Genomic DNA, 57671 nt, shown 5'->3' with positions numbered 1-57671 from the left:
ACAAAGAACAGTACTGGAATATTGTCGGAGCCCAAATCTGGGTTTTGCTTGAGTGCTTCTTCAATGGCTTTACGGCGGTGTTGGCCATCGTTAATTAGAATCTGCGCGTCTAGCGGTACTTTTAAATTACCAAGCTGAGAACCTGATTCGTACCCCTCGAATTGAACCTCACTGCCCACTGAAACGGTAATAGCAGAGAATGTGTAATCCTTAGGGTTGTCTACTAGGTACTTAACGATTTCAGGAATACGACTTAGATTTAATGTACGCTGCGCTCTAAGTTCAGGCGGAACTTCGTCTTCATCGAACACGAACATTTTTGGAATTGTTCGAAGCGGGCAAGTGGCAATATAAAAGGGGCGACCCGCCTGAAAACCACGAACTGCAGGAAAGCTATAACAATAGCTTGAATCAAAATTTGACATACTTCTTCCTCTTTAGTTCGAAAGTACGTTAAATATAACGTACCGTTGTTCGAATTTCAGTTACAATTCGTACATTGTACGTTAAATGATGCGTAGGGTTGTAGGTCGAATACGAGATAAACGGCATATTTTTGCCACTGGTAGGCTTGAAGTCTATTTAATCCTAGTTGTAATTTAACTGTATGTAAATACAGCTTTGTGGGGCGGAGGTGGATTCTTAAAAGGCTCAGGCTTTTCGACTGGCGCTGGAACAGTGTTTGCTCCAGTGCCAGTGTAGGTGGATTAATTCTGAGTTTTTAAACTTCGATTTCTTAAATTAAGCCAAACAGCAATGCCACCCGCTATTGCCGCAGCGAGTAGGTTGCCGATCGCCACTTCATCATGCGCGATGTACTGTAGTGTGTACGAGATCGACTGCTGTAGTAAGTAGATAGTGATGAATAGATTCAAACGCTTGTTCATTTATTAGCTCCTTCGTTTTGGAGGCTAAATTTTGTCACTTGTGAAAAATTGATGTGGCAGATTTAGGGGCTGGATTGCCCCTTTTGCGTCACTTTACAAATTTTTACATTTATCTGTTGCTGAGCTACCCGCCACGTTTTTGCATTTAAAACAGTTTTTGGCTGCCAATGGCATGTTTGTGGTGAGTTTTAAGTATGGCGATAGTGAGCGGGTAAAAGATGGCCGCGCGTTTACCGATTTGAATGAAGCGCGCTTGGCCGAGGTGATTGGGTTGGTTGATGGGCTTGAGATTCGTGAGACTTGGGTGACAGGGGATAACCGAGTTGGGGTTGATGGGCGATGGTTGAATGCGGTGCTTTCGGTGGTTTAGTGCTTTTCTTCGGTGGCTGGATCCCCGGTAAAAGCACCCGGGGATGACGGCACTGGGCATGACGGGGTTTGGTGGTTTAGTCCTCTTCTTCGGTGGCTGGATCCCCGGTAAAAGCACCCGGGGATGACGAGATAGTGCACTGGGCATGACGGGGTTTGATGGTTTGGTCCTCTTCTTCGGTGGCTGGATCCCCGGTAAAAGCACCCGGGGATGACGGCACTGGGCATGACGGGGTGGCGGCTAGCCTTTCAGCCAGTTGTGCTGCTGGTTTTTTGAGCTATATTGCAGAAGTGTTACAAGTTTAATCAAGGATGATAAAGATGAAAGCTGTGGTGTTTGCGCTGCTGGTGTGTGGTTTTTTGGTTGGCTGTGCGTCGGTGCCGCGCGATGCTTACCGGTTGAACAAGGAGGTGGGTGAGGGCATTCAGGCCATTCATCAGTCGAACCTTTCTTTTACTCATTATTACTTTTCGCAAAAGCGTGCGGCTGTGAATGCTGCGCAAGCTAAGGCGTTGTCGGGCTTTTTTGCCACTATTTCAGCCGCTGCCCAGCAGCCCAATGCACCGGCGCTTACTGCGGCCGATTTATTAGAAATTGAAAACCAAGTGCAGGCCATTCAGCAGCAGGCGCAGGCTAAACACGAGCAGTTATATGTGGCCGAGCAAACGCTTCGCAGTGCCCTAAACGATGACTACGCAGCGCTGGCAGCGGCCAATAAGGAGCTGTCGGCCATGTTAAAAACCATTCACGATATCGAGGCGGCCAAGGGGCGTACCATTACGGCGCTGAACTTGCAGTCGTTAGAAACCAAGTTAAACACTCACCTTGGCGATGGCCTAGAGCCGGTGTCGGAAACGGCAGCGCTGCTTGAAGCGATTGAAGACCTTTTACAGTCCGATTCTTAGTTCCAGCAATCTTTGGCATGTATTTAAACAAGGAGCCACCCCATGAGTAATTTTTGGCAAAACACCATTCGTACGGCAGGCGAACAATCGCGCAATGAGTTTAACCAAGCTGCCAGTGATATTTTAGCCGACGACATCGCCACGCTACTACCGCAAGATATCAATGTAGAAAAGCTGGCCGAAATGCGAAACATTGTGCGCGATGCACGGCTAAGCAATAAAGATAAGGCAAAACAGCTTAAAGCCATTGCCGAGTTTAACGAGGTGGCGGTGGCCTTGTTGTCGCGGGCGTTTAAGTAGGCGCTACTTGTGACCGCCGCCTTACTATTTTTTCCCTGTGCTTTGCTACTATGGTGTTTTCCCTCCTAGCAAGGACACCCATGAAATCTTCAAAGGCTTTGTATTTGCCGGATGCCGCCGGCTTTTGGCGTAGGTTTTCGGCGTTTGTGGTCGACTGCCTTATTGTTGCGCTTTTAGGTTTGTTAATTGGTATGGCACTGCACGACTGGCTAGCAAGCATTGGCGGTTATGCTCGCTTGGTAGGGTTTGTGGTAGCGGTGGCTTATTTTGGTGTGCTGGATAGCAACCTGCTAAAGGGCCAAACACTAGGCAAGTGGATGTTTGGCATTAGTGTGCGCAGTGCCAGCGGCGCTTATGTGGCGTTACCGGTTGCGTTGTTGCGCGCTGCTATTGTTGCCACCCCTTGGATGCTAAACGGAGCGCCTATTCCTACGGCAGTGTTGTTCTCGGTGGTGGGTATGTTGGTGTCGGCACTTATATTTGGCTTGGCAGTGGGTTCGGTGTATTGGTTTGTGGCGAATAGGCGCACGCATCAAATGTTGCACGACCTAGCGCTTCGTACCTACGTGGTGCGCAACAAAGCAAACCCATTTAAACCTGCGCCTGTTAACAATAAGCATTGGCTAGCGGTGGCAGCCATTTTTGTGGTGAGCATGTTGGTGCCGGTGTTTACTGGTTCGCTTGCTAAAACCGAGATGTTTAGTGAGTTGCTGCGTGTGCAAAAGCTGGTGAGTGATATTCCAGATGTCAGCATGGCCAGTGTGTCGTTTGGCACCACCGACGACTTCGCTCAGCAAGCCTCGTTTAACACGGTAAGTGTATCGGCGGTAGTCACCAAAAAGCAGTTTATGACCGAAGGCTATGCCCGCGACGTTGCGCAGTATGTGATTAGCAACAGCAGCGAGGCCGCCAGCCGCGACAAAATTTATAGCATGGTTTCCTATGGCTACGACATGGGCATTGCTAGCTCGTGGCAGCGAACGGGTATTTGGTTAAATATTGCGCGGTAGTGAGTCGTCATTCCCGCGTGGGGTTAGCGGGAATCTAGTTTGGCAGTTGAGTACAGGTATTTGAACCGAGACTAGACCCCGATAAAAGCACTCGGGGGTGACGTGGTGGTTAATCGGGACATCCCCGGTGGTTAATCGGGACATCCATGTCCCGAATCACGTTTAATGCGTTTTTCTGCGGCTTGCCATTAAGCCAGCTACGAGTAGTAAGCCAAATAAGCCACCAAAACTACCCGACTTCTCCTCACCACTGTTGTTTGCTGCTACCTGCTGGTTTGGCTGTGGCGCAGGGGTTGCGGTTGTTACAGCAGTTGGTGTAGTGGTTGGGTTTGTTGTTGGGCTTACTGTAGCCGTTACCACGCTTGTTGGCGTAACCGTTGGTGTCACCTTTGCTGTAACGACAGGGGTAACCGCCTGTGTTGCGCTTGGCGTTACTCTTGGCGTTACTACAGTCGTAATGGTTGGTGTAACGGTTGGCGTAATTGTTGGTGTTACAACGGCTGTAACGGTTGGCGTTACATCTGGCGTTGCAGTTGGGGTAACAACTGTGGTTGGTGTAGCAACTGGCAAACCATGCGTTTCATCGTCGATAATCATTACCGTCGCGCTGCTGGCGCTGCGGTCTATTTGAGCGCTAACTAAAGCGTTGCTGCTTTCTACTTTAGTAATGCTTACTTCAAACAGTTCGTCTTCCTCTTTTAGGTCATCGTTAATTAGCTTTATATCAATCTGTTTAGCGGTTTCGCCATCGGCAAATATCACTTGGCTTACAGGTGCTTCAAAGTCTGTACCGGCATATGCTGCAGGCAGTGTCTCGGGTGCTGCTTTTAGTGAAAGGGTCACAATACCATCGCTGCCTTCGGTGCGCTCAATCATCACCGACGCCACTCCGCTTGCCTCGTTAAACCCATATAGTAACGAGCGAATTGAGAAGGTACCTGGTTGTGGTTTGGCGTCGTCGTTTAGAATCACCAAAGATTTGGTGGTGGTTGCAAAGGTTGCACCGCCTTTTACGTTGAAAATTTGAATGCCGAAGCCTTCATCTTTTTCGTAAATGCCGTCGTCGTGAGTTTGCAATTTAATGGTTTTCTGCGTTTCTTGGTCAGAAAATACCAGAGTGCCGCCGGTTACCAAGAAATCGTCTTCTAGGTTACTGCCATCTAGTCGCCAGCTTACCAGTTGTTGCTCATCAAACCCGCCTGAGCGCTCAACAATTACGTGCTTTATCGGGTCGCCTTCGAACCAGCGCATTTCTGAACTGGTAGTAGTGATGCTAATTTTACCCGGGTTTTGTGGTCGCTCTTCATTGTCGGTAATGGCAAACTCTTGCACCCCGTCACCCGTTAAGCCACCTGTTGGATTAAGAAGTTCAAGTTCAAAATTAGACGAACCGCCTTCGAAATAGGTGTTGTCTATTATTGGTATTTCAATGAACTTGCTGTCGTACTCTAAGTCTTTCCAAGTTAGCGTGCCTTGCACGGCCTGGTAGTTTTCACCTGCCAATGCGCTGCCATCTATTGTTTGGTAGTCAACAGACACCTCACCGTCTCGTCCATCTTTTCGCTTAACTTCAATAGATAAAATGCCAGCCGACTCTTCTACGTTAATCGGTCTATAGGTTCTTCCCCAATCAAGGCTGCCTATTTGCCTTTCATCATCTTCAATCACTAGCTTGGCAGTGGAAGCACCTGGAAGGATATTGGCACCACCTTTGATGTTAGATATCTCAAAAGTGATCGACTGTTGGTTATACTCGCGGACTGAATCGCCGTTTACAGGTACTTCAATAACTTTGTCCGCAGTATCTCCGTGTTCCCACGTGATGGTTTGATTGTTTGGAAAGCTGTAAAATTGCGTTCCAATATTCTCGACATCAATATCATTAATAGTGAACGTTACCGTGCCATCGCTGCCACCTTGGCGCTGTAATACTAGTTCACCGTTAGGCACAGCCCCTTCAATCATGGTAAATTCGGGCGCTTTAAAGGCAATGGTTCCTTGTGCCGCTTTGGCTGCGCCAAACTCAATTGCACCGCGGTCACAGGCTGTTTGGTCTGCGCGTAAATTGCCCAACGCATCTACTCGATAATTAGCGCAAGCTGTTTTATTGGCTGTATTAAGTAGTTGGGCGCCTTCAGTAGCTGTCATGATGCCCTGCTTGGCATCCCAATTTTGCATTGCCGTTGTGGCCGCTACATCGCCAGTCGCGGCACTGAATGCGGAGCAGGTTGTGCTGTCCAATAGCGCATTGTACCCAAGTGATGTCATACCGGCAGTACAGGCATTTGTGGCAGCCTCTAGCACACTATTGCTAAATGACATGCTATGTTTAGTCGCATCGTTAAACGCTACGAGTGGCTGGTCTGTGTTGGGTGAATAAATGGTAGTGAAGTTTGCTTCATGCTGGCCTGCACCAACATATATAGCTTGGCCAGCTTCACCTGCGCTGTTGTTCACTAATAAAACGCTGTTTAATACTGTGTCGGTACCAAGATACAGCGCGCCACCCCATTTTGTAGTTTTATTATCAATGAAAGATGTAGCGTAAACTTCTACCCGGTTGGTAGACCCGCCACCGTAGCCAGTATGTAAAACACCATGCACTGCTTGGTTATTTTCAAAGTGGCTGTTGCCCACATAACTGCCAGAGTTAACACAAACAATGCCATAGTTATCGGTGGCGGTGTTGTTGGTAAACCTAGTGTTTACAATTCTGGCAACGGTGCGATCGTCTGCTTCAATAGCTGTGCAATTTCTTGCTGTTAAGTTGTCAAAAACGGAGTTCTCAACTGTTAAACCACTATGCGCATAGATACCAGTGTACTGTGGGTAGTCTGCCGTAAGGTCGCTGATATTTGAGTTTGTTACATTCACATAGTGTGCATATATGAATCTGCCACTTGAGTTTTTGATCGTGGCATTGTCAACAGATACTCGGGTTCCTCGAACTATATTGTTAGTTATCTGCGAGTTATCCACTTTGAAGTTCTGCAGTGAAATCTTGCCCGTCGCGTTGGCACTATATTCGTAGTAGTAGCTGTAAATCGCTGTGTTAAGTTTTACATTCGTAAAGCTTAGTTGGTCGGCAGTTAGGAATGAACCACTGCTGGTATAAATACCATACCCCTTACTTGGTGAGTCAGTGCCAATAAAGGCAACACTTGCCAAGTCGACGGTCGCTTCACTGCTATGAATACCGGTTGCATACACTTCGGTATTTTCTGGTGTGTTAAGGTTATTCTGAAAAGTACAGTTACTAATGCTAGCCGTACTGTCTTTGGCGGCGTAAATCGCGCCAGAATCTGCAATTAAATTGTTCTGTACCGCGCAGTCGCTCAGCACCAAGTTACCTTGGGAGCGAATTGCCGAACCGTTATTTGCATTGCCACCGGTTAGGGTGACGCCCGACAACGATAGCGATGCGCCAGTGTGAACGTCTATGAGCCGGTTAATATTCCTTCCGTTAATGGCAGTTGCGTCCACACCTGCCGCTTGAATCACAATGTCGGTCAGTATATCTAGGTCACCGGATTCACTAGCGTCTTCTTCTGTGCCACCACGTGCAATGAAGTACTCGTTAGTGCCCAAGATAATTGTATCTTGTTCAGGCGTTTGGTTTGCCTCCATTACAGCGGCACGTAGCGTGCAGTTGCCGTTGTCGTCTTGGCAAATGCCATCTCCAAGGTTGCTGTCTATGGTATCCATTGTGGAGTTAACGGTGAATTCGGCACCGAGGCTGAGGCTGGTAACACAGGCTAGGGTAGGCAACAGAAGTCGCTTCATATTAGTCCCTTAATATTTGTTGAACGAAGCGAATATAATGTCTTTGAACTGCATTAGGATCAACTGGCTTTCGGGGTAGTAAACTAACTGGTTGGGCAGGCTTTTGGGTGTTTTTTGTTATGGTTTTCGTGTGGGTTAGTGATTGGTTGCGCGGGGTGGTTATTAACCGAGGCTAGACCCCGATAAAAGCACTCGGGGGTGACGTGGACATCCCTGTCCGCAAACATTCGCTGCGCGAATGATTTACGGACCTACTTGGTGGTTATTTGGGCTATCTATGTCCGCAATTGTCCGCTTCGCGATGAGTGGTGTTGAACAGCGCGTATACTATTGATATCTTCTTTCCACGGCATGGCCAACACTGGCCAGCCGCTATTTCTACAACTGAAGGGAATCTTATTGTGACTATGGACCCGCCACAGCGCAAAAGTTACGCAAGGGTGCGTCAGCATGATTAAGTATTGGATAAGTATTGCTTTTTATCCGGTCATTGTTATGGCATTTGCTGACCGCTTCTACAGCCCATATGCAGTGAATTTGGTGCTTTTTTTAGGTGCTATATTTCTTTTTATCAACGTCATAGGCGGTTTTTTGTTGCATACCTATCGCTACAAAACTGGCTTTGTGTTTGCAATCATTGGCGGTATCCCATTTGTACCCTATGGCTTATTGCCAATCGTTTTTGCTCGAATGGTTTGCGACGCTAAAAAGCGGGCTGAGTTTGTTACCGAGTTCGAGCGAGGCGGCTAAAAAACCAAGCTGCCCCCATAAAACCACTCAGGGGTGCAGTTTATTTTCAGGGTTAATAAACAGGAAAGGACTTTACCATGCATCACATCACACCCATGAATTTTTACACTCCAATTGCACAGCGTGTAATATTCCATATTTCGTTTTGGCTTGGTCTCTTTGGGTTAGTTTTGGTCATGATTATGACCTCTGAAAACTCAAGTTCAGCAGGGTTTGCCTTCCCTGCCGTGCTCGCTATGTTAATTGGTGGTATCAATACGCTGTGGCAGCGTAAACCAGTATTTCGATTTGACGAAAAGTATTTTGAATTTAAGCCAGCGCCACTTGCTTCGCGTCGACTGGTGGCGTACAGCGAAGTACGCGCGACCAAAGTTGAAAAGCATAGGGCGATATTTTATCTACAGAACGAAAAGCAAGTGAAAGTTGCACTCAGTATCATTGATAAATCGAAACGCGCCACCTTTGAACGGCTTGTTTCCAGCTTTAACAATGCACCGGGAGAGGTGCCAGTTGAGTCATATACTGAGCCAGAGCAGGCTGATACGTCTCGCCCTAATATTGCTCAACTATGTAAAATGCCTCTGTCTTGGCATGGCAGTATTAGTCGGCGCTATTACGTGTTGTGTGGTGTTGTTGCGTTCATGCTTCTTACCGTGGTAACTGTTTTACTGTCATTGGTCTCGTTTTTTGTACTGGAGTCTACTCAGAGTGATTCCGCAGCGGTATTTCTTGTCTTGGTAACCTCGATACTGGGCATATTAGCTGCAATTTGTTATACCTATTTGGTAGCCAATCTGGCCGCTCAACGCTTTAGGAACATTGGTTGGCCGCCACTCATCCCCATTGCAATTTTGTGGCCACTACAACTCATTGCAGCCGCTATTACCGTTATTTTACTCGTTGGCCCGTTTTTGAACTCGGGCTTTTATTCTCATAGTAGTTATGTGCGGGAGGAAGATTGGATGATGGTGTTTCAGTGGGTCAATACTGGTATTAGTCTTATTATTTTTATTTTGTGTAGTGCGGTACCTGGGCGCCAGAAAACGCTGATTGCTACCCAGTATTAGCGCCTATGCTACCCACTGTTATTGAGCTGTCAGATCCCGCCGCCCAGTGGGCAGAGTTTCGTTTGTGGTGCACGGTTGGTGTGGTAGCAGGTGTATTAAGCCATTACGTAAGCCGCTTTAGTGCTTGGCGCAAAGGCAAAGCGCACTCAATGCGTGCAGCACTTTGGCAAGTGCCTCTGGTGGCTTTCATTTTTATTGTAGCGGGTTATTCGCAAACGCTGCGCCCGTTTCACAAAGTAACTATTTTGGGCAATGGCTGGGTTGAGGTGACTTACCCCACAGGTAAACAAGCCCAGTTTGAATTACAGGGTGGCTTTGTAGACCCACAACGCGGGGTGCAGTGCATTATTGTGTTGAATGATGGCCAAGCCGTGTACCGCAGTGACTTGTTGGTTGCACCTACGTGCAAAGAAGTACTTCGGTCTATCCAAGTTTCTGTTACAAAACTTTGAACTTTGTTAGATGATTCTTTTTGTAGCGAATGGCATCGGTGCCATTCGAGTTTTTGCCTTGTTTCGATGTACTAGAAACTAGCCTAATGCGTGAGTCTGTTTCGGATGTAGATGGAAACCTGCAAGGCCCAGATGGCAAAGTGCCTGCAGGGATTATTAAACCAGCAGTAGCGGTAAGTGGTAATGAAATCGCCGGTACCCTCATTCAAGTCATAGAAACTTACACAGGTATGGATCACGACGGTGAACCTGAGCCAACGTACTTCGATACCCCTAACTTACCGGATGATATTCGCCAAATTCGAAACCCATTTTTTGGTCAGTTCGATGATGGGATGAACGGTGGTTTTGAAACCAACGTGTCGCAAGCGGTGGCCGCTTATCGAGCTGCCCCTAGCTTCGATGCCGGCGAGCAGTGCACCACACTCGATACACTTTACGAGTACATGTGGAGCAACAACTACTACTGGGATGAAACGCTGCAAAGCTGGGAAATTGGTGCGCTAAACTGGTTGACTACCTATGATGAAGCATCGCAGTCGCTGGTACCAAAAGACATCGACAACATTGCAGGCGATGACAATAACTGGATTGAACAAGCGCAAGCGTTCATGCCATTTATGCATCGTATGGATGACAACGGCTATGAAGCTGAGTATGTCGAAAACTTCATTATTGATAGTGAATCGAACGAGTACGTGAATGTTCAGGGTATGCATGTGGATGCCCATACGGGCTTTTACTACAGCAAAACCGAATCGGGTGATGTGGTTGTAGAAGGTCGTGCAATGAGTGCCGATGACATAGCGGCTGCCTCACCTGAAGGTGAAACCTATGAATGTGGTACGAACGCAACCGAGTCGGTTTGCTTCTTTAGTGACACGCCAGTGGTGGCAGACGGTGTTACCGCAACGTTAGCCGATGGCCTAGGCATGCAAGAAACACGGAATGATATTCAGTGGCAAGAGTCTCCTGCCGATTCAGGCATGTACCTAATGCTCGAAGCAACCATTGCTGGTGAAAAAACTGTGTTTGCCTATATCGAAGAAGACGGTTGGACGATCACAGATGGTGTTTATAGTCATGCGGAAAAAGGCATAAGTGGTGCCACCGTTCACGGCCCAACGCTTGCCGATTACGAGTCGGGTGCTTTTATTCGACCAGACTATATGATGTCGCCATATGAGATGTATCAAGAAACTGGCTTTGCTTGTGCAGATATCGACTTCAATGGCTGTTATCTAGATAGCGATAACTGGCAGTTCCGCGATGCCAACGGCAATGGGGTTATTGAACTCATTGAGATATCACCAAGCTTGCAGTCGATGGGTGGTAGCGATGGCAATACAACGCTGATTTGCTGGCAAGACTTCCGTATGACTGGTGCTGATGTTGATATCAACGCTAGCGTACCAGAAGCGTATGACCGGCCAATGCCAATCACTGAAATCACACCGAAAGCAGGGGAAAACGATAATGCCGAGAACCTGCCAACTGGTGGTTCATTAACCAACGACCCAGAGTACACAGAGTTTAATTTAAGCCAGTTGTTCCCTGAATCGGTCTTCCGCCAACCTGACACACTAACGCCTGGTAGCGTTGTGTGGGATGACACTTACCCACAAGATCAAGACGGCAACTTGGTACCATTCCCAGCTACGTTCGATGGCACAACCGCGTTCACCTATACCATTGCATCAGCCCTGGATGTCTCAGCGGCAGACGTGCTTGCCTTATTTGTTCAAGGCGATGGTGAGCTTAGCAATGAAATGTGCGAAGGCGGTGTAGACGTTAAGGTAACAGATGCCAATGAAGCTGGATTAGGTGACATTGCGGTATTTGGCAAAAATGACTTTGAGGACCCGCTTAAAACCATTCTGCCAAGCTCAGTTGCGTCGGTAAATGTAACCATGCACCTAACCCTAGACTGCATGATGCAGGGTGTTGACGCGCCTGCGGTAAGCGTACTACCGGTAGAATACGAACTAGAAACACACACCGAAGATCCGCTAGGTGGTGCTTGGTTCCTAACCTACGAGGTTCAAGGCAACGGTGATACTTGCTGGGATGAGCGCGATACGCTGCTTACTCGCTGGCAACCGGGTGAGCCGCTTGACGAGTCGGCATTGGGTATGACGGCATTACTGAACTTGTCTGCAGATGGTGAAATTACAGGCACTTACCAGAGTGAAAGTGGTGCAACGGTAGCGGTTGATAGTAATGCGCGTAAAGTAATCTCTAGCCCAACACAAATAGCCAGTGTTGAGGTTGAAGGGTGCACAACCACGCTAAGCTACAACCGTTTGCCAACTGATGAACAATTCAGCTTATTGCAGCAAGACTTCGACTACGACGGAGGCTTTATTCGTGAAGATGATCCAAATACCTTGGTGATCTACACCTACCGCAAGCAAGATTTGGATCTGTTCCAAGCGATCAACGAGCGCGAGTTCCTTCCAGATTTGACGATTGAACCGGTATTGATTGCTGACTCTGGCCAGTATGATGAGCTGTCTTGGGCGATTCTTGGTAGCCCGGTGGAAGCAGACTTTATGCTAAGCCGTACCAGCAATTGGCTAGCCGACCGGTCGTTCTTCTTGCGCAGTGTGCGTTTGCCATTCGACCAAACTGTGTTCTCACGTAGTTCGCTCGATGCGCTTCGTGTAGGTGGCTTGCCATATGCATTGCCGCATACCATTCAGGCGCAAGGGTTGATTTGGAATACCGGCTTGCTGACCAATGGTACACCGCCAGCAACCTTCGCTGATTTCGAGGCCTTGTTGAGCAATACCACCAACGTCGACCCAATGATTATGGCGACTCATGATTGGTACCTTGCGCAAATCATCGATAGTGTGATGATGGCTGGGCTTGTGCCAGAGTCTACACTGCGGTCGATGGCCAATAATCAGCTGTGCTACAACAATGCTGATGTGCTAGAAGCGTGGCAAACAGTTGAGCAGTGGCTCGCGGATGGCAAGTTAGTACCGGGAAGCTATTCACAAGACGGTATGCTCGAAAACGAGATCTATTACGACTCGTTGCGTGAGAAGTTTGCTAATGGCGAAGCGCTGGCAATGATTGACGGCTCATGGTCACTTGGCCCGAATAGCCCAATCTACGTAACCAACCCAGATATTCAAACTAAGGTGTCTGGTTTGCCAGGCGGGCCGTTAGTCAGTTGGTCAGATGGGGGGTATGCGCCAGTTAGAGGGGTAAATGCAGAGGCACAAGAACGTTTCTTAGCCTTTATGCAAACGCCTGAGTATGCTGAGTTGGTTGCTAACTTTGTTGGCGAAGTACCAGCTGGGCAGCACACCGGCCTTACAATTGAAAACCAAAATGTGAAGGATATTCAGCAAGAGTTAGCGGCAAGCCCAGCGGCAATCAACCTAGGTTTGAATACACGCTTGAACCCGCCATATCAGCAAGGCTATCGCCAGATTCTTGAGTGGAAACTCGGTGACTTTGTGCGTGGCTACAAAACGGCTGAACAGTTGGTATTCGAAGTGCAACAAGACCTTCAATTCAGTGGGTTAATGCGCTTCTGTGCCTTCCCTGCGGTGGTTGATCCTTGGATGGACGGAGACTTCCAAGACCCAATGGACCCTAATGACTCAATGGATCCAAATGATCCAAACTACGTGGATCCAAATGATCCAAACTATGTGGATCCAAATGATCCAAACTTTGTGGATCCAAATGATCCAAACTACGTGGATCCAAATGATCCAAACTACATGGATCCGAACGACCCAAACTACTTAGATCCAAATGAACCTTTGAAACAGCTTCTTTAACCAGTAGCGTCATTGAGCAAAAGCCCTCTTCGGAGGGCTTTTTTGTGAATTCTGATCACAGCGTTATGCCACTTGAGCATTATTAATCTTCTATGCTTTGCAACCGCTTGCAAGTTATGCAACCTTAGCGTCATATCATATTATAAAAACTAGGCACTGGCTGCGAAGTAAGGAATGTATATGGCACTTTTTGAGCTTGAGTTGGATTACGTTAACAATGTGGATGGTGACTTTAAAGTTGCGCTCATTGTACGCAACTTGTCGGAGGTAACTCTGCAAGACTTTGTGTTTGCTGTTGATTTGCCGCGCGAGATGCATTCGGCAACCGGTGCCACTTTTATAAGCCAAGCTGGCTCTCATTGCCGCTTTACTCGTGATGAACCTGTTTACCCAGGCGAACAATGGCGCTTTGAGCTACATGGCAAAACTGCTCGCATGTTCAATGTGCTCGAAATGCCAATCGGCGGCTATATTCGCCAAGGTGAGCAAACTTTTGATGTGCCGCGTGTGGCGCACAACCTAACTCAAGAGTCGGCACAAAAAGACCCAGTAAATGATTTGGTTGTTGAGCTGGCGGAAGCACAAGTCGGTATTGTTCCAGCGCCGAAGTCGGTTGCGTTGCAATCCGGTACTTTTACTCTGCCAGTCGCCTGGTTAGTGCAAGAAAAAAACCAAGCTACTAATTGGCTAGAGCAGTATTTTGATGTACATGTTAGCAGCGAGCCGAATATTGTTTTTGTTCGCGATGAATCGCTTGCCGATGAAGCTTATGTGCTAAACATCGACGCCTCTCTGGTTACTGTATCGGCAGGCTCGCCAGCAGGTGAACTGTACGCGCTTGTGTCGCTAGCTCAGCTTGCGCAGCAGAGTGAAACCCTTGCTTGCCAAACCATTACCGACGCGCCACGGTTTGGCTACCGTGGGCAAATGCTGGACTGCTCACGTCATTTTCATGGTGTCGACACGATCAAAAAATTGCTTGAGCAAATGACTTGGCTGAAACTAAACCGCTTCCACTGGCACTTAACTGATGACGAAGGCTGGCGCTTAGAAATTGATGCCTATCCACAGCTTACCGACATTGGTGCTTGGCGTGGTGAAGACGAAGTGTTGGAGTCGCAGTTTAACTCAGGGCACAAGCGCTATGGTGGCTATTTCACTAAGGACGATGTGCGTGAAGTATTGGCCTTTGCCGCCGAGCGCAACATCATGGTGATTCCAGAAATTGATATTCCAGGGCATGCCCGCGCGTTGATTAAGTCACTGCCAGATTTATTAGTGGAGCCTGATGATACGTCTGATTATGTATCCATTCAGCAGTACCGCGATAACACGCTTAACCCAGCGTTGCCAGCCACTTATGACGTGCTAGAAACCATTTTTGATGAAGTGGCTGAGCTATTCCCTGGGCCGTTTATTCATATTGGTGCTGATGAAGTAGCACCTGGCGTGTGGGAAAAATCACCAGCTTGTTTGGCCATGGCAAAAGAAAAAGGGCTAGATTCGGTTCGTGACTTGCAGGGTGTGTTGTTGCATCACTTGCAGGCGCATTTGCGCAAGCAAGGCAAACAACTTGTTGGTTGGGAAGAAGCCATTGAAGGTGACAAGCTCGACAAAGATGCCACGCTATGCTCTTGGCGTGGGGTAGAGGCAGGTATAAAAGCGGCAAATAAAGGCTACTTCGCTATTATGTGCCCAGCACAATATACCTATTTTGATTTGGCTTGGAGCAATGACATCGACGAGTTCGGTGTATTATGGGCTGGTTATTTAAACCTGAAAACCTGTTACGACTACGAGCCAATTAGTGGTGAGCTGACCGCTGAAGGTGCCGCACGAATTCGCGGTGTGCAATCGCAGTTGTGGTGTGAAGGGGTAGAGAACGGCGACCAAATCGACTACCTATTGTTCCCACGTTTGCTTGCCCAGGCAGAAACGGCTTGGAGCCATAGCAAAGACTGGGATGACTTCCGCGCTCGCTTGCCATATCAGCTCGACCGCTTAGAAGCGCAGAACGTAAAATACCGACCAAGCTTTAGCTAGATTAAAAAACCCACCGTTTGGTGGGTTTTTTTATGCCTACTGCAAGCGCTCAGCAGTGAAATTACTAGGTGCTTGGGGCGATTGGTCTGGTATTGCCAGTGGGCCAATATATGGTTCGCTAGCGCGATTACCAAAGTAGCCAAACTGCACTCTAGGGTCACTGCGCCCTTGGTTCCAAACTGGTGACAAATGGGTGGGCAAGTTGTTGGCTAGTTGTGGTTCGGTGACCAAGCCGTTTTGGGTGTTCGCTAGGTACTCCTCCCGCTCAGCGTCGGTCCAATCGTTCATCGTGGTGTTGTACCACAGGTTGTGTTCAATGGTGGTGTACTCGGGCTGACCTACGCGCACCATTTCCATTGGATAATCGGCAACCATTAGGTTGTTAAAGGCATCAAAGGTAATATCACCCGGGGTAAAGCTCCCCATAGCCAGTAGGGTTGGGGGAACGTTTTGAATGTACCCACCACGATCGTATGAGCGTGAAGACGGCTCTGATACCCGGTAAACAAGGTTGTTGAACACTTCGAAGTGCCCCACCATGGCACCACCAAGGGTAATGCCGTAGGGTGAAACACCATTGTTCAGCTCTGCCACTGGTCCTAAGCCTGAGTTAACAATAATGTTCTGGTACACCTCTACATCTACTTGCCAGCACGGAATGGTGACTTTTTGGCCGTTTATTGTCGTACCCCTGCCATAGTTGTGAATGTTAATGGCCGAGCCTTTTTGGTTAATAATGTAGTTATTGTGAGCAGAAAGTTTGGCGCCAGGTTTAAAACTGCGGCAGGTGCCTTTCTCGTTTTGATCATAAAAGTGAATGCCAAACTTGGCTTTGTTGTCGGCTAAGTGGTTCCAAGCAAACTCCCAGCCGTCTATGGGGTCGCCTTCGTGGGCTTCGTCGCGAATAGAAAAGTAGGTAGTGTGGTGAAAGTGTGAGGTTTGGTCACAGCCAATATCAACAATATGGTTACCCAGCGCACGAAACCCTTCAGCAGAATTGCCACCGCTTACAAAGGCACCAGACCAACCATTGGCGCACATGCCCTCGCGCTCGGCGAGATAATTTCCTACGGCTCGCCCCCAGCGATTCGTACCAATCATGGTAACGGATGAGGCGCTATTAGGTGATACATAGGGCGTGCCCACCATAGGCTCTGGCAAGTTGCCGGCTAGCGCTTTGTATTTAGAAATGACCACGCCTTCGGTTAGGTAAAACTTCACCCCAACGCGCCAGCCAGATGCAACTGCTTGGGTATTTGGGTAACTAGCAAATGCAATTTGATTATCTGCTGTGCCTTTTAAGTTAACCAGCCACAAACCGGCACCGGCGGATGAGCCCCCCGTTAATGGGTGTTCTTCTTGAACTTCTACCACCCCATGTGAATAAACAATATCACCAGGTTTAACGCCGCCATTACCGCCATTGCCGGCAGCTTTTTTGCCATAAGTTTGGCCGTTAATCACCTGCCAAGGGTCGTCAAAGCTGCCGGTTCCCTCATTATCACCGCCAGTTTTAACGTGGTAAATGTTTCCAGGCTGCACAGTGAAGGGAAGGGTGTTGGCGCTTTTGTTTCCCTTGGCATCCAATAAGCGAATACTTACTTCGCCATTTGGCAGGCTGCTTGGTAGTGAAAATGCCACTTCGTATAACCGGTGTGATGACCAAAGCTCAGCTGGCCCACCTGGCAGCTCACCAGTCGCGCGTGTCCAATAATAAATGTGGGCTGCGGTATGCACTGAACCGTCGCTGGTGATGAGTTCAACTTGGCCTACTTCATCGCCTAGCATGTGCCCCCAAAGCGTAACAATTGCGCCCTCTCCAAGGCCGTCATTTAGGCCTGATTGTGGGCCGTGTACTAAGTCGGTAAAGGCAAGCCTTGGGTTTGCAAGGGCTGCGCAAGTTATTAGGGATAACAGTAAGACGCGAAGCATCATTGCAAAGCCTCCACTTGAAAGTTTGTCGGTGCTAAAGGTTGGGTTGGAATACTTGAGCGAATGACGACATCGTCGAAGGCATACCAGTCTTCGAAGCGTTGCTCGTTTGGGTAGGTTTGATAGTAGTCATTGCCACCAAAGAGCACCTTGTTCCAGTATGGCATGCCTTCAATTTCATCGTTAAAGCGGTGCCATGGAATGGTTTGCATGTTCAGTATGAGGGTATCGTTAAGCCACTGCATTAACACGCCGTCGGTGGCGCCTGGCGCAGAGTTCATTTTGACGAAGAAGGCAATTTTGTTCCAAGTGCCGCGCTTACCAAATACTTGTTCGTGGGTAACAATTTCGTCTGGGTCGTCAAGAATCAAGCCACCGTTTAATTGGTCGACCAGTAGTGGATCTTGGTTGTTCACGCCTTCGCCTTTTAAATTATTGGCAAAGTTAAAAGAGAAGTCACCACGATGTGAGCGGCGATGCGCGTCTGGGATGTCAGAGCTGTTGAGGTAGTAGTACGATTTCCCTTCATCGTCTTGAACGGGGTCGCCACGCAGCGCAATCATATTACGCTGACCATATTCTTCGCCATTTGAGTACATCCAAATCAATGATGGGCCATTGCCCCCCTGTAAAAAGTTTTGCCAAGGATTGGCTGGGTCGCTGCTGTGCTTAATACGAAACAACTTGCTATAGCCACCCCCTGGCATTGTAAAGGTATCACCAAAGCGCAGCCAAAACTCAACATAAAGCTGGGTGGGTTTGCCTTCGATATGCTTGGCCAAAATGCCATCGGAATTAAATTGTGCCCAGCCAGAGGGAGGAGTGTATGACTCGCGGTAGGCAACCAATGATTTACCCGTGTTGCCACGCGCTTTATCACTATGTTCGGCTAGTATTTCTAGAGAATCACGGCCACCTTCGCTGGCGGGGTACATGGAGGCGCCATCGTAGGCATCGTTCCAGCCTCGCGGGATGGCAACGTCATCGCCATCGCGCATACCACTGGTCCAGTCGGGTGTGTTGTCGAAGTTGTCGCTAAATAGTACTTCGCTCGAGGCGCTGCATGCCAGAATCAACGTGGCTGCCACTATTCCTTTCATTTTAAAATTCCTTGTATCCTTGTGCGTACACTGTAACGATTTCAATCTTATTAGGTAAGCCCCCCTACGTTCATGTTTTGCGACTACAATAGGTCGGCTTTTGCTATGGACTACCCATTATGACAACTCGTACGAATCATGCGCTAGAAAGCGCAATTTTGCCTACTTTTTTCCGCTTTTGGCTGCCTTCGTTGCTGGGCCTATTGGCGATGTCGACTGCCAATATTGTTGATGGCATTTTTATTGGTAACTATGTCGGTGGTAATGCGCTGGCGGCGGTGAACCTAATAATCCCATTTTTTGGCTTGTTATTTGGTACCACCTTTATGCTCACCATGGGTGGCTCGGTACGTGCGGGCAAGTATATTGGCGAGGGGAATACTGCTGCGGCAAGTGCTATTTTTTCGAAAACCGTGATGGCAGTCATGGTGCTGGCGGCGTTGGTAACCGCTGGTGCTTATTTCGCAGAAGGCTTCATGCTGCGAGCATTAGGGGGTAACGAGGAAGTGTTACCACTAATGCAAACTTATTGGCGTATTGCCATGGCATTTGTATGGACCCAGTTAATGACTGTGGTGTTGTACTTCTTTGTGCGCGTAGATGGCTACCCTGGTCTCGCTGCCGCTGCTTTGGCGATTGGGGCGCTAATAAATATTGTGCTCGATTATGTGTTTATCGCGCTACTTGGCTGGGGTATTGCTGGGGCGGCTTGGGCAACGGGGATTTCGCAAGCCCTGCCGATGTTTATTCTGCTGAGCTACCTGTTTTTCAAAGAGCGCCATTTACATTTTTCACCTAAGCAATCGAATTGGCGTGAGCTGTTTCAGTCGGCATTTAATGGCTTAAGTGAGTTTATCAACGAGGTGTCGGGTTCTATTATTGCCTTGGTGCTGAACTGGCTATTTATCACGCGCTATGGCGTAGAGGGCGTGGCGGCGATTACTGTGCTGAATTACATTTTGGTGATTGGCATGATGCTGGTGTTTTCCATTGGTGATACCAGTGGGGTGTTTATTAGCCAAAACTATGGTGCCAAAAACCGCGAGCGCATTGAGCAGTATTTAAAAACCACGCTAGTTATTGCGTTGATGATTGCTGTTGCCATCATCGCTGCGCTGTTAAGTCAAACTGATTTATTGGTGTTCGCATTCCTACAAGAGGAAGAGAAGCATATCGCTGAGTTTGCTAGCGAGCTCATCTGGCTCATTTGGCCAGTGTTTGCGGTAAATGGCGTGACCATGATTATCACTTCCTACTTAACCGCGCTACATAAAGCCGGGCCGTCGGCGGTCATCGCAATTAGCCGTTCGCTTATTCTGCCAGTCACCGGTTTGCTCGGTTTATACTTTTTTGTGCCAGCGGTACCATTCGTGATTGCCATGCCCATTGCTGAGGGCATAGCACTGCTGATTGCCATAGGATTTTTTGCTGCGTTTAGGCCTTCAAAAGTATTGTTGGGCACCCCAGAGTAGGGCGCCCAAAGGCATTAACTTGCCAGCTGCTGGCGCAGTTTTTGGGCGGCCGCCACCATGTTTTCTAGTGCTGGCAGCACTTCTTCCCATTGCCGGGTTTTTAGGCCGCAGTCTGGGTTAACCCATAAGCGCTCGGCGGGAATGCGCTCAGCTGCTTTGCGCATTAGGGTGAGTATTTGCGCTTCGCTTGGAATGTTTGGCGAGTGAATGTCGTATACACCAGGGCCAATTTCATTTGGGTACTCAAACTGCTCAAATACATCGAGCAATTCCATGTCTGAGCGCGACGTTTCAATGGTGATCACGTCGGCATCCATATGAGCAATGGCTTCTATAATGTCGTTAAACTCCGAGTAGCACATGTGGGTGTGAATTTGGGTTTCATCGCGCACACCATTGGCCGTGATTCTGAAACATTCAACGGCCCAATCTAGGTAGGCTTGCCACTCACTCTGGCGCAGTGGCAACCCTTCGCGCAGGGCCGCTTCATCAATTTGAATAATGTTTACTCCAGCTGTTTCGAGGTCTTGCACCTCTTGGCGAATGGCTAACGCCAGTTGCAAGCAGGTGTTTTTGCGAGGTTGGTCATCGCGCACAAATGACCAGTTCAAAATAGTGACCGGGCCCGTGAGCATGCCTTTCATTGGTTTGCTGGTGAGTGATTGGGCATAGTTAATCCAGTCTAGCGTCATAGCGTGCGGGCGGCTAATGTCGCCAAAGAGGATAGGCGGTTTTACACAGCGCGAGCCATAAGATTGCACCCAGCCAAATTTGCTAAATACGTAGCCTTCTAGCTGTTCACCAAAGTACTCCACCATATCATTGCGCTCAGCCTCGCCGTGTACCAGCACATCTATGCCTAGTGCTTCTTGTTGGCGAATGGAGCGCTCAATTTCAGCCTTCATTTTTGCTTCGTAGTCGGCTGTGCTCAGTGTTTGTTTTTTATACGCCAGCCGGGCTTGGCGAATCTCTGGTGTTTGCGGAAACGAGCCTATGGTAGTGGTTGGAAAGGCTGGCAAGTTAAGTGTTTTGGCTTGTTTACTTGCTCGGATTGGATAATGGCTCTGGCGCTTGCCAAGCTCTGGGGTAATGCCTGCCAACGCTGCTTTGACCGCTGGGTTGTGTACACGGGTAGACTGTTTACGGCTGGTAATCGCTTGTTGATTGCTCGCTAGAGCTTCCCTAACACTATCCCGCCCGTTGTTCAGTGCCTGCCCAAGTACAGCAAGCTCCGCTAATTTCTGTTTGGCGAACGCGAGCCATTGGAACACTTCTGGGTCGAAGTCGGTTTCGCTATCTAAGTCCACCGGCACATGCAGTAGCGAGCAAGACGGTGCAATCCATAGTCTTTCTTTAAGGCGGTGGGCAATAGGCTCTAGGGTATCCAGCGCTTGGGCTAGGTCGGTTTTCCAAATGTTGCGGCCATTAATAATGCCTACCGATAGTACCTTGTGGCTTGGCAGCCAATCGACCACTTGCGTTAGTTCACTAGCACCCCGCACGGCATCCACATGTAACCCAGCCACTGGCAGGTTGCAGGCCAGTTGTAGGTTATCACCAAGTGTACCGAAATAGGTGGTCACTAATAATTTCGGGCGGTTAGCTTTTAAGGTGTGGTAGGCATGATCGAACGCTGTCTTCCAAGCGCTGTCTAGCTCGGTGACGAGTGCTGGCTCATCCACTTGTACCCACTCGGCCCCGGCTTCGGCAAGTTGCTCTAACAACTGGCTGTACACGGGCAATAGCTTTTCCAATAGGTCGAGGCGATTGCTTTGGTCTTTTTCTTTGCACAGCCAAAGGTAGGTGACTGGGCCAATGATCACTGGTTTAGCATTGATGCCTTTGGCTTCGTTTAGCTGGGTTAGTAGGCGCTCGGCATTAAGACTGAACTCGGTGCTCGCGCTGACCTCTGGCACAATGTAGTGGTAGTTGGTGTCGAACCACTTGGTCATTTCACCGGCGTGTACGCAATGGCAATCGGTGTCGATGGCTGACCGGCCACGTGCAACACGGAAGTATTGGTCGAGCTCGGCGCCGTCTAGATTCGCCACACGCTCTGGAACATGACCAAGGGTGAAACTCATATCGAGCACTTGGTCGTAGAGGCTAAAGTCGCCCACTGGCGCGAAGTTAAGCGAAGCTTGCAATGCCCAGTTTTGCGCGCAAATCTCTTTCGCAACGCCCAACAAGGCTTCGGCTGATTGCTGACCTTTCCAAAATGATTCTTGGGCAAACTTCAGCTCGCGCTTCGCGCCAATGCGCGGAAACCCCAAATTATGTGTCACTGCCATGCTAATAATCCTTCTGTAGAACTTATCGGGACACCCATCGTTAACTAGGACACCCACCATTAACCGGGACACCCACCGTTGGGCTCTGTCAGATATTTGATGGCGTAGAGATTAATCAAGCTGACTCATGATGAATAATGGTTTAATCTCATTAAATGATTAATAAATTTCATGGGATGAGTGGCATGATTGAGCGGATGCATTTAAAAATATTGCGCGAGGTAGATCGACAAGGGTCGTTGACGGCAGCGGCGGCCGCGTTGCATCTAACTCAGTCGGCATTGAGTCATACGATTAAAAAGTTGGAATTACTTAGCGGTACACCACTTTGGACAAAAGAAGGCAGGCGCCTGCAATTAACTCAAGCTGGTGAGTACTTGCTTCGAGAGGCCAATCGACTGTTGCCACAACTTGAGCGCATTGATGAAACACTTAGTCAGTATGCCGAAGGCGATAAAGGCACGTTGCGTATTGGGATGGAGTGCCACCCTTGTTATCAGTGGTTGCTGAAGGTGGTTAACCCGTTTTTAGCGCAATGGCCGGGTGTAGACGTTGATGTGATGCAGCAGTTCCAGTTTGGTGGCATGGCAGCACTGTTTAATCATGATATCGATATTTTGGTAACCCCAGACCCTATTGTAAAAGAGGGGATTGCCTTTGAACCGGTGTTTGCCTACGAACAGGTACTGTTAGTGCATGTTGATAGTGAACTCGCTAAATTTGAGCAAATAGAACCCAGCCAGCTAGCAAATGAAGTGCTTTATACCTATCCAGTGGCGACTGAAAGGTTGGATATTTTTCAGCAATTTTTGTTGCCTGCTAACTGCAGCCCGAAAAAACATAAAGTAATCGAGGCGACTGAGATGATGCTGCAGATGGTGGCCTCGAACCGAGGCGTGGCAACACTGCCGCAGTGGTTGGCCGAGCAGTATGCGCAAACATTGCCAATTAAAACTGTGCGCTTGGGTGAGGTTGGCATTCAGAAGCACATTCATTTGGGCTCTCGCACTGGCAGTGAACCTAACCGGTTTCAGCAGGCCTTTGTTGAGCTGGCACTACAAATTAGCTAATTGCCACGGCCATGGCGGTGGTGCAAACTGTGAGAAGGGTTTTATAGAAGGAAAGGGTCGATGGATACCTTGGTTACTTTTTTACTTGTTCTGTTGGTGATTGCGATTGTGATTGCGCTGTGGGTGATTGCTACTTACAACACCTTGGTGCGCAAACGTAATGATGTAGAGAATGGCTTTTCTGGCATGGATGTTCAGTTGCGCAAGCGCTACGACATGATTCCTAACTTGGTGGCGACGGTGCAAAACTATGCCACACATGAGCAAGAAACGCTCACGCGGGTCACTGCGTTGCGCAATCAAGCGATCAAGGGTGATTTGTCGATGGGCGACAAGCTGAAGATTGACTCTGAGCTGTCGAAGTTGATGTCGGGCATTATGGTTGCGGTAGAAGACTACCCAGAGCTAAAGGCATCTGAGCAGTTTATGAACCTGCAGCGCAATATCACCGAGATGGAATCACAAATCTCTGCCGCTCGTCGTGCTTTTAATGGCGCAGTGCTGGTTTACAACAATGCTATTCAAGTATTTCCAACGGTGTTGGTGGCGAACCTGTTTAACTTTAAGCGCAGTAACATGTTCGAAAACACGGCAACGGAACGGCAAAACCCAAATGTTAGCGAGCTATTCAATAAATAGGATTGCGGTTAGTGGTGTTCAAGGAGTGCTGAGTTGAATATTTCGTTGTTGTATCAGCAGAAGCTTAAACCGCGCTTGTTGGCGTTAGAAACCCAGCGCAAAACTGTTATGGCGTTAACTGTGCTGCCGCCAGTGCTTGCGATGATTAGCCTTGTGGTGTCGGTGCGCTTTATTGAGCATGTTTTTATAGTGCTGCCGGTATGTATTGTTGCAGTGGTGCTTGTTGGGTATTACCAACGCATGCATAAGCGTGCCTATGTTGCCAGCTACAAACACCTAGTAGTGCGTGAAATTGTAAAAGCGGTGGATAGCAGTTACCGCTATTATCCATCGCGCCATATCGATTCACATTACTTCGCTGCCAGCGGTTTGTTTCCGCAAACGTGGGATACCTTCATTGGTGACGATTTGGTGACGGGAAAAATTGGCCAAACCGACTTTGAGTTTTCCGAGATACATGCCCAACTCAAGCGTGAAGCGCGGCGTGCAAATGGTAAAACTCAGGTGCAGTACGAGACCGTTTTTCGTGGGCTTTTTATGCATGCCGACTTCAATAAAAACCTAACGACGGCCACCTATGTGGTGCCAGACGGTGGTTTATTTTTCGATAAACTCAATCACCGTAAAGCCAGTGCTCAGTGCCGGCCGGTTAAGCTTGAAAATCTCACGTTTGAAGAACACTTTGAAGTGATGTCGTTCGACCAGATTGAAGCACGTTATGTACTAACGCCCCGTATGATGGAAGCTATGGTGGACATCAAACGAAGCTTGCCCAACAACCAGTTCTATTATGCTTTTTTAGGGCATCGCATGTACTGTGGGGTAAAGTTTAACCAAGAAATGTTTGAGCCCGCGATCTTTCGCTCTGGCGTTAACCTGACCGATGTAAACCTGATGGTAAAAGCGTTGCGGTTAACTAAACTGGTTATTGAAGAAATGGATCTGAATACCCGAATTTGGACAAAACAGTAGCCATTGGGGTTGGAAAATAGTTTTCGGTGTCCGCAAAAGCGGCTGCGCCGCTATTTACGGACCTACTTTTACGAACATACCGTTGTTTTTGCTTCGCGCCGCTCTGCTAGGGCTTGGCGAATAATCTGCATGGCTGACCGGGTGAAGATAAACGCCATAATGACGGCAACGATTAAGTCTGGCCAAGCGCTGGCGGTAACAAATACCGCAACCGAGGCGGCAATAACCAATACATTGCTAATCGCGTCATTACGGCTGCATAACCACACAGAGCGTACATTGGCATCACCATCTTTATAGCGCATCAACAAGAGCACGCTGGTCACATTAGCTAATAGTGCCATCACCGCAATGCTACCCATTACTGGTGCGACTGGGGCTTGTAGTATAAAGAATTGGTATATCGTTGAGGCCAGAACCCATGCACCCATTAATAGCAAGCTTGCACCTTTAAGTAGTGCTGCATTGGCTCGAAACGAGAGTGATTTACCGATGGCCCACAAACTAATGCCATAGGTGAGGGCATCACCAAGAAAGTCGAGCGCGTCGGCTTTTAACGCTTGTGAACCCGCCAAAGCCCCTCCCAGCATTTCCACAACGAACATGCTGGCGTTGATTGCGATAACAATCCAGAGAATTTTTTTGTATTGCGGGTCCATGCCATCGAACTTTTTACCTGTACCACAGCAGCTTCCACTCATGTGGCCTCCTATTTGCTTTTCTGCTTATGTTGAAGATAGTCTAAAAGCTCTAGTCGCTAGAGGTTCAAGTAAAAAATGCTCACTATTGGAAAAATTGCCAAAGCTAGTGGTTGTAAGGTGCAAACTATTCGCTACTACGAGCAAATTGGCTTGATTGCTGCTGCCAGCCGAACTGAGGGGAACCAGAGGTTGTATCGACAGGCAGATGTCGATCGCCTGCAGTTTATCCGCCATGCCCGCTCGCTTGGCTTTTCGACCGACACCATAAAAGACCTGCTTACCTTGGAAAACCATAGTGAGATGTCTTGTGCTGCGGTGGATAACATAGCTCGTGAACAGTTGGCTCTGGTGCAGGGGCGTATCAAACAGTTACAGTCATTAGCAAAAGAGCTAGAGAGCATGATCAGCCAGTGTGCCCACGAGGATATTGCCCACTGCAAGATTTTACAGGCCTTGCATGAGCACGATCATTGCGATGATCACAAGCCTTTGGATGTGTGATGATGAGGCTAGACTTCCGCCTGCGCGGAAGTGACGCACAAAAAAGCCGCGCTACCTTTTGGGGAAGCGCGGCTTTTCTATTTATCAACGTTTAGGCTGGCATTTCTTCGCTTTGATACTCGAAGGCAAGCTCACCATCTTCAACCGTTACGTTCACATCACCGCCCTTAGCAAGGCGACCGAACAGAATTTCATCGGCCAAGGCACGTTTGAGGTGCTCTTGAATGGTTCTTGCCATTGGTCGAGCGCCCATTTTGAAGTCGTAGCCTTTTTCAGCAATCCAGTCACGCGCTTCTTTGTCGACATTAAGGTGTACTTTTTTGTCGTCTAGTTGTGCTTGCAGCTCGGTTAGGAACTTATCTACCACACCCAGAATGATGTCACGTGATAGGTGCTGGAATTGCACCACACCGTCTAAACGGTTGCGGAACTCAGGCGTAAACATTCTACGCACTGCTTCCATGGCATCTGTGCTGTTGTCTTGCTGCACAAAGCCCATACCGCGCTTGGTAACTTCTTCGGCACCGGCATTCGACGTCATTACTAGGATCACGTTACGGAAATCCGCTTTACGGCCGTTGTTGTCGGTTAGTGTGCCGTGGTCCATTACCTGTAGCAGAATATTGAACACTTCTGGATGCGCTTTTTCGATCTCATCGAGCAACACCACTGAGTGTGGGTGCTTGGTAACGGCATCAGTTAACAATCCGCCTTGGTCGTAGCCAACATAGCCTGGCGGCGCACCGATTAGGCGTGAAACTGTATGGCGCTCCATATATTCCGACATATCAAAGCGCTGCAGCTCAATGCCCATTACTTTGGCAAGCTGTTTGGTTACCTCGGTTTTACCCACACCTGTTGGGCCAACGAATAGGAATGAACCAATTGGCTTGTCACCACCTCGAAGACCAGCACGAGAGAGCTTAATCGCCGCAGCAAGCTCTTCGATAGCTGGGTCTTGACCAAATACGGTCATCTTCAAGTCGCGCTCGAGTGTTTCGAGTTTCGACTTGTCGTCGCGGCTAATCTGGCGCGCCGGTATACGAGCAATGCTCGACACCACTTTTTCAATGTCTGATACGCCAATGGTTTTTTTGCGACGGCTTGGCGGCAACAACTTTTGTGCCGCACCGGCTTCATCAATTACGTCGATCGCCTTGTCTGGCAAGTGACGGTCGTTGATGTAGCGAGCCGACAGCTCGGCTGCCATTTTAAGGGCCGGATCGGTGTACTTGAGCTGGTGGTGCTCTTCAAAACGCGATTTTAGGCCACGCAAAATTTGATAAGTGTCTTCCACCGACGGTTCGAGCACGTCTACTTTTTGGAAGCGACGAGTTAGGGCGCCATCTTTTTCGAAGATGCTACGGAACTCTTGGAAAGTAGTTGAGCCCACGCAGCGCAGCTCACCGCTAGAAAGCAATGGCTTGAGCAGGTTCGATGCATCGAGCACGCCACCAGAGGCCGCACCGGCACCAATAATGGTGTGGATCTCGTCAATGAACAGAATAGAATGCTTGAGTTTTTTAAGCTCAGCTAGTACCTGCTTTAGACGCTTCTCAAAGTCGCCACGGTATTTAGTGCCAGCTAGTAGCGCACCCATATCTAGGCTATATACGGTTGCGTCGGCAATCACATCCGGCACTTTGCCATCAACAATACGCTTGGCTAGGCCTTCTACAATCGCTGTTTTACCAACGCCAGATTCCCCCACTAACAGCGGGTTATTTTTACGGCGACGAGCCAAAATTTGAATGACACGGTCAACTTCTTTATCACGTCCAACGAGCGGGTCGATACGACCAGCACGCGCCATGGCGTTAAGGTCAGTCGCAAACTGTTTTAGCTGGCCACTGGAAGCTGAGTCCGCTTCCATCTCGATTTCTTCCGATTCATCTTCGTCATTACTAATCTGTTCGGTACCGTCTTTGGCGATGCCGTGAGCAATAAAGTTGACCACGTCAATGCGGTGAATGTCGGCAGATTGCAAAATATACACGGCGCGGCTTTCTTGTTCTGAGAAAATAGCCACTAGAACGTTTGCGCCTTGTACTTCTTTTTTACCAGATGATTGCACATGGAATACGGCGCGCTGTAATACTCGCTGAAAGCCCATGGTAGGTGCGGTTTCTAAATCGCCGCGATCTGGGTGAATAATGGGTGTGTGCGCTTCTATGTACTGCTCTAATTCCTTACGCAGTGCCTCTATGTCTGCTGAGCAGGCACCTAGTGCCTCTTTTGCTGTGCTCTCATCTAAGAGGGCAAGCAACAGGTGCTCGACGGTCATAAATTCATGGCGAGCTTCCCGAGCCTTTCGGAAGGCTTCATTTAGCGTGTGTTCAAGCTCTTTACTTAGCATGAGCTTCGCCTCCTAGTCGTCTGAATCAACCCTTTCAATTTCGCACAACAAAGGGTGCTGATTGTCGCGGGCCGTTTGATTGACCTGTGCTGCCTTGGTTTCGGCAATGTCTTTGGGGTATACACCGCAGACCCCTTTACCTTTAGTATGGACTGCCAACATAACTTCTGTGGCTTTTTCGGCCGACATATTGAAAAAAATCTTCAAAATCTCAACCACAAACTCCATTGGCGTATAGTCATCGTTTAATAATACAACTCGATACATTGATGGTGGTTTAAGCTTGGGCTTAGCTGTTTCAACGGCTACGCCACCATCGGCACCTTCGTCGGCTCCATCCTCTTTAGAGCTTAGCCAAATTTGGTACGCTTTGTACGAACCAGACATCATTTCCTCCGCCTGTCATTCATTTTGATTAAATACTAATCAAAAACTTGACTATAACAATTATGCGTTTCAACATGGTCGAAGGTGCTCTAACGTTAATTACGTCAAGCACTAATTTTTCGATCAGCCCCAAGGAGAGCAGTAATGCCTGCAGGGAAAGTGAAATGGTTCAACAATGCTAAAGGCTATGGTTTTGTAAACGAAGATGGATCGGACGAGGATCTCTTCGTTCACTATTCATCCATTCAAATGGATGGATATAAGACCTTGAAAGCTGGTCAGCCTGTTGAATTCGACACTATAAATGCTGAGCGCGGCGTTCACGCAGTGAATGTACGCCTCGTCAACGAGCCAGCTACGCGCCAAACCGAATCGGCATAGCTTGCGCTCATGCTGAACGAAAACCCCTTCCGCTTAGGATGGGGTTTTTTATTGCCTTTGCAAGCGCTAGCAGCCTCATTTCTTGTTTTTCTCGTAAATTGGTATGTGCTCAAAACACATAACTGTCAAATTTGTAGCTAATATTACTATCTCATCCAACCCATGGAGGTGATCATGCAAGGCCAGAAAGAGGTACTTAGCATACTGAACGAAGTGCTGACCGCGGAGTTAACATCCATTAATCAGTACTTTTTGCATGCTCGCATGTTTAAGGACTGGGGGCTTGAGCGCCTCAATGAGAAAAATTACAAAAAGTCTATAAAAGACATGAAGCAAGCTGATGAGCTCATTGAGCGTATTTTGTTTCTTGAAGGCTTGCCAAACCTGCAGCACTTAGGCCGGCTTCGAATTGGCGAGCACGTAGGCGAAATGCTGCAATGCGATCTAGATTTTCAGCACGATCAAGTTGCCTTGCTTAAGCGAGCCGTTGCCGAGTGCGAACGTCTGCAGGATTATGTATCGCGGCAATTGCTTGAATCCATTTTAAGTTATGAAGAAAGTCATGTGGACTGGATTGAAACGCAACAGTATCAAATTGAGCACATGGGCACTGAAAATTACATTCAAGCTCAGATAGAGGAGGATGAGTAATGCAAGGTAATGAGCAGGTAATCAAGCTACTTAACGACTTGTTGTCGGCAGAGCTTACGGCCATCGACCAATACTTCATCCACTCAAGAATGTATGAAGATTGGGGCTTAACCAAGCTTTATGAACACACGGCGCACGAGACAGAGCACGAAAAAGAGCATGCCGGTATGCTCATTGAGCGCATTCTGTTTTTGGAAGGTACGCCAGATATGATTACTCGCACCCCTTTGCGGGTGGGAAAAACTGTGCGCGAAATGCTCCAGAATGATTTGCAGCTTGAGTATGACGATCGCCAGATGCTAGTGGATGCGATTAAAGCGTTTGAAGCGGCGCAGGACTATGTAAGTCGTGAACTTGCCGAGAAGCTGTTGGATGATACTGAAATGGATCATGCATATTGGCTAGAAAAGCAGCTCAAGCAGATTGAAATGATTGGTGAGCAGAATTATATTCAAAGCCAGCTAGCCTAAAGGGGCTAGATTGGCTTAGAAGCTAGAGTCGTTAACTTAACGGGCGCACTCTTAGCAACCAACTCTTTTTAAGCAACGCTGCGCTTGGCGTCTGCTGATGGCAAGTACTCACGCGCTTGGCAGACGCACTTTCCACACTTTGTTCCAACGCACAAGGTTTTCGCAAGATCTCGCATGCTTTGGGCGCCTTGTGATACTGCCTGTTTGATCTGTTTGTCGTTAACGCCATGGCAAATGCAAACGTACATTATTCTCACCTCCTCATATAAGGTAAATGATAGTGGTTTGCATATGCAGGTGCAATGAGTTCTTATTCTTCTTTACAAAATGACACCAACTGGAGATCTAGGGTGAAAGGATTTGGTGAGTTTAATAAAGCTTTTTGAATAGTTGTCGAACTACTTTGCTTGCGTCTAAGCTTTAACAAACAATTACCAACGAGGCCGACATGTCTTGGCAGCGACAGTTTATTGAACAGTCTGAGTTGCTTTTACTCTATGTGAGTCGCCAAGGAGAGCGGTGGTGCTCGCATGCACTCGTGAGTCTAATCGATAATCAGGTCGCTGAACTGATCGAAATGTTAGCCACCCCAGCCAAAATTTCGCGCCACTTTGAGCTTAATCTTGTTAGCCAGCATACTGTGGAATTTGGTGTTGTTTACCTGTTTGAGCAACCAACTCAAGCCAATAAGGAATGGATGCAGTTTACCAGTGCAATGAATTGGCTGCATGAGCTGAGTTTGCAGTTAAATGAAGTTCACAACGAAGATGACATTATTCGAATTTCAGTGCAGTTTGCCCTAGAAAACCTGCCGATCGACCGAGTTGGGGTGCTAATGCTCGATAGCCAGCAAGGCATGATGCATGGCACCTGGGGAACTGATCAACACGGTGTATTAAACGACGAACATGATTTTATTGGGCCAATACCTCATGATCCCTGGGTTGAGCAAGCATTGGCTGCCAGTGACTATATTGCCGTAAGTGCCGACACGGCACTCAAGCACGACGGAGCACCCGTTGGTAGAGGTTGGAACGCGATGGCTGCTTTGCTTGATGGCAATGGGGTCATTGGTTGGGTCGCGGCCGATAATTTACTCAATCATAAACCTTTACAGCCTTGGCTTAGAGAGATTATCGGCCAGTTTGGCAAAACACTTGCCGCTGCTATTACTCGCGTGCGCCAGCAACAAGCGCTGCATGCAATTAATGCGCACCTAGAGGATTTAGTTGAAGAGCGCAGTAGCGAGCTGACGCATAAAATAGAGCTGTTGCAATCGACCCAAAAAGAGTTGGTTGAGGCAATGAAGCTCGCTTCGTTAGGCAGTTTGGTGGCAGGACTTGCGCATGAAGTGAACACGCCGGTTGGTGTAACCTACACCACGGCAACACACCTGCAAAGCGAGATAGAACAAGTTCAAACGAAGGCAAACGATGGACTGCTTACGCGCAGTGACTTTACTGAGTTCTTACAAAGCAGTGCGCACGCTAGTGAAATGATCGTTAAAAATGTCAGTTCGGTTTCCCATATGGTGGAGAGCTTTAAAATGTTGGCTGCAAGCAACGACAACCAAAAATATGAAACCATTGAGCTCGCTGCGCTGATTCAAAACTTAATCAAAAGCTTTCACTCGCAACCTGGTGTATCGTCGATTACCTGGCAAATAGACGTGGCTAAAGACTTTCAGTTCGAGGGCTATAGCTGTGATCTCACCCAAATACTCGATTGTTTGATACGCAATGCCATTTTACACGGCTTTGATTATGGGCCAGGTACCATCACCATTTCTGCTGATAAAAGCGATACCAAGGTTTGTATTGTCTTTTCAGATAACGGCAAAGGCCTTGTTGGTGTGTCGAAGGAGGAAATATTTGACCCGTTCTTTACGACCCGCAGAGCCAATGGTGGCGTTGGTCTTGGGTTGAATGTGGTCTTTAACTTATTAAACCGCCAGGGTGGTTCGATAGACGTCATTGAGGCAGAGCAGGGATTTGCTGTGAAGCTATGCCTGCCGCTGCCTACTAGTCAAAGCGCTTAATTTTTTATATTGCTCAAGCGTGCCATAGTGCACTTGATCACCAAAGTTGACCATTAAGTCAACAACGTCTTCAATTGGCTGGCCAAATTGCGTTTCAATTTTCGCCTTACCGGCGGCGACAAGCTTCTGATGGCGAGGATCGTCGATGATTTGGTGGTCGCCTATGACTAATACGCGAGTCGTTGTATCGGAATCACCATCCACTGGCAGCGTTTTAAAGCGTGCTACGTCGCTGCTATCAGTCTCTGAATAGGCTTGATAATAGTAGTGCTGGCTTGGCAATAGGTTTGTTAGCTGCACGCTATGGTAATAGTAGTTATCTCCTAACTTCTCCGTTGTGCCTACTGCAACCTTGGTCAGTTCATCGCTGTCGGCACCAAAGCGAACCGCTGGTGATTGCTCAGTATCAGAAATCCAGTTTACCCAGATTGACTGCTCTGTAACGGTTTGTAAGTAAGGGGAAATCTCCGCCTGGGCTATACCAGAAAGAGAAGCGCCCAATAAAAGGCTAATCGAGCTGCTAATTATGTTTTTTTTCATAGTATGTTACCGATTTCATAAGAATTGCTGGTCTATATCAGCAGCCATCTATGGCAAGTTGATGCTTTCTCGATTACGGCTCAACGACAGCTTGATGAAGTTAAATGACATACATTTAGGAATGTAGAAAAACTTACTTGATCATTTTTGGATAAGCTCAATTGAGCTGGCGCAAGCATTACTGAGTTAAAGATGCAGGGATGCATTTATTGCCTTATGGTTAGGTTTCTTTACATCACTTGCTACGTTGGGGCGACGCTATGATTGTCATCTATGGTATCAAAGATCGTCTAAATCCGATCAAAGCGCAGTTGTCACAAATCGTTCAGCAGTGTATGGGTGCAACCCTTGGGCTACCTGAAGATCGGCGGGTGCATCGATTTGTGCCACTTGATGCGGGTGAGTTCTTTTTTCCTGAAGGGCGTAGTGACTGCTACACCATTATTGAAATCAATATGATGCAGGGGCGTAAAGTTGAAACCAAGAAGCGCCTGATTAAGGCGCTTTTTAGTCAAATTGAAGCCCAACTAGGTATTGCGGCCTGTGATATCGAAATTACCATTCACGAGCAGCCAACCCATTGCTGGGGATTTCGCGGCGTGACAGGCGATGAGCTTAATGACCTCGATTACGAGGTTAGGGTGTAGCGGGTAGCCACACTTGGGTTCTGCCAATCAGTGAAAAGCCAATAAAGCCGCGTACTTCCAAGTTGCCATCGCCATTTATTTTGGCTTTTAATTTATATTCTTTGCCACTTTCTGGGTCGACGATGTGACCACCTGTATACTCGCCATTTTTTTCGGTGAGCCCCCAAAGCAGTGGCAGTCCAATCATTGGCTGGTCTTTTAGTTCACCGGTACATGCACTGCAACGCAAGGTGCTTGGGTCGGCGGATGGATTGTATATTTCGGCAATATTGCCAACAAAGGTGCCATCCTCTGCTTGGCTGATGGTGATGCGGCTGCGCTGTTCGCCTGTTTCATCGTCAACGCTTAGCCAATCACCTTCGATGTCGGCGCTTAGCGCAAGCAGTGGTAAACTTGCCAAGCAAGCAACGAATAATTTCTTCATAGTGGTTCTCCTAATGCCCAAAATAAGTGTAGCGGAAGATGAGTATTGGATGCAGTGTGCGCTGGCGCAGGCGAGCATCGCCGATTCTTTGAATGAAGTGCCGGTTGGGGCGGTGTTGGTAATGGACGGCAGAATTATAGGCAGGGGATTTAACCAGCCTATTGGTGATCATGACCCGACTGCACATGCCGAAATGAAAGCATTGCGCGATGCAGCGGGTGCAAAGGCAAATTATCGTTTACCCGCCAGCACGCTCTACGTTACTGTGGAACCTTGTACTATGTGCTTTGGTGCTATGGTACATGCACGCGTTGCCCGCTTGGTTTACGCCACCACCGAGCCAAAAGCTGGGGTGATTGAGTCGGCTCAGCATTTACATCTGCATCCTAGCTATAATCATCGCATGTACGTGACCGGTGGCGTACTAGCCGAAGAAGCTCAGTTGCAGGTGCAGGCATTCTTTCAGCGTCGCCGGCAGGCGCGCAGGGAACAAAAGCAAATGGTCGGGAAATAATATGACAACCAACACACCTTATTGGCGCTTATCGGCGCTCTACTTTTGCTATTTTTCGGTATTTGGTGTGTTTGTGCCCTACACCAATCGTTTTTTTAGTCTGTTTGGCTGGAACCCGGCTGATGTAGCGCAATTAATCGCTGCAATTATGGCGGCCCAGTTTGTCGGGCCATTTACGCTGGCCAAAATTGGCGATGTAACGGGAAAGCGTATGCAGCTAATGCGCTGGACGGTTATTTTGCTCCTCGCCGCTATGGCTGTGGCTGCGTTGGCACCCGAGAGTAAACCCGTTGTGTTGCTTGCTGGCGTGATGTTTGGTTTGAGTATCTCAGCGGCGCTTCCACAGCTCGAAGCAACGACCTTGCACTATTTAGGTGACCGCCAGCAGGATTATGGCAGAGTCCGACTATGGGGTTCGATGGGGTTTGCCATTATGGCGCTTACTGTCGGCCAGTTGATGGCGCTATTTGGCTACCTTGTGTTTGTATTGTTGATGCTGTTTTTTGCTGTGTTGATGTGGTTCATTACTTGGACGCTAGCACAGCAAGTGGAGATAGAACATAGCCATGACACCCCCGTTGTGCCGGTTTGGCATACGTTGAAACAACCGGTAATCATTCTTCTGCTACTAACGGCAATGTTTTGGCAGTTTTCGTTTGCCGCATACAATACATTCTTTGATGGCCTATTACTGGAAAATAACTACCCGGATTGGGGCAGTGGTGTGGCAATCTTTGTTGGTGTAATTGCCGAAGTTGCCATGTTTATGGTGGTTGCCAAGCTGTTTGATCGCATTGGGGTGCTGCCTATGTTGATTGTTGCCTTGGTACTTACTTCGTTGCGCTGGAGCGCCATCGTTTGGGTAATGCCATGGTTACCATTGCAAATAGGCTTGCAGAGTTTGCATGCATTTAGTTATGCCGTAGCGCATGCAGCGTTTATCTACTTAATTGGGGTTTATTTCCACCGCAGTCAGCAGGTACGCGGGCAGGCAATTTATCAAGCTAGTTCCACCGGTGCTGGGTTGATTGCTGGTAACTTGTTGGCGGGGCAGTTAATTGTTTGGTTTTCAATGAGTACTGCATTTTATTTGGCAGGTATGGCGGCCGCCGTAGCGGCCGGTCTAGCATTACTTATGTGGTACGTCGGGCGTCGAGCGCCGACTGATACAGTGCCAAGTAGTCGTTAGCAGCTTGATCCCAGGTAAATCTGGCGGCCATGCCATTTTGCTGCAATGCCAAGAACGACGCTTTGCTGTGGTACCAAATCCAGATGGCTCGCTCTATCAGTTGAGTGAGTTCGTCTGGGTGGGTTGATATCACGTGTAAGCCGGTCGCTTGCTGCAAGTTGCTCTCATCATCATTTAGTGGCACTACTGTACCGGCAAGCCCACCTGTGCGGCGAACGATAGGTACCGCCCCATAGCGCAAGCTGTAAATTTGATTTAAGCCGCAAGGTTCAAATACCGAAGGCATTAAATAGTAGTCGGCCGCTGCCTCGATTTTATGCGACAAGGGCTCGCTGTAGCCATAAATAAAACGTACCGTTTCAGGGTGTTGGTGGGCTAGTTCTTCTAACTGATGCGCGTAGTGTGGGTCGCCTGAACCTAGCAGAACAATTTGTACGCCATCACGGGCAATGCGCTGTAATGCAGGAATAAGCTGGTCGTAGCCTTTCTGGCTGGTTAGTCGGCTAATGTTGGCAAACATTGGAATTTGATCGCTAACGGTTAACCCTAGCTCTTTTTGCAGCGCCATCTTGCAGGCGGCTTTACCGGCTAGATCATCAGCAGAGTAGTTTTGTGCGATATGAGGGTCGGTTTCTGGATTCCATTCGCCGTAGTCGCAACCATTTAATAAACCAACAAAATCCTCGCCGCGGCTGTAATACATCTGGTTTAAACCATGGCTGGTTGGGATATCTAGTAGTTCATCACGATAGCCAGGGCTCACGGCGTTGACTTTATCAGCAAATCGAATGCCGGCTTTGAGCAAGTTGATCTGGCCATAATCTTCGAGCATCTCTGGGCGCATTAGGTCTTCGGTTAACCCAAGCTGGTACCACAGGGCGCCAGACGTTTGCCCTTGGTAGGAGCCGTTGTGTACTGTGTGCACACTGGCGGTCTTAGCAAAATAGTCGGTGTAACCGTAGTGCGCGCGCAAGTAATAAGCCGCCAAGCCCGTTTGCCAATCGCTGGTGTGTAGGATGTCTGGTTGAAAGCCAATAGCTTTGGCGAGTTCTAACCCAGCTTTACTTAAAAATGCGAACCGTTGGCCGTTATCAATGTAGCCAGTGACTCCATCATCATAAACGCCGTGACGGCTGAAATATTTGTGATGCTCCAGCAAATAAACGGTCACCCCTGAGATCTCTGTGACCCGAACGGTACAGTACTCGTTTTCGGTTGGGGTCATTGGAACAATCAAGGTTGGCAATACAACTGGGAAGTCCTTTTCCAATAAACTGCGGTAACAAGGCATCACAATGCGAATATCGTGGCCTTTGTTAACTAATTCAGCCGGGAGAGCCCGGCTGACATCTGCAAGGCCGCCTGTTTTTAGCAGGCCTTGAACTTCAGAAGATAGATATAAAATTTTCATTCGAACCCTACGCGTGCACCTTTTGGAATCACGATGACACCGTCTGGTGACATATGGAAGCGGCGCTTATCTTCGGCGATATCTTCGCCAATAACAGTGCCCGGTGCAATCACTACGTTTTTGTCGATGATGGCATTGCGAATGCGACAACCGCGGCCAATATCGGTGTTGCCCATAATGACCGACTTTTCTACGTAAGTATGTGAGTGGACGTGTACGTTGTAACCCAGTACTGACTCGTGAATGACAGAACCCGAGATAATACAGCCACCGCTGACCATAGAGCTAACTGCGTGGCCCACCCGGTTTTTACTGTCGTGAACAAATTTCGCTGGTGGAATGGCAGGGTGGTGCGAGCGTAGTGGCCAGTGCTTGTTGTACAGGTCGAATGGTGGCGTAATGTCTATCAAGTCCATATTGGCTTGGAAGTAGGAATCTAGCGTACCCACATCGCGCCAATAGCCACGTGTTGTTTCCGATTCACCGCGAATGCTATTGGTAGAAAAGTCGTAAACGTAAACGTCGCCGCCAGGAAATAGCTTTGGAATGATGTCGTGGCCAAAGTCATGTAAAGAATCAACAAGCTGGGCGTCTTCTTCCAGTGACTCAACTAGTGTTTTAGAGTCAAATACATAGTTGCCCATCGAAGCCAACACATGGGTAGGTCGGCCTGGAATGGTTTTGGCACCTTTTTTCGGTTTTTCTTGGAAGCCGATCATTTTACCGGTTTTGTCTACTTCAATTACGCCAAAATGATGCGCATCTTCAACCGGAACAGGAATGGCAGCTACGGTTAACACTGCTTTGTTATCGCGATGGAAGTTAAGCATTTGCCGCACGTCCATTTTGTAAATATGGTCGCCACCAAATACACACACTTCCTCTGGATCCATGCCACGAATAACGTGTAGGTTTTGATAAATGGCATCGGCTGTGCCTTGGTACCAGTGCCTACCTGTTTGCATTTGTGCCGGTATTGGGTCAATAAAGCGGTTGGTTAAGCCAGACACTGTCCAGCGTCGAGACATGTGCTTCAGTAATGAGTGTGATTTAAACTGTGTTAGAACAAAGATCTGTAGCAAATCTGAGTTAACAAAGTTGTTTAACACAAAGTCAATAATGCGATAGTTGCCGCCAAATGGCACTGCTGGCTTTGCACGGTAACTTGTGAGTGGTGCAAGGCGAGTTCCTTCCCCGCCAGCCAAGATCATAGACAGAACACCAGACATGCTTTTTTTATTCCTTGTTAATTTGAGTTTCTGATTGTGTAAAAGGTAGTAGGCTATTGCGGATAACGCCAATAATTCGCCAAGAATTTGTCACACTGCCTTTGGCACGGGTCAGACCCTAGTTAACAAGTCTAAGCACGATAAGTTGACAGCCATGTGACGGTGTCGAAGTGGAATTGGCTAAAGAAAACCGGACTCATCTGGACAGGGTCACGATTCATATCGTGAATGACAAGAATGGTGATGATGGTAAATACTACCACTAAAAATATGATGAACTTTTTGTGCATATGCGGCCCTCAGTGTCTGGTTGATAGCTTTATATGGCCAGCTTCTCTGTTATTATACAAGAAGACCAATCAATAGGATGTATGTTATGAAATCCCGCCTGCTTGCGATGACTTGTTTACTCATGGCTACTATATCGGCCAAGGCTATAGAAATTGAAATTACCGCTGGTACAGAATTCGATGTCAAAACCATCAACCGCAGTGATGTGCAAACAGGTGAGCGATCAATTGTGTTACTACGCCCGCGTGTTGCTTCACCAAGCCTAGCACAGGGCGTAGAGCAGCTGCCCGAGTACTGTGTGCTGTCGGCCAATATGACATTAAACTCCAATCGTGGTTTGGTCATTGCCAACCATTTGTTGTGTGTTACCGAAGAAAAAGTCATTGTTGAAGCAGACGTTGAAGGGATTGTGAATACGGTAGAGGGTGAGAACACCGTACCGGTTGAATGTTTGCAACGCTCTAATGATCGCTGTGTTCGTGCTCGCTTGGAGCCAAGTAATGAGTTTAAGTTTGTGATAAGCGAAGACGTAACTTTGACGGATCAATAATCCTTTTAGACAGTGCAGGCTCGAAATCTGCTAATTTCGGGCGATAAAGAGTAGTTGACAGGCGGCGCATCAGTTAGAATGCGCCTACCTATTGACAACTTAGGCTAGTTTTACCATGGAATCTCTGACGCTTTCTCCGAAGTCCAAGGTAAGTGGAGAAATCACGCTACCTGGCTCAAAGAGCCTATCAAACCGAATTCTGCTATTAGCGGCATTGGCTGATGGCGAAACCACCATAACCAACTTGCTCGACAGTGACGATATCCGTCGCATGCTTGAAGCCTTAACAACCCTAGGCGTTGCATATCAATTAAGTGATTGCAAAACTCGCTGTGTGGTAACAGGTAAGGGCAAAGCGCTTGACATTGACGGCGCTTGCGAACTGTTTCTAGGCAATGCTGGCACGGCTATGCGACCACTTACTGCCGCCCTATGTCTGGGCAAGGGTGAGTTTACCCTAACTGGTATTGAGCGTATGTATGAGCGCCCAATAGGCGACCTAGTAGATGCCCTACGCCAAATTGGTGCCGATATCGAATATCTAGGCAATAAAGATTATCCGCCATTAAAAATTACCGGTACTGGCTTGAAAGGCGGTGAGGTGAGTATTCGTGGCAATATTTCAAGCCAGTTCCTCACAGCCCTGTTGATGGCTGCCCCTTATGCTGACGCTGACCTGACAATTGTGGTAGACGGTGAGTTGGTCAGCAAACCATACATCGACATCACGCTGGATGTGATGGCTAAGTTTGATGTGCAGGTAGACAACCAGAATTACCAGAAATTTGTCGTGAAGTCTGGTCAGGTATACCAAAGCCCAGGCGAGATTATGGTGGAAGGCGATGCCTCTTCAGCATCTTATTTCCTAGCTGCTGGCGCCGTCGCGGGTGGTCCAGTTCGCGTGCATGGCACCGGCCTAGCAAGTGTGCAGGGCGATGCCAAATTTGCGCAAGTACTTGAGCAAATGGGAGCCAAGGTAACTTGGTCGGATACTTGGATTGAAGTGAGTTGTGATCAACCATTAAAAGCGGTTGATGTGGACTTGAACCACATTCCAGATGCAGCAATGACCATTGCCACGGCTGCTTTATTTGCTGAAGGTACGACCGCTATTCGCAACATTTATAACTGGCGTGTGAAAGAAACCGATCGTTTGTCGGCCATGGCGACTGAACTTCGAAAAGTGGGTGCCGAGGTCGTTGAAGGTGAGGACTATATCGAGGTCACACCGCCAGCTAAGCTGACCCATGCCGCCATTGACACCTATGATGATCACCGTATTGCTATGTGCTTCTCGCTTGTAGCACTTAGCGATACTGAGGTGACCATTAATGATCCGGGTTGTACGGCTAAAACCTTCCCTAACTACTTCGAGTTGTTTGAGACCATTCGCAACTAACACAATTGTTTACCTATACTGTGGTGAGCTAAAGGGCGTTATTAACGCCCTTTTTATTGTCTGCATGGTTGGCGCGGCCTATTCGTTAACGCGCAAGTAAGGAGTGAATATGACGAGAGTATTGGTACCGTTAATTAAAGGGTTTGAAGAGTTAGAAGCCATCACCGTGGTGAACTTATTGCGCCGGGCAGGGGTTGAGGTTGTTTTGGCAGCGGTCGAGCAGCCAGGGCACAAAGTGGAGGCTAGTCAGGGCACTGAAGTCACCGCGCATGCGTTGCTGCAAAGCGAGCATGCAGAGGGGTTTGACGCCTTGTTTATTCCTGGCGGGCCTGGTGTAAAACAGCTGTTACACAGCAACGAGATGGCGCGTGTGGTAAAAGAGTTTTCCGAAGCAGACAAGTTTATTGCCGCCATTTGCGCAGCACCAGCAGTGTTGGTGAAGCATGAAGTTGTAAAAGCTGGACGAATTACGTACTACCCAGAAAGTTTGGTTGGCATGATTATTCCCGAAGATGTTGTGCTAAGTGGTAATGACGTAGAGTGTAGTGGCAAAATTCTTACTGGCAGGGGGCCAGGGGTGGCAATAGAGTTTGGCTTGGCTTTGGTTGATATGTTGCTAGGGCGCAAAGCTCGCAAAAAAGTAGCGGACGCCATTTTTGCTGTTTAGCGGCTTGGGCTAAAAGGGGTTGCCAGCTTGGCAACCCCTTGCAATGTTACGCACCGACAGCGGCATCAACTTCTTGTTTAAGCTCGCCGTTTTCGAACATTTCAACAATGATGTCGCAGCCACCAATTAACTCGCCTTTGATCCACAGTTGTGGAAACGTAGGCCAGTTTGCAATGGCTGGTAGTTCTGCACGGATATCTGGGTTGGATAGAACATCAACGTAGGCGAAACGCTGACCGCATTCCATTAATGCTTGCACGGCTTTCGCTGAGAAACCACACATTGGTTGCTCTGGTGATCCTTTCATGTACAGCAGGATGTCATTTTCGGCAATTTGTTGCTTAATCACTTCGGCTGTTGTTGTCATAGCTATCTCTCGCGATTGATCTTTCAATTGTCAAATGTAGGTCAATAAACTGGTGAGTAGTTTACCAATTTACTCGGGTTTTGTCGTCATAGATTTGCGCAATGCTAGCAAGCGGGGTAAAGTTCTGCGTTCGATTTTTAGACATTCGAGCCATTGCAGGAGTTCCCCATGGCCAACACTAGACACTTTTTAACGCTTACCGATTTTACGACTGACGAGTTACACGGCCTAATTCAACGTGCCGATGAGCTAAAAAAGCTATTCCGCAGCCGCACGCCTCACGAAACATTAAAAGGCCGAGTGCTGGGTATGATTTTCGAAAAGTCGTCAACGCGTACGCGTGTGTCTTTTGAAGCGGGCATGGCACAGCTTGGTGGTGATGCAATCTTTTTATCTCCACGCGATACTCAGCTTGGTCGTGGTGAGCCTATTGAAGACAGCGCGCGCGTGTTGTCGCAAATGGTCGACGCTGTGATGATTCGTACCTTTGAGCATGAAAAGGTAGAAACCTTCGCGAAATACTCATCGGTGCCGGTGATTAATGCTCTGACCGACGACTTTCACCCGTGTCAGCTGATTGCCGACATGCAAGCCTATTTTGAAGTGAATGGTGACATTAAAGGTAAAACCGTTACTTGGATTGGTGATGGCAATAACATGTGCAATTCGTACATTAACGCCGCGCGCATGTTTGACTTTGAACTGAACGTTTGTTGCCCTGAAGGTTATGAGCCAGATGCCAAGTTGCTTGACGAGAACAAGGGTCGAGTCAATATTCTACGAAGCCTTGAAGCGTCAGTAAAAGGCTCAAGCTTGGTGGTGACGGATGTTTGGGCGTCGATGGGGCAAGAAGAAGAAGCGCAAAAACGCATGCAAGCGTTTGCCGGTTACCAGGTCAATCCTGCCTTGATGGATAAAGCAGCGAGTGATGCACTGTTTATGCACTGCTTACCAGCGCACCGTGGCGAAGAAATTTCACATGATATGCTGGATGACCCACGCAGTGTAGTGTGGGAAGAAGCAGGCAACCGCATGCACGCACAAAAAGCCTTGCTCGAGTTCTTGATCAACGGCAAGTTTGGTGAATAATCACTCATGTTGCCCGGCCACAAAATAGTGTGGCCGTACAACCTACGGTGAATCGGTGTAGGTTTTACAAACCGAAGGTTTGGGAAACATTGACCGATGGTGATTCATGTTGCCCGGCGCGAAAGAACGCGCCGTACAACCTACGGTGAGCGGTTTTAGGAAGCCTTCATATCTACCCGACCTAATCGCGGTCGGGAATAACAAGAATATCCGCTGTGATGCGATCCAGTATGCGCTCGGCGGTGTGGCCGATCAACATTCGCTCGAACCCGTTGCGACTGTGTGCACCTAACATCACAATTTGATGGTCATTGGTGTACACCGCTTCTGGTATCACTTGTGCTGGTGCGCCCATCTCTAAAATACAGTCTTTAATACCATGGCGGCTACAAAGATCTTGCATCCGATGTTCGTGTGCCGTTCTTACTTCTTCTAGTACTGCGGTGTGATCCATGGCAGGCTGTTCTGCATGGACCATAATTGGGCCTGGATCGAATGCATGGATTACTGCTATTTGGCCACCAACACGCTCAACAAACTTTTTCGCTTGATTGATAATACTGTCGTCACGACCGGATATTTTCGGGTCTTCGTCGTCTACAGGGTCCACGCACACAGCAACAGTAGGGTCTCTATCCCAAGCTTCGGCTTTGGTAAGCAAAATAGGTACGGGCATGTGGCGAATCAATTCCCAGTCGGTATGACTAAGGAAGGTACGTTGAATAACATTTTGATAATGCGTTGCCTTGAGCAAAATGTCGAAGTTGTCTTCGTGTCGATAATGCTCGATGGCAGACACTAGGTGTTTGTCCCATGCAACATGGGTCGCTACCTGAATTTCTTGTGCTCGTAGAGTTTTGGCTAGCTTTTCAAGATAGGCTTGTGCCTGCTCGATGGCGAACTCTTTGGCTCGCGCTGCGGTTTCTTCACCGAGTAGGCGCGTAGTGAGGCCACTGTGAAATACACGTGCCAGCAGCGTCACTCGGCTATTGGTTGCCAAGGCCAGAACGGCCGTTTTTTTCAGTAGGTGGCCATAGTCTTCATTCGGATCAATGGCCACCAATAAGTGTTGTGCTGCAAACATCGTCGTTCTCTCTAGTTGGAGGCGTATTTACAAGCCTAGTAGAGGTAACGCGAAAGCGATTTGACGCGAGTCAGCCAAAATGAAAATGATAAATGTTTTTTGCCTGCTAAATGGCGAACAAGGTAACCACTTTTTGCACGCCTTCAACGCCTGCGGCTAATTGCGCCGCTTGTCTGCCTTCGTCCTCGGTCAGGCTCCCCATTAAGTATACGACGCCATTTTCAACAATGACTTCTACTTTGCGCGACGGGAAGTCATCGGCATTAAACATGGCTGCATGGATGCGCACACGCAGCCAGGTGTCGTTCGCTTTTATCGTAGAGGTGAGTTTTTCGCCGACAATAAGGTGATTATGCAAAGACTCAACGCCTGGCAGTGGCAATACTAAATCATTAGCTAGTTCAATGGCTTGTGGGTCACCAATACGCCCTACTAGTAGTACGTTGCCTTGGTTAACGTGAGCGGATGATTCTAAGTTGTCAAAAGCAGGGCTTGCTTCCGCGAGCAAACGTTCAATACGTGTTTCTAGCTCAGTGTCGCTGCTAATGCCTTCCACTGTGCGGTCATTGGGATTGTTTACCGGCGTAGTATCCGGCTGTGGTGTTGAGGCGCAGCCAAACAAAATTGTGCTGGTAAGCGCCATGATAACTATATAGCGTCGCACTAGAATTCCTCATCAAAGCCAAATAATAAATGATCAACGTTACTTGCAAAGCAGTTTACCAACATATGGAAGCTTTCGTGAATAAGTGGCGCGCGATCATGGGGGACTCGTAACTCAATGTCGCTATCGGTTAATACAGAAGCCACATTGCCACCGTCGCGAGCGGTTAGGGCAATTACTCGCATGCCGCGATCATGTGCCGTGGTGACTGCATTGACAAGGTTAGCAGAGCGGCCAGATACCGAGAAAATGACCAATACATCGTTCTCATGGCCAAGCGCTTCGAGCTGTTTGGCGTAGATTTGATTGAATTGGTAGGTTGCTGCAATGGCCGTGTGAGCAATGGTATCTGTGGTTAAATTAAATGCCGGTAAACTTGGGCGGTCACGCTCAAAGCGGTTCAATAATACAGTGGACAGGCGTTGCGCTTCCAAGCCTGCTAAACCATTGCCGCAAGTAATTATCTTGCCGTCACCCAACAGGGTTTCAACCATAGCCGAACAGGCCTCTTCAATGCTGGGTGCCAATTCGCTAACCGTCTGCTGAGCGGATTCAATACTATTTACAAACTGTTCAATGATTCGCTGGTCTAACTCGCTCTCAGACATCAAATGCGGCCTTAATCCATATGGGTGATTCATCGGTTGCCATGGCAATTACGTCGAAACGACAAGCAGGCCAAGTACTTTGGCGCTGCAAATACTGCTGGGCGGCTTTAATGATACGGCGTTGCTTGCGCCAATCAACACTTGCTAGGGCGGTATCGGTTCCTTGGGTGCGATGACGTACTTCAACAAACACTAGCGTGCTGCCATCCATCATGATTAGGTCGATCTCACCACCCTTCGCGTTAAAATTCTTTGTTACGGGTGTTAGTCCTTGCTGTTGCAGCCATTGTTGTGCTTTGTTTTCTGCTGCTCGTCCTCTGAGCCAGTGTTGCATAGTTACTCTCTAGTGCTGAATGGGTTCTGCTGTATTGTAGGCAAGGCTTGTACACCGCGCTCATTAATTTCAGCCATGCTTAGTTGGCGTTGTACGCGACCAAATTCATCAATGGTGAGTGAGCCGGTTGCGCCAAGAATACGCACGGCACTTGGATCTTGTGCCCAGCTTAAGCGAAGCTGCAAGGCGAAGGTGTCGGCCCCCATGGCATACAGCCCTTGATAAACCCCTAAGTCGCCATGCGTGCGAGCCAGAGTGCTTTCAATCGGGTATTGGTTTAGCTGCCATGGTGTTGCGGCCAAGCGCATACCTTGCAGGTCGGTTAGCTGGCGATTGGCCGTTGCTAGTGTAGACAAGCCATAAATTGGCATGTTTTCAGCGAACTGCTGGTTGAATAGTGGTTTTAACAACTGTGCTTCCTCTGGAGAGGCAACCATCAATACAAAATCTAAGTCTTGGCGAATACGGGCGGTGGTTTCTAACGATGTGCCTAAGTTGGCTGCTAGTCGACGTGCTCTAAGGTTAGATGCATCAACGCCTAATAGACTTTGTACATTATCCAGCCAGCTGCGGCGATCAGTTTGTTCAAAGGCCTCATCACCAACAATACCAAATTCTTGTGTTTGCCATTGGCTATAAAAAGCCCGGCGCATGCGCTCGCCATAACTATTGGCTGGGTAGATGATGGCACCATTGTCAAAACCACGTGCTTTGGCGTCGGCGAGAATGATTGGTAAGTCATGCTCGGGCGCTAAGGCGAACTGGTAAAGGCCTGGACGGTGCTGGGATGTTTGGTTTAAGGCAATGATTGGTAAGTCTTGTGGCAGTGATAGTACTTCAAGTAGCTTTTCTTGACGAAGTGGGCCGACCATCATGCTCACGCCACTGCTAGCAAACTGCTGGTAGATATCGGTAATCGTCGATTTTTCAGTATCAGCAATGACCAACTCAATTGCCGTGCCGCCGGCTTGCAAATGCTCGTAATAAGCAGCCATAAAGCCGTTTAATACTGCCTCACCTGAAGCTTTTAGTGCGCCACTCAATGGCAAAGCAATACCAACCGTATCGCCCATCACAAGCCCAGCACCGGTAATCTGCATTAACTCGGTTGGCAGTAGTTCAGCCGCAGGGTGATTGTTAAAGCGCTGGCGCCATAATGTGATAGAAGCCGATAGCTGCTCTGGTGAGGCCTGCCAGCGTTTGTATAACTGCGCCAATGAAAGCCAGCCTGTTAGGTCGGGGCTGCTTTCATTCATCATTAGTTGTTCAATGTCGCTGCTTTCTAACGAAGCAAGGTTGCGCCAAATCGCATCGTGCACTGCTTGCATGTCGGCATCGACTAACAGGGGTGCAATAAACACACGCTCACGGGCAGCTTGATACCATTGTAAAAGTTGTTCGTGCGCCCAAATGCGCTGCTCGGAAATACGAATCAGTTCTGCTTGTGGCAGGCTATCTAACAAATAAACATACTCACCCGACAACCAGGTTAGCACTTCCGCTGGGTTGTCGAGTTGCTGGGCAATTTCGGCGCGCAGTAAAACATAGTCGGTTTGGTCGGCAATGCTGAGCGATTGGATAGACTCTTGCAGTAAAACATTACGTGCGTCTTGATAGCGCCCTGCGTTAACATAGCTTTGCGCTTGTGCAATCGGGTCACCACTAAAATCTGGCGTTGTTGTTCGCGGTGTTGTCGCACAGCCAGCAATGATGGCAACAAATAAAACCAGTAAAATTTTGTGCACAAGCTTCATTGGTAATCCGTTTCACAATCGTCAATTAATCGCCATAGTATATGGCACGCATCATAACTTGTAGAGGCGCAAATGAATTCATCTACAGCTCAGGGTCAGTTAGCGGTGGTTGCCACCCCAATCGGTAATCTAGCAGACCTAAGCGAGCGCGCAAAGCAAACCCTTGCTGATGCAGACGTTATTTTGGCGGAAGATACCCGCAATACCAAACAGCTTTTGCAATTAGCCGGTGTGCATTACCAAAAGTTGGTGTCGTTGCATGAGCACAACGAAGTAGAGCGTGCTAAGCAAGTTGCTAGCTGGTTAGATGCTGGCCAGAACCTAGCGCTGGTCAGTGATGCGGGCACACCACTGATTTCCGACCCCGGTTATGCTGTGGTAAACCTACTTCGCGAAGCAGGCTATGACTTGGTGGCTGTGCCCGGGCCTTGTGCATTGATTGCCGCGCTGTCGATCTCAGGTTTACCAACCGATCGCTTCACCTTCGAAGGATTTTTGCCAGCCAAAAGTGGTGCCCGCAAAAAACGCCTGCAAGAAATTGCCAGCAACACTGGCACGTCGGTTATGTACGAGAGCACCCATCGCATTGAAGATATGCTGGCGGATATCGGCGAAACCATGCCGGGCAGACAAGTGGTGATCGCCCGCGAGTTGACCAAAAAGTTTGAAACAGTACTAACTGGAACCGGCGAAACGCTAGTCGATCAGCTAAAAGCTGACCCAATGCAAAAGAAAGGCGAGTTTGTTGTCATGGTCGCCGGTAACCCAGAAGGTGGCGCTGGCCAGTTATCAGAGCAACAAGTGATTGCCGCACTTAGTGAGCTGCCAACTAAACAAGCAGCAAAAATTATGGCGCAATTATTTGGCGGCAATAAACGAGAGTGGTACGCCAAACTAGATTCTTGATTAATATCGCGGCTGGCTTCAATGCCAGCTAGCGCGAAAATATTTGGCCTGCAACGGGGTAGTTTGCTGGTGAGTAATTCCGCCCAATGTTCTTCGCGACTAGGGCTGATAAATGTCAGATTGAGAATTAAATCCGTTCGTCGACAAAATAGCCTTTGGCGACACCCATATTGTGGTACTGCTCAGCTTTGACGCCAAAGCGGTCTGTGCCACCCATTTGCTCTGCTTTGTTTCGAAGCGCTTTGACAAAGTCGCCAATGTTTTCGACAACAGTAATGCCATCCTTAAAGGCGATACCTTTTTCGATGCCGACGTGCTTGGTTAGTTGATACCGGGTTGCAGTATGGGCGAATGACTCATCCTGCAATATCGCGATTTGGTTTACCGTTGAGCGCTCTTCGCTACTGAAGTTTTTGCTACTAAAGTCCAGGCGTTGATTGCTGATCGATGGGGCTCGATAAACGGTTGTGGCGTTGCTAACGTCCATATCTTCACCAATAAGTTGTACAGATAAATTTAGACTAGCAGTGTGTGGCGACGAGCCTTGTAATGTCCGTTTGTTTGTTTGTTTGTTTGTTTGTTTGTTTGTTTGTTTGTGTAAGTGCGTTGGCTTAGCTTGAATTGAGTTTTGTTGTCGGTTTTGATGGTGCCGATGATTCGTGACTACGATGTGCCGCGATGTCGAACGGGTCGCGAAGTACATTGGGTGGTGAATCGCTAGTGGACTCAAGGCGTGGCAAGAGTGTGACGAGTTTGCGGACCGTCAGCTGCCAGGGATGGCAGATGACGAGGTTACAGGGATGTACTTGCACCGTGTCCGCAAGCCGTTACCTCTTGCCAAGCCGAAACCCATGTCGAATCCTAGCCCAATGGTTTTCGCGCCCGCCACTCTCACTCGAAACGTTATTTTACTTGCTTACTGGGCTGCAACGGGTAGTATTGCCGCCCGAGTCAGCCAGACAACCGCTGCTAGGGTAACCTAGGGGAGGAAAGTCCGGGCTCCATAGGGCAGGGTGCCTGCTAACGGCAGGGCGGCGTAAGCCGACAGCTAGTGCAGCAGAGAGTAGACCGCCTAAGCGATTTATCGCCGGTAAGGGTGAAAGGGTGCGGTAAGAGCGCACCGCGTGACTGGTAACAGTTCATGGCACGGTAAACCTCACTTGGAGCAAGGCCAAATAGGGTCTCATTCGGCGTTGCCCGCGCTGAGACCGGGTAGGCTGCTTGAGCCATAGAGCAATCTATGGCCTAGACGAATGGTTGTCCACGACAGAACCCGGCTTATCGGCTGACTCACTTTTCCCCCACTTTTCCCCACTACAGCTCCCGAAATGGTAATTGTTACCGTTTGTTTGTCTCTTTTTCGTCACATTTGCCACACTGTTCGCCATTCTCCTTATTTCTTGTGGCCTCGCGCCAATTTCTGATCGTTACGCACGGATACGATTAACAGCAATTTACTTACATATCAGGCCATTTCTCAGCTTGCATTGATTGTTGTGGGTTTCTATAGTGGTGAATGGTGGGAGAAAGTGGAGAATTGTGGACTCAGCCACAAAAAATCGTCAAAATGGACAATCAAACTCAGTCAATCATGTTGCGCGGTATTCATACGCCAACGCTCGACAATAAAGGTCGATTTGCGTTGCCTAGCCGCTTGCGCCCCGAATTGGCTGACTATTGTGATAGCGAGCTGGTTGTAACAGTGGATGTGGACGAGCCATGTTTGTTGATTTATCCCAAGCCTGATTGGGAAATTGTGCAAGCCAAACTCATGTCTTTACCTTCTTTAAATCCCCAAGTTAGACGCTTGCAGCGGTTATTGATGGGTCAAGCCGCCGACCTAAAGCTTGATTCCGCTGGCCGTGTGTTATTACCCAGTGCGCTAAGAGACCACGCCCGTCTGTCGCATCAACTAACGCTGATGGGCTTGGGGAATAAATTTGAACTTTGGGATGCTGCCACCTGGCAACAAACCCAAGATGCTTATCGTGATGAGATGGGCCAACTAGATAGCAGTGAAGTGCTGCAGGATTTGTCTTTATGAGTACGTTTAACCACAAAACCGTGTTGCTCGATGAGGCTGTTGAGCTATTGGTGACAAATCCCGATGGCGTTTATGTTGACGGCACCTTTGGTCGCGGTGGTCATTCGCGGCTGATTTTGTCACAGCTTAGCGAGCAGGGTCGCTTGTTTGTTTTTGATAAAGATCCAGAGGCGATTGCCATTGCCAATGCATTAGCTAGTGAAGATCCGCGAGTGACCGTGTGTCATTGTGGGTTTATTGAGTTGCAGCAGGCGCTTGCTGAGCAGGGCGTCGGTAGCATTGATGGCTTGTTGCTGGATTTAGGTGTGTCGTCACCTCAGCTAGATGACGCATCGCGTGGTTTTAGTTTTCGCCAAGACGGCCCGCTAGATATGCGGATGAATCCTGATGCCGGCATATCGGCCGCGCAGTGGGTCAATGAAGCGGACGAAGCAGAAATGGTGGACGTGTTCTTTACCTATGGCGAAGAAAAGTTTAGCCGCAAAATTGCCGGTAAAATTGTTGAAGCGCGCCAGCTTGAGCCGTTTCGCAACACACTTCAGTTGGCTAACTTGGTCGCGCAATCCATTCCTCGCAAGTTCCATGAAAAAAACAAGCACCCAGCTACGCGCATTTTCCAAGCGATTCGCATTCGAGTGAATAATGAATTAGGCGAGTTAGAAACCATCTTAGCGGATTCGCTAGAAATGCTTTCGCCAGGTGGTCGGCAAGTCATTATTAGCTTCCACTCGCTAGAAGACCGCATGGTGAAGCAGTTCATGCGCAAAGAGGCCAAGGGCAAAGAGCTGCCGCGTGGTTTGCCTGTTACTGGTGACGCACAAGGGGTGCGAGTAAAGCTAATTGGTAAAGCACGTAAGGCTAGCCAGATTGAGATAGAAGAAAATGTTCGGGCGCGCAGCGCCATTATGCGTGTGGCGGAGAAACTTTAATGCGCCATCGCTGGTTGTTAACAACAGTGCTGTCGTTCGCCTGCGCGGCGACTGCCATTGCCATTGTTAAAACGAGTTATGAAACGCGTCAGCTGTATGCGCAATTGCAAACCTTGCGCCAAGAAGCGCAACAGATGCAGTCACAATATGGGCAACTGTTATTAGAGCAAACTGCTTTGCAAAACCTAGGAAGGGTTGAGCGCATTGCGGTTCAAGAATGGGACATGGGCCTGCCAGAGGCCGACGCCATTATTATTTGGAGGGAATAAGATGTACAAAGGTCGAATTATTGTTATGACGGTGATGCTGTCGGCGTTAATGTCGGTCGTAGCAGGACGCCTTGTGTATATCCAACTGGTAGATCAAAGCATGCTGGCGTCGCAAGGTGACCAGCGCACGCTTAGAACCGATGTGCTGCCTGCAAGTCGCGGCATGATTGTTGATCGCAATAACCAGCCCTTGGCAGTGTCTACGCCGATGACCACTATTTTTGCCGATCCGCGCAAAGTGGACCCAGCACAGTTACCAGCATTAGCCGCAGATTTGGGCATGTCACCTGGCGAGTTGATCGAGCGCTATCAGCGCTTTAGCAATAAAGCGTTTATGTACATTGAACGTCGCATGGTGCCTAGTGAGGCAGAGGCTGTGTTGGCGAAAAATTATGATGGCATCTATGGCAAAACTGAATATCAGCGCTTCTATCCAACCGGTGAGGTGATGGCCAATGTACTGGGATTTACCGATGTAGATGGCAATGGCATTGAGGGCTTAGAGCGCTCGTATGATGGTTTTATGCAGCCTGAACTCGGCGCTGTTGATGTGGTTAAAGATGTGCGTGGGCGCGTTATTCGCGTTATTGAAGAGACGGCAGCCCCACGCGATGGCGGCAACCTTCAGTTAACCATAGATACGCAATTGCAGTACCTAGCCTACCGCGAGCTAAAAGCTGCCGTGCAAGCACGTAACGCCAAAGGTGGCAGCGTGGTGATTATGGATCCTCGCACTGGGGATGTATTAGCCCTAGCGAATCAGCCAAGCTTTAACCCAAATGATCGCTCAACGGTTGATCCGAACGGTTTGCGTAACCGGGCAGTGATCGACCCATTTGAGCCAGGTTCGGTCATTAAGCCTTTCACCATTGCTGCAGCATTAGAAAGTGGGCAGTACGGTGCGTTGAACATGGTGGACACCTCGCCTGGTTTTATGCGTGTTACTGGTCAAACCATTCGTGACTCCGGTAATTATGGCGAAATTTCGCTAAGCGATATTATTCGCCGTTCAAGCAACGTTGGTGCCAGTAAAATTGCTCTGCACATTGGTGCTCAGAATGTTTGGTCGGCGCTTTGGGAAACAGGTATTGGTCAGCCACTTAACCTCGGCTTTCCAGCTGAAACCAATGGTCAGCTAACAAATCGCCCACGCTGGAGTGACGCCCAAACCGCCACAATGTCATATGGCTATGGTTTTACTACCTCGGCTGTGCATTTAGCACGCGCTTACAGTGCGCTCGCGAATGATGGGGTATTGCCGCCAGCACGCTTGGTCAAGGGAGTGCAAACCGATCAGCCAAAACGCGTGTTTTCTGATAAAACCGCCAGAGACGTGAGAACTATGCTAGGCGCCGTTGTAGAAGATGGTACTGGTCGGCGTGCTGGGTTAACGCTTTACACTGCCGGCGGTAAGACAGGTACGGTACACAAAGTAGGGGCCAATGGTTATGACTCGGATCGCTATCGCTCTACCTTTGTTGGCATGGCGCCGATCGAAAATCCCGAGATGGTAGTGGTGATCACCATTGATGAGCCCCAAGGTGAAGAATACTACGGTGGTGAAGTGGCGGCACCAGTGTTCTCGGCCATATTGAATCGCGCGATGCCAATGGCGGGCGTGACACCAAATAAAGACCAACCACAGTTGGCGCGAGGAGAATAAACATGGCGAAGTGGGCAGAAATGCTTGGTTTCCCACTAGAAGTTGAGGTGAAACGCTTGTTAGCGGACAGTCGCCAAGTTCGCCCAGGGGATGCGTTTGTCGCCTTGCCTGGTATTGAGCGCGATGGCGCTGAGTTTGTCACGGCGGCAGTGGCTAACGGCGCTAGTTTAGTGATTAGTCATCAGCCCGTATTGGCTGATGTGCCTGTTTGGGTAGTGGACAACCTAGTTGATAAATTACCAGCCGTAGCCGCTGAGTTTTACCAAAAGCCTTTATCTTGGTTATTTGGTGTTACGGGAACAAATGGCAAAACATCGGTTGCCGCCTATGTGGCGCAATTGCTTGATGAAGCAGGCTTTTTAGGAACGATCGGCAATGGCAAGTGGCCTAACCTTAACGAGTCTAGCCATACCACCCAGGATTTATTAGCCGTACATGCAAATTTGGCCGAGTTGGCCAGCAACTGCCAAGGCGTTGCGATGGAGGTCAGTTCGCATGCGATTGATCAACAACGAATTGCTGCATTACCGTTTTCGGTGTTGGCATTTACTAATTTGTCGCGTGATCACCTAGATTATCACGGCAGCATGGACAACTATGGGGCCTGTAAAAAGTCTTTATTCAGCCAATATCCACAAGCCACTGCCGTGGTGAATATTGATGATGCGCTTGGGCAAGAGATTGCCGGTGAGCGTGATGTGGTAACTGTGTCGTTGCAGCACAAAGCTGACCATCAGTTTAGTGACTTAATCCTCAAGCCAACGGGGTTGCAGGCAACCTGGCATTTTAATGGTGAAGCCAGACAAGTATCTGCGCCTCTGCTGGGTGAGTTTAATGCCAATAATTTGCTGGTGGCGATGGCCAGTGCTGTCGCACTTGGTGTGGATAGTGATGTCATTGTGCAGCGCGCCGCTAACTTAGTCCCAGTTGCGGGGCGTATGCAGGGGGTTACCTGGCAGGATCGCTTAGCAATTGTTGATTATGCCCATACGCCAGATGCGCTTGAAAAGGCACTCAAGGCTGCCCGAGCACATTGCCATAACAAGTTAATGGTAGTAGTAGGCTGTGGCGGTGATCGCGATAAAGGCAAACGACCATTGATGGCGCAAGCGGCACTTGAGCATGCTGACTATTGTTGGTTTACCTCGGACAACCCACGCTCGGAAAACCCAAAAGCCATTTTGCAAGACATGGAAGCAGGCGATCCACGCAGTGAAGCGCGTTATGTGATCGATCGCGAGCAATCCATTCAACAAGCATTAATGGCCATGCAGCCCGGCGATGTGTTGTTAGTGGCGGGTAAAGGCCATGAAGATTACCAGGAAGTGCAAGGCCAGCGTTATCCATTTAGTGATATGGCAGTCATTCAGGAGTGGTGGGCATGATTGCTTATCGCTTATCTGAACTTGCCCAGTACCTTGACGGCACATTAGTGGGTAGTGATAAGACCGTGACTGGTTTTAGCACCGACTCCCGCCAAGCGAATATTGATGACCTGTTTATTGCGCTGATTGGTGAGCGTTTTGATGCTCATGATTTTTGTGCTGCGAGCGCTGCCGGTGCCTGTGTTGTGTCGCGCCAGTTGCCGATTGAACAAGCTCAAATTGTGGTTGCGGATACGCAAGTGGCTCTACAGCAACTCGGTAAGTTTTGCCGCCAGCAGGCGACAAAGGCGAAAGTGGTCGCGCTCACCGGTAGTGCGGGTAAGACCACCACGCGTGAGCTGCTTGCTCAGATGATGCAACCCCTTGGCGAAGGTGTGGTCACGCAAGGCAACCTAAACAATGACATAGGTGTGCCGCTAACCCTGTTTCGCATGCAACCTACAACCGAATGGGCTGTCATCGAATGTGGTGCTAGTCGTGTGGGTGATATTGGCCGCATAGCGCCCCTTGCCATGCCGCAGGTAACGATATTGCTCAATGCCCTCGATGCCCATATTGGCAAGTTTGGCTCACTAGAAAATATTCGTACGGGCAAAGGCGAGATCATTGCCGCGGCTAGCCAGGCGGTGGTGTTAAACCTAGATGACCCAGCGTTTGCCCAATGGCAAGCTCGCACGCCGGCAGCCACCAAATTATTAACTTTTTCAATGCACAACCCAAAAGCGCATGCCTTTGCTAGTGATATTCACTGTACTGCCCGAGACACCAAACTGACGGTGCATATACATGGCAGTACCTATTCAGCTCGCATTGCTGTGCCGGGTAAACACCTTGTTCACAACTTTCTTGCCGCACTACTCGCAGCCGTTGAGCACGGCGTTGACGCCAGTTCAGCGATTGCGTTGGCTGAGTCGTTCGAAGGGTTTGCCGGGCGCATGGCGTTTGTTGAGCTGCAGGATCGGCTGTTAATCGACGATTCCTACAATGCAAGCCCTGCATCGGTTTATGCTGCGATCGATGTGCTCGCCGCACAGAATGGCTATAAGGTTTTGGCACTGGGTGACTTAGCTGAGCTAGGTGAACAATCAGAACGCATTCATCAAGAAATTGGCCAATACGCCTGTGGCCGCGTTGACGAATTATTGACGGTCGGTAATATAAGCCGTTTCGCTCAACAGCAGTTCGATGGTCGTTCAAAACACTATGCCTCGAATTCAGATCTCACAGCTGATCTGGTAAGCCATTTACCGGTTGGCAGTGTGTTGTTGGTTAAGGGGTCTCGCGGTGCAGCCATGGATCAAGTTGCCGATGCTGCCCGCTCGCTTTGGAGTAAATCATGATTTATTGGCTGTCCCAGTGGTTAAGTCAGTTCGATCCTAGCTTTGTATCGCTGCAGTACGTTACGTTGCGCGCTATTTTTGCGGCGTTGACAGCCCTAGGTGTGGCGCTGGTTATTGGGCCTGGTTACATCAGCTGGCTAAAGCACTATCAAATTGGTCAGGCGGTTCGCGATGATGGCCCTCGTAGTCATTTGTCTAAAGCTGGTACGCCAACCATGGGTGGTGGCTTAATTATTCTTTCAATTGTGGTGTCGGCGCTCATTTGGGGCGATTTAACCAATATCTACTTGTGGCTGGTATTGGCAGTAACCATTGGTTTTGGTGCGGTTGGCTGGGTAGATGATTACCGCAAGGTCGTTGAGAAAAACCCACGCGGATTGCCTGCTAAGTGGAAATACTTTTGGCAGTCGGTAGTGGGGCTAACGGTTGCCGTGGTGCTGTTCAATATTGCTAAAACGCCAGAAGAAACCAGCTTGTTGATTCCATTGTTTAAAGACCTCTGGATACCTTTAGGCTTTGGTTTCATTATCTTCACTTATTTTGTCATTGTAGGTACTAGTAACGCGGTGAACCTAACCGACGGCCTAGATGGTTTAGCCATTTTGCCAACCGTGCTAGTGGGTGGTGCCCTAGGTGTGTTGGCGTATCTAACTGGGCACGCTAATTTTGCCTACTATCTTCATATTCCTCATATTTTAGGTACCGGCGAACTGGTCATCTTTTCTGCTGCTCTAGTCGGTGCTGGCATGGGCTTCTTGTGGTTTAACACTTACCCAGCGCAGGTGTTTATGGGGGATGTGGGTGCACTAGCATTAGGTGGCGCGCTAGGGGCCATGGCAGTAATGGTGCGCCAAGAGCTGGTGCTATTTATTATGGGTGGCATCTTTGTAGTAGAAACCTTATCGGTCATCGTGCAAGTTGCTAGTTTCAAACTCACTGGTAAGCGCGTGTTCCGAATGGCGCCCATTCATCATCACTTCGAGCTTAAAGGTTGGGCGGAGCCAAAAGTCATTGTTCGGTTTTGGATTATCACGGTTGTACTGGTTCTCGTTGGCATGGCAACGTTGAAGGTGCGCTAATGACAGATTCGCTGAATTATCTCGTTGTTGGGTTAGGTAAAACAGGTCAATCTGTTTTGCGCCATTTGGCGCGCACCGAGCAAGCATTTGTTGCTTGGGATACGCGTGCGAACTTGCCAACCTTGAGTGACCTAAAACAAACATACCCCAATCACGATTTTTACGCCGGTGACTTGCCGGCTTCTGTGCTTGCTTCGGTGGATTGCATTGTTGTCTCACCGGGTGTGCCGCTGTCTCACCCGGTGCTGCAGCAAGCTCAGGCTCAGGGAATAGCGATTATTGGTGACATAGATCTTTGGCGCCAAGCGATCAATGCACCCATTGTGGCAATCACTGGTTCTAATGCGAAAAGCACGGTAACAAGTTTGGTTGGCGCTATGGCTAAGGCCGCAGGCATTAATGTGGCTGTGTGCGGCAACTTGGGTACACCAGTGCTCGATGAACTCGCCGCCCAGCCTGACGCGCAGCTATGGGTAGTCGAGTTATCAAGTTTTCAACTAGAGACCACCAATAACCTTAATGCTGCTGTAGCGACGGTATTAAATTTATCCGAAGACCATATGGATCGCTACGATTCGATGGCGCAGTACAAAGCTGCCAAACACCGAATTTTTGCCGGTGCAGAGCATGTTGTGGTGAACTTGAACGATGAAAACTCTCGTCCACAAGATTCGGGTGCCAAGTTTATTAGTGAGTTCACCATCTCTGCTGAGCCAAGCAGTGCTTGGCGTTTGTCTATGCTAGACGACCAGGAATGGTTGTATCAAGGTAGGCGCCCACTAATGCCGGTAGCTGACGTGGCTATGTCTGGCAAGCAGAACTATGAAAACGCACTGGCCAGTGCGGCCCTGGCAACAGCGGTCGGTGTGTCAGTAGATGCCATCAAATCCGCCTTGCGCTCATTTTCTGGTTTAGCACATCGATGTCAGAACGTCGCCCAGATCAACGGCGTAAGCTGGGTGAATGA

55 protein-coding genes and 1 other RNA gene (2 of these 56 only partly in view) are annotated in these 57671 nt (G+C 48.7%); 35 read left to right on the top strand and 21 right to left on the bottom strand.

The window, feature by feature from the left end; all coding sequences use genetic code 11:
* Together dndB and DUW71_RS04725 are read right to left on the bottom strand one after the other, a co-directional pair.
* Positions 1-425, bottom strand: partial view of a DNA sulfur modification protein DndB gene (dndB, locus tag DUW71_RS04730; protein ID WP_119394084.1) — the beginning only. Its footprint begins 658 nt before the window's first position; only the first 425 of its 1083 coding nucleotides appear in the window; it begins with the start codon at positions 423-425; its stop codon lies off the left edge, out of view.
* A gap of 282 nt (positions 426-707) precedes the next feature.
* A complete protein-coding gene (locus DUW71_RS04725) occupies positions 708-887 on the bottom strand; it encodes a hypothetical protein (RefSeq protein ID WP_119394083.1) in 180 nt (59 codons plus the stop codon).
* Positions 888-1068: 181 nt separating this feature from the next.
* On the opposite strand from DUW71_RS04725, the gene DUW71_RS04720 reads away from it, so the two are divergent.
* The 4 genes from DUW71_RS04720 (at position 1069) to DUW71_RS04705 (ending at position 3472) form a co-directional block, all read left to right on the top strand.
* Positions 1069-1257 carry a hypothetical protein gene (locus DUW71_RS04720; RefSeq protein ID WP_158583877.1) on the top strand — a complete coding sequence of 63 codons (189 nt, stop codon included), beginning with the start codon at positions 1069-1071 and terminating at the stop codon, positions 1255-1257.
* A 320-nt stretch (positions 1258-1577) separates the two neighbouring features.
* Complete coding sequence (locus tag DUW71_RS04715; RefSeq protein ID WP_119394081.1) at positions 1578-2162, top strand: hypothetical protein; 585 nt, start codon at positions 1578-1580, stop codon at positions 2160-2162.
* A 42-nt stretch (positions 2163-2204) separates the two neighbouring features.
* Complete coding sequence (locus DUW71_RS04710) at positions 2205-2462, top strand: hypothetical protein (RefSeq protein ID WP_119394080.1); 258 nt, start codon at positions 2205-2207, stop codon at positions 2460-2462.
* Positions 2463-2542: 80 nt separating this feature from the next.
* Entirely contained in the window at positions 2543-3472 is a 930-nt protein-coding gene (locus tag DUW71_RS04705; protein ID WP_158583876.1) for an RDD family protein, read from the top strand.
* Between the two features lie 162 nt (positions 3473-3634).
* Here DUW71_RS04705 and DUW71_RS04700 read toward each other — a convergent pair whose 3' ends face one another.
* Complete coding sequence (locus DUW71_RS04700; protein ID WP_119394078.1) at positions 3635-7255, bottom strand: Calx-beta domain-containing protein; 3621 nt, start codon at positions 7253-7255, stop codon at positions 3635-3637.
* A gap of 450 nt (positions 7256-7705) precedes the next feature.
* Between DUW71_RS04700 and DUW71_RS04695 the strand changes: the two genes are divergently transcribed.
* The 5 genes from DUW71_RS04695 (at position 7706) to DUW71_RS04675 (ending at position 15367) form a co-directional block, all read left to right on the top strand.
* Positions 7706-8005, top strand: a complete 300-nt coding sequence (locus DUW71_RS04695) for a hypothetical protein (protein ID WP_119394077.1) — start codon at positions 7706-7708, stop codon at positions 8003-8005.
* A 182-nt stretch (positions 8006-8187) separates the two neighbouring features.
* Entirely contained in the window at positions 8188-9072 is an 885-nt protein-coding gene (locus DUW71_RS04690; protein WP_158583875.1) for a hypothetical protein, read from the top strand.
* Between the two features lie 5 nt (positions 9073-9077).
* Complete coding sequence (locus DUW71_RS04685; RefSeq protein WP_119394075.1) at positions 9078-9524, top strand: hypothetical protein; 447 nt, start codon at positions 9078-9080, stop codon at positions 9522-9524.
* An 86-nt stretch (positions 9525-9610) separates the two neighbouring features.
* Positions 9611-13324, top strand: coding sequence for a type 2 periplasmic-binding domain-containing protein (locus tag DUW71_RS04680; RefSeq protein WP_158583874.1), 3714 nt, complete (start codon positions 9611-9613; stop codon positions 13322-13324).
* Between the two features lie 180 nt (positions 13325-13504).
* Positions 13505-15367 (top strand): beta-N-acetylhexosaminidase, encoded by a 1863-nt coding sequence (locus tag DUW71_RS04675; RefSeq protein ID WP_158583873.1) that lies wholly within the window; start codon positions 13505-13507, stop codon positions 15365-15367.
* A gap of 36 nt (positions 15368-15403) precedes the next feature.
* Here the strand turns inward: DUW71_RS04675 and DUW71_RS04670 are convergent, their stop codons facing one another.
* Entirely contained in the window at positions 15404-17302 is a 1899-nt protein-coding gene (locus tag DUW71_RS04670; protein ID WP_119394072.1) for a hypothetical protein, read from the bottom strand.
* On the bottom strand, positions 17299-18399 hold the full coding sequence (locus tag DUW71_RS04665) for a hypothetical protein (RefSeq protein ID WP_119394071.1): 1101 nt from the start codon (positions 18397-18399) through the stop codon (positions 17299-17301). Before DUW71_RS04665 ends, DUW71_RS04670 begins: the two co-directional genes overlap by 4 nt.
* Before the next feature lie 119 nt (positions 18400-18518).
* Between DUW71_RS04665 and DUW71_RS04660 the strand changes: the two genes are divergently transcribed.
* Complete coding sequence (locus DUW71_RS04660; RefSeq protein ID WP_119394070.1) at positions 18519-19871, top strand: MATE family efflux transporter; 1353 nt, start codon at positions 18519-18521, stop codon at positions 19869-19871.
* Positions 19872-19885: 14 nt separating this feature from the next.
* On the opposite strand, the gene metE is transcribed toward DUW71_RS04660, so the two are convergent.
* Complete coding sequence (gene metE / locus DUW71_RS04655) at positions 19886-22162, bottom strand: 5-methyltetrahydropteroyltriglutamate--homocysteine S-methyltransferase (RefSeq protein ID WP_119394069.1); 2277 nt, start codon at positions 22160-22162, stop codon at positions 19886-19888.
* Positions 22163-22317: 155 nt separating this feature from the next.
* Here metE and DUW71_RS04650 point away from each other — a divergent pair, with 155 nt between their 5' ends.
* Genes DUW71_RS04650 through DUW71_RS04640 form a run of 3 tightly spaced genes read left to right on the top strand, consistent with a single transcriptional unit; the run spans position 22318 to position 24843 of the window.
* Positions 22318-23232, top strand: a complete 915-nt coding sequence (locus DUW71_RS04650; RefSeq protein ID WP_233546027.1) for a LysR family transcriptional regulator — start codon at positions 22318-22320, stop codon at positions 23230-23232.
* Positions 23233-23292: 60 nt separating this feature from the next.
* Entirely contained in the window at positions 23293-23871 is a 579-nt protein-coding gene (locus tag DUW71_RS04645; RefSeq protein ID WP_119394067.1) for a LemA family protein, read from the top strand.
* A gap of 33 nt (positions 23872-23904) precedes the next feature.
* The gene (locus DUW71_RS04640; protein ID WP_119394066.1) at positions 23905-24843 is read left to right on the top strand and encodes a DUF3137 domain-containing protein; all 939 of its coding nucleotides are present in this window, start codon (positions 23905-23907) and stop codon (positions 24841-24843) included.
* Positions 24844-24911: 68 nt separating this feature from the next.
* Here the strand turns inward: DUW71_RS04640 and DUW71_RS04635 are convergent, their stop codons facing one another.
* Positions 24912-25544 (bottom strand): cation transporter, encoded by a 633-nt coding sequence (locus tag DUW71_RS04635; protein ID WP_119394065.1) that lies wholly within the window; start codon positions 25542-25544, stop codon positions 24912-24914.
* A 75-nt stretch (positions 25545-25619) separates the two neighbouring features.
* Between DUW71_RS04635 and DUW71_RS04630 the strand changes: the two genes are divergently transcribed.
* The gene (locus tag DUW71_RS04630; RefSeq protein ID WP_119394064.1) at positions 25620-26045 is read left to right on the top strand and encodes a MerR family transcriptional regulator; all 426 of its coding nucleotides are present in this window, start codon (positions 25620-25622) and stop codon (positions 26043-26045) included.
* Between the two features lie 91 nt (positions 26046-26136).
* Here the strand turns inward: DUW71_RS04630 and clpA are convergent, their stop codons facing one another.
* Together clpA and clpS are read right to left on the bottom strand one after the other, a co-directional pair.
* Positions 26137-28401: an ATP-dependent Clp protease ATP-binding subunit ClpA gene (gene clpA / locus DUW71_RS04625; protein ID WP_119394063.1), complete on the bottom strand. Its 2265-nt coding sequence runs from the start codon at positions 28399-28401 to the stop codon at positions 26137-26139.
* A gap of 12 nt (positions 28402-28413) precedes the next feature.
* Positions 28414-28791 (bottom strand): ATP-dependent Clp protease adapter ClpS, encoded by a 378-nt coding sequence (clpS, locus tag DUW71_RS04620; protein WP_407690487.1) that lies wholly within the window; start codon positions 28789-28791, stop codon positions 28414-28416.
* Positions 28792-28932: 141 nt separating this feature from the next.
* On the opposite strand from clpS, the gene DUW71_RS04615 reads away from it, so the two are divergent.
* From DUW71_RS04615 to bfr (DUW71_RS04605), 3 genes are all read left to right on the top strand, one after another.
* Entirely contained in the window at positions 28933-29169 is a 237-nt protein-coding gene (locus DUW71_RS04615; protein ID WP_119394062.1) for a cold shock domain-containing protein, read from the top strand.
* Between the two features lie 174 nt (positions 29170-29343).
* Positions 29344-29820 carry a bacterioferritin gene (gene bfr / locus DUW71_RS04610; RefSeq protein ID WP_119394061.1) on the top strand — a complete coding sequence of 159 codons (477 nt, stop codon included), beginning with the start codon at positions 29344-29346 and terminating at the stop codon, positions 29818-29820.
* Positions 29820-30290, top strand: a complete 471-nt coding sequence (gene bfr / locus DUW71_RS04605) for a bacterioferritin (protein WP_119394060.1) — start codon at positions 29820-29822, stop codon at positions 30288-30290. Before bfr (DUW71_RS04610) ends, bfr (DUW71_RS04605) begins: the two co-directional genes overlap by 1 nt.
* 68 nt (positions 30291-30358) lie before the next feature.
* Here bfr (DUW71_RS04605) and DUW71_RS04600 read toward each other — a convergent pair whose 3' ends face one another.
* Positions 30359-30538: a (2Fe-2S)-binding protein gene (locus tag DUW71_RS04600; protein WP_119394059.1), complete on the bottom strand. Its 180-nt coding sequence runs from the start codon at positions 30536-30538 to the stop codon at positions 30359-30361.
* A 200-nt stretch (positions 30539-30738) separates the two neighbouring features.
* Between DUW71_RS04600 and DUW71_RS04595 the strand changes: the two genes are divergently transcribed.
* The gene (locus tag DUW71_RS04595) at positions 30739-32328 is read left to right on the top strand and encodes a sensor histidine kinase (RefSeq protein WP_119394058.1); all 1590 of its coding nucleotides are present in this window, start codon (positions 30739-30741) and stop codon (positions 32326-32328) included.
* Here DUW71_RS04595 and DUW71_RS04590 read toward each other — a convergent pair.
* Complete coding sequence (locus tag DUW71_RS04590) at positions 32293-32868, bottom strand: fibronectin type III domain-containing protein (protein ID WP_119394057.1); 576 nt, start codon at positions 32866-32868, stop codon at positions 32293-32295. The genes DUW71_RS04595 and DUW71_RS04590 overlap by 36 nt on opposite strands.
* 260 nt (positions 32869-33128) lie before the next feature.
* Here DUW71_RS04590 and DUW71_RS04585 point away from each other — a divergent pair, with 260 nt between their 5' ends.
* On the top strand, positions 33129-33515 hold the full coding sequence (locus DUW71_RS04585) for a tautomerase family protein (RefSeq protein WP_119394056.1): 387 nt from the start codon (positions 33129-33131) through the stop codon (positions 33513-33515).
* On the opposite strand, the gene DUW71_RS04580 is transcribed toward DUW71_RS04585, so the two are convergent.
* Positions 33505-33939 (bottom strand): DUF2147 domain-containing protein, encoded by a 435-nt coding sequence (locus DUW71_RS04580; RefSeq protein WP_119394055.1) that lies wholly within the window; start codon positions 33937-33939, stop codon positions 33505-33507. The two genes, DUW71_RS04585 and DUW71_RS04580, sit on opposite strands and share 11 nt — an antisense overlap.
* Positions 33940-33952: 13 nt before the next feature.
* Here DUW71_RS04580 and tadA point away from each other — a divergent pair, with 13 nt between their 5' ends.
* Positions 33953-34453 carry a tRNA adenosine(34) deaminase TadA gene (tadA, locus tag DUW71_RS04575; RefSeq protein ID WP_119394054.1) on the top strand — a complete coding sequence of 167 codons (501 nt, stop codon included), beginning with the start codon at positions 33953-33955 and terminating at the stop codon, positions 34451-34453.
* 1 nt (position 34454) lies between these two features.
* Positions 34455-35642 carry an MFS transporter gene (locus tag DUW71_RS04570; RefSeq protein ID WP_119394053.1) on the top strand — a complete coding sequence of 396 codons (1188 nt, stop codon included), beginning with the start codon at positions 34455-34457 and terminating at the stop codon, positions 35640-35642.
* Here DUW71_RS04570 and DUW71_RS04565 read toward each other — a convergent pair.
* Entirely contained in the window at positions 35587-37053 is a 1467-nt protein-coding gene (locus DUW71_RS04565) for a glycogen synthase (protein ID WP_119394052.1), read from the bottom strand. The two genes, DUW71_RS04570 and DUW71_RS04565, sit on opposite strands and share 56 nt — an antisense overlap.
* Positions 37050-38354 carry a glucose-1-phosphate adenylyltransferase gene (gene glgC / locus DUW71_RS04560; protein WP_267896647.1) on the bottom strand — a complete coding sequence of 435 codons (1305 nt, stop codon included), beginning with the start codon at positions 38352-38354 and terminating at the stop codon, positions 37050-37052. Before glgC ends, DUW71_RS04565 begins: the two co-directional genes overlap by 4 nt.
* A 304-nt stretch (positions 38355-38658) precedes the next feature.
* Between glgC and DUW71_RS04555 the strand changes: the two genes are divergently transcribed.
* The 3 genes from DUW71_RS04555 (at position 38659) to DUW71_RS04545 (ending at position 41189) form a co-directional block, all read left to right on the top strand.
* A complete protein-coding gene (locus DUW71_RS04555) occupies positions 38659-39123 on the top strand; it encodes a hypothetical protein (RefSeq protein WP_119394050.1) in 465 nt (154 codons plus the stop codon).
* Positions 39124-39238: 115 nt separating this feature from the next.
* A complete protein-coding gene (gene aroA / locus DUW71_RS04550) occupies positions 39239-40522 on the top strand; it encodes a 3-phosphoshikimate 1-carboxyvinyltransferase (protein WP_119394049.1) in 1284 nt (427 codons plus the stop codon).
* A 109-nt stretch (positions 40523-40631) separates the two neighbouring features.
* On the top strand, positions 40632-41189 hold the full coding sequence (locus DUW71_RS04545; protein WP_119394048.1) for a DJ-1 family glyoxalase III: 558 nt from the start codon (positions 40632-40634) through the stop codon (positions 41187-41189).
* Positions 41190-41235: 46 nt separating this feature from the next.
* On the opposite strand, the gene grxD is transcribed toward DUW71_RS04545, so the two are convergent.
* Complete coding sequence (gene grxD / locus DUW71_RS04540) at positions 41236-41556, bottom strand: Grx4 family monothiol glutaredoxin (protein ID WP_119394047.1); 321 nt, start codon at positions 41554-41556, stop codon at positions 41236-41238.
* Between the two features lie 168 nt (positions 41557-41724).
* On the opposite strand from grxD, the gene argF reads away from it, so the two are divergent.
* The gene (argF, locus tag DUW71_RS04535) at positions 41725-42645 is read left to right on the top strand and encodes an ornithine carbamoyltransferase (protein WP_119394046.1); all 921 of its coding nucleotides are present in this window, start codon (positions 41725-41727) and stop codon (positions 42643-42645) included.
* A 181-nt stretch (positions 42646-42826) separates the two neighbouring features.
* Here argF and DUW71_RS04530 read toward each other — a convergent pair whose 3' ends face one another.
* The 5 genes from DUW71_RS04530 to DUW71_RS04510 form a co-directional block, all read right to left on the bottom strand.
* A complete protein-coding gene (locus DUW71_RS04530; protein ID WP_119394045.1) occupies positions 42827-43729 on the bottom strand; it encodes a universal stress protein in 903 nt (300 codons plus the stop codon).
* A 106-nt stretch (positions 43730-43835) separates the two neighbouring features.
* On the bottom strand, positions 43836-44393 hold the full coding sequence (locus tag DUW71_RS04525) for a BON domain-containing protein (protein WP_158583872.1): 558 nt from the start codon (positions 44391-44393) through the stop codon (positions 43836-43838).
* Positions 44393-45001, bottom strand: a complete 609-nt coding sequence (locus DUW71_RS04520) for an SIS domain-containing protein (protein ID WP_158583871.1) — start codon at positions 44999-45001, stop codon at positions 44393-44395. Before DUW71_RS04520 ends, DUW71_RS04525 begins: the two co-directional genes overlap by 1 nt.
* Positions 44994-45335, bottom strand: a complete 342-nt coding sequence (locus DUW71_RS04515) for a YraN family protein (protein ID WP_119394042.1) — start codon at positions 45333-45335, stop codon at positions 44994-44996. The genes DUW71_RS04520 and DUW71_RS04515 overlap by 8 nt, the downstream gene beginning before the upstream one ends.
* A 2-nt stretch (positions 45336-45337) precedes the next feature.
* A complete protein-coding gene (locus tag DUW71_RS04510; RefSeq protein WP_119394041.1) occupies positions 45338-47089 on the bottom strand; it encodes a penicillin-binding protein activator in 1752 nt (583 codons plus the stop codon).
* A 72-nt stretch (positions 47090-47161) separates the two neighbouring features.
* Between DUW71_RS04510 and rsmI the strand changes: the two genes are divergently transcribed.
* On the top strand, positions 47162-47995 hold the full coding sequence (gene rsmI / locus DUW71_RS04505; protein ID WP_119394040.1) for a 16S rRNA (cytidine(1402)-2'-O)-methyltransferase: 834 nt from the start codon (positions 47162-47164) through the stop codon (positions 47993-47995).
* Positions 47996-48122: 127 nt separating this feature from the next.
* Here rsmI and DUW71_RS17555 read toward each other — a convergent pair whose 3' ends face one another.
* A complete protein-coding gene (locus DUW71_RS17555) occupies positions 48123-48482 on the bottom strand; it encodes a hypothetical protein (protein WP_158583870.1) in 360 nt (119 codons plus the stop codon).
* A 460-nt stretch (positions 48483-48942) separates the two neighbouring features.
* Between DUW71_RS17555 and rnpB the strand changes: the two genes are divergently transcribed.
* The 9 genes from rnpB to murD all read left to right on the top strand — a co-directional run.
* An RNA gene (rnpB, locus tag DUW71_RS04495) (RNase P RNA component class A) lies at positions 48943-49292 on the top strand.
* 270 nt (positions 49293-49562) lie between these two features.
* Entirely contained in the window at positions 49563-50039 is a 477-nt protein-coding gene (gene mraZ / locus DUW71_RS04490; RefSeq protein WP_233546026.1) for a division/cell wall cluster transcriptional repressor MraZ, read from the top strand.
* Complete coding sequence (rsmH, locus tag DUW71_RS04485) at positions 50036-50968, top strand: 16S rRNA (cytosine(1402)-N(4))-methyltransferase RsmH (RefSeq protein WP_119394038.1); 933 nt, start codon at positions 50036-50038, stop codon at positions 50966-50968. Before mraZ ends, rsmH begins: the two co-directional genes overlap by 4 nt.
* A complete protein-coding gene (gene ftsL / locus DUW71_RS04480; RefSeq protein WP_119394037.1) occupies positions 50968-51237 on the top strand; it encodes a cell division protein FtsL in 270 nt (89 codons plus the stop codon). The genes rsmH and ftsL overlap by 1 nt, the downstream gene beginning before the upstream one ends.
* A gap of 1 nt (position 51238) precedes the next feature.
* Entirely contained in the window at positions 51239-52900 is a 1662-nt protein-coding gene (locus DUW71_RS04475) for a peptidoglycan D,D-transpeptidase FtsI family protein (RefSeq protein ID WP_119394036.1), read from the top strand.
* A 2-nt stretch (positions 52901-52902) separates the two neighbouring features.
* Entirely contained in the window at positions 52903-54285 is a 1383-nt protein-coding gene (locus tag DUW71_RS04470) for a UDP-N-acetylmuramoyl-L-alanyl-D-glutamate--2,6-diaminopimelate ligase (protein WP_119394035.1), read from the top strand.
* Complete coding sequence (locus DUW71_RS04465; RefSeq protein WP_119394034.1) at positions 54282-55625, top strand: UDP-N-acetylmuramoyl-tripeptide--D-alanyl-D-alanine ligase; 1344 nt, start codon at positions 54282-54284, stop codon at positions 55623-55625. Before DUW71_RS04470 ends, DUW71_RS04465 begins: the two co-directional genes overlap by 4 nt.
* Positions 55622-56704, top strand: coding sequence for a phospho-N-acetylmuramoyl-pentapeptide-transferase (gene mraY, locus DUW71_RS04460; protein WP_119394033.1), 1083 nt, complete (start codon positions 55622-55624; stop codon positions 56702-56704). The genes DUW71_RS04465 and mraY overlap by 4 nt, the downstream gene beginning before the upstream one ends.
* Positions 56704-57671: the 5' portion of a UDP-N-acetylmuramoyl-L-alanine--D-glutamate ligase gene (gene murD, locus DUW71_RS04455; RefSeq protein WP_119394032.1), read on the top strand. 358 nt of this gene lie beyond the right edge of the window; only the first 968 of its 1326 coding nucleotides appear in the window; its start codon is at positions 56704-56706; the stop codon falls past the right edge of the window. Before mraY ends, murD begins: the two co-directional genes overlap by 1 nt.

Source organism: Salinibius halmophilus, assembly GCF_003577475.1.
Taxonomy (GTDB): Bacteria; Pseudomonadota; Gammaproteobacteria; order Pseudomonadales; family Natronospirillaceae; genus Salinibius; species Salinibius halmophilus.
Note: the sequence above shows the minus strand (reverse complement) of the source record. Positions and strands in the feature narration are given on the sequence as shown.

Coding starts and splice junctions, on each gene's coding strand:
- DUW71_RS04725 (WP_119394083.1), bottom strand. CDS start 887: ATGAACAAGCGTTTGAATCTATTCATCACTATCTACTTACTACAGCAG.
- DUW71_RS04715 (WP_119394081.1), top strand. CDS start 1,578: ATGAAAGCTGTGGTGTTTGCGCTGCTGGTGTGTGGTTTTTTGGTTGGC.
- DUW71_RS04710 (WP_119394080.1), top strand. CDS start 2,205: ATGAGTAATTTTTGGCAAAACACCATTCGTACGGCAGGCGAACAATCG.
- DUW71_RS04705 (WP_158583876.1), top strand. CDS start 2,543: ATGAAATCTTCAAAGGCTTTGTATTTGCCGGATGCCGCCGGCTTTTGG.
- DUW71_RS04700 (WP_119394078.1), bottom strand. CDS start 7,255: ATGAAGCGACTTCTGTTGCCTACCCTAGCCTGTGTTACCAGCCTCAGC.
- DUW71_RS04695 (WP_119394077.1), top strand. CDS start 7,706: ATGATTAAGTATTGGATAAGTATTGCTTTTTATCCGGTCATTGTTATG.
- DUW71_RS04690 (WP_158583875.1), top strand. CDS start 8,188: ATGACCTCTGAAAACTCAAGTTCAGCAGGGTTTGCCTTCCCTGCCGTG.
- DUW71_RS04685 (WP_119394075.1), top strand. CDS start 9,078: ATGCTACCCACTGTTATTGAGCTGTCAGATCCCGCCGCCCAGTGGGCA.
- DUW71_RS04680 (WP_158583874.1), top strand. CDS start 9,611: ATGCGTGAGTCTGTTTCGGATGTAGATGGAAACCTGCAAGGCCCAGAT.
- DUW71_RS04675 (WP_158583873.1), top strand. CDS start 13,505: ATGGCACTTTTTGAGCTTGAGTTGGATTACGTTAACAATGTGGATGGT.
- DUW71_RS04670 (WP_119394072.1), bottom strand. CDS start 17,302: ATGATGCTTCGCGTCTTACTGTTATCCCTAATAACTTGCGCAGCCCTT.
- DUW71_RS04665 (WP_119394071.1), bottom strand. CDS start 18,399: ATGAAAGGAATAGTGGCAGCCACGTTGATTCTGGCATGCAGCGCCTCG.
- DUW71_RS04660 (WP_119394070.1), top strand. CDS start 18,519: ATGACAACTCGTACGAATCATGCGCTAGAAAGCGCAATTTTGCCTACT.
- metE (WP_119394069.1), bottom strand. CDS start 22,162: ATGGCAGTGACACATAATTTGGGGTTTCCGCGCATTGGCGCGAAGCGC.
- DUW71_RS04650 (WP_233546027.1), top strand. CDS start 22,318: ATGATTAATAAATTTCATGGGATGAGTGGCATGATTGAGCGGATGCAT.
- DUW71_RS04645 (WP_119394067.1), top strand. CDS start 23,293: ATGGATACCTTGGTTACTTTTTTACTTGTTCTGTTGGTGATTGCGATT.
- DUW71_RS04635 (WP_119394065.1), bottom strand. CDS start 25,544: ATGAGTGGAAGCTGCTGTGGTACAGGTAAAAAGTTCGATGGCATGGAC.
- DUW71_RS04630 (WP_119394064.1), top strand. CDS start 25,620: ATGCTCACTATTGGAAAAATTGCCAAAGCTAGTGGTTGTAAGGTGCAA.
- clpA (WP_119394063.1), bottom strand. CDS start 28,401: ATGCTAAGTAAAGAGCTTGAACACACGCTAAATGAAGCCTTCCGAAAG.
- clpS (WP_407690487.1), bottom strand. CDS start 28,791: ATGATGTCTGGTTCGTACAAAGCGTACCAAATTTGGCTAAGCTCTAAA.
- DUW71_RS04615 (WP_119394062.1), top strand. CDS start 28,933: ATGCCTGCAGGGAAAGTGAAATGGTTCAACAATGCTAAAGGCTATGGT.
- bfr (WP_119394061.1), top strand. CDS start 29,344: ATGCAAGGCCAGAAAGAGGTACTTAGCATACTGAACGAAGTGCTGACC.
- bfr (WP_119394060.1), top strand. CDS start 29,820: ATGCAAGGTAATGAGCAGGTAATCAAGCTACTTAACGACTTGTTGTCG.
- DUW71_RS04600 (WP_119394059.1), bottom strand. CDS start 30,538: ATGTACGTTTGCATTTGCCATGGCGTTAACGACAAACAGATCAAACAG.
- DUW71_RS04595 (WP_119394058.1), top strand. CDS start 30,739: ATGTCTTGGCAGCGACAGTTTATTGAACAGTCTGAGTTGCTTTTACTC.
- DUW71_RS04590 (WP_119394057.1), bottom strand. CDS start 32,868: ATGAAAAAAAACATAATTAGCAGCTCGATTAGCCTTTTATTGGGCGCT.
- DUW71_RS04585 (WP_119394056.1), top strand. CDS start 33,129: ATGATTGTCATCTATGGTATCAAAGATCGTCTAAATCCGATCAAAGCG.
- DUW71_RS04580 (WP_119394055.1), bottom strand. CDS start 33,939: ATGAAGAAATTATTCGTTGCTTGCTTGGCAAGTTTACCACTGCTTGCG.
- tadA (WP_119394054.1), top strand. CDS start 33,953: ATGCCCAAAATAAGTGTAGCGGAAGATGAGTATTGGATGCAGTGTGCG.
- DUW71_RS04570 (WP_119394053.1), top strand. CDS start 34,455: ATGACAACCAACACACCTTATTGGCGCTTATCGGCGCTCTACTTTTGC.
- DUW71_RS04565 (WP_119394052.1), bottom strand. CDS start 37,053: ATGAAAATTTTATATCTATCTTCTGAAGTTCAAGGCCTGCTAAAAACA.
- DUW71_RS04555 (WP_119394050.1), top strand. CDS start 38,659: ATGAAATCCCGCCTGCTTGCGATGACTTGTTTACTCATGGCTACTATA.
- aroA (WP_119394049.1), top strand. CDS start 39,239: ATGGAATCTCTGACGCTTTCTCCGAAGTCCAAGGTAAGTGGAGAAATC.
- DUW71_RS04545 (WP_119394048.1), top strand. CDS start 40,632: ATGACGAGAGTATTGGTACCGTTAATTAAAGGGTTTGAAGAGTTAGAA.
- grxD (WP_119394047.1), bottom strand. CDS start 41,556: ATGACAACAACAGCCGAAGTGATTAAGCAACAAATTGCCGAAAATGAC.
- argF (WP_119394046.1), top strand. CDS start 41,725: ATGGCCAACACTAGACACTTTTTAACGCTTACCGATTTTACGACTGAC.
- DUW71_RS04530 (WP_119394045.1), bottom strand. CDS start 43,729: ATGTTTGCAGCACAACACTTATTGGTGGCCATTGATCCGAATGAAGAC.
- DUW71_RS04520 (WP_158583871.1), bottom strand. CDS start 45,001: ATGTCTGAGAGCGAGTTAGACCAGCGAATCATTGAACAGTTTGTAAAT.
- DUW71_RS04515 (WP_119394042.1), bottom strand. CDS start 45,335: ATGCAACACTGGCTCAGAGGACGAGCAGCAGAAAACAAAGCACAACAA.
- DUW71_RS04510 (WP_119394041.1), bottom strand. CDS start 47,089: ATGAAGCTTGTGCACAAAATTTTACTGGTTTTATTTGTTGCCATCATT.
- rsmI (WP_119394040.1), top strand. CDS start 47,162: ATGAATTCATCTACAGCTCAGGGTCAGTTAGCGGTGGTTGCCACCCCA.
- DUW71_RS17555 (WP_158583870.1), bottom strand. CDS start 48,482: ATGGACGTTAGCAACGCCACAACCGTTTATCGAGCCCCATCGATCAGC.
- mraZ (WP_233546026.1), top strand. CDS start 49,563: ATGGACAATCAAACTCAGTCAATCATGTTGCGCGGTATTCATACGCCA.
- rsmH (WP_119394038.1), top strand. CDS start 50,036: ATGAGTACGTTTAACCACAAAACCGTGTTGCTCGATGAGGCTGTTGAG.
- ftsL (WP_119394037.1), top strand. CDS start 50,968: ATGCGCCATCGCTGGTTGTTAACAACAGTGCTGTCGTTCGCCTGCGCG.
- DUW71_RS04475 (WP_119394036.1), top strand. CDS start 51,239: ATGTACAAAGGTCGAATTATTGTTATGACGGTGATGCTGTCGGCGTTA.
- DUW71_RS04470 (WP_119394035.1), top strand. CDS start 52,903: ATGGCGAAGTGGGCAGAAATGCTTGGTTTCCCACTAGAAGTTGAGGTG.
- DUW71_RS04465 (WP_119394034.1), top strand. CDS start 54,282: ATGATTGCTTATCGCTTATCTGAACTTGCCCAGTACCTTGACGGCACA.
- mraY (WP_119394033.1), top strand. CDS start 55,622: ATGATTTATTGGCTGTCCCAGTGGTTAAGTCAGTTCGATCCTAGCTTT.